The organism is Streptomyces sp. NPDC058646 (genome assembly GCF_042716875.1).
Taxonomy (GTDB): domain Bacteria; phylum Actinomycetota; class Actinomycetes; order Streptomycetales; family Streptomycetaceae; genus Streptomyces.
This window is the reverse complement of record NZ_JBHXRK010000005.1, coordinates 1-56,703: the sequence shown is the minus strand read 5'-3', so window position 1 is coordinate 56,703 and position 56,703 is coordinate 1. Positions and strand designations below refer to the sequence as shown.

Here is a 56,703-nt window from a genome sequence, read left to right as displayed (position 1 = left end):
GGCCACGTCCGCTCCCCGCTGTTCTTCGCCCACGTCCGCGCCTCCACCGGCTCGGCGATCCAGCAGACCAACTGCCACCCCTTCCGGCACGGACGCTGGCTGTGGATGCACAACGGGGCCATCACGGACTTCGAGCGCCTGCAGCGCGACCTGTGCATGGCCGTCGACCCGGCGCTGTTCTCCGCCATCGAGGGCTCCACGGACTCCGAGGTGATGTTCTACCTGGCGGTCACCTTCGGCCTCGACCAGGACGTCCCCGGTGCCGTCGCCCGGATGGCGGGCCTGGTGGAGCACCTCGGCAAGGAGCACGGCGTCGCCGACCCGCTCCAGATGACCGTCGCCGTCAGCGACGGCGAGCGCGTGTGGGCCTTCCGCTACTCCAGCCTGGGCAGGTCCCGTTCGCTCTACTACAGCAGCAAGGCCGAGACCGTCCGCCACCTCCACCCCGAACTGGAATTCCTGAACGAGGTCTCCGACGCGACCCGCCTCGTGGTCTCCGAACCGCTGGGAGACCTCCCCGGGGTGTGGAACGAACTCCCCGAGGCGAGCTACACGGTGATCCCCTCACCCCCCGGGGAGGACTACCTGCCGTTCATCCCGGAGCCGCCCTGACCCGGCTCGTCCGGCTCGTCCCTCAGAGCCGTGGTGAGCGTGAACAGGGCACCGTCCGGATCACGGAGCGCCACCCACCGCTCCGAGGCGTTCGAGGTGACGTCCGAAACGGTGCGCCCGCCGAGGGCCAGGGCCGCCTCGACCGCCGGCCGCAGGCGCGGGACCCGGAAGTGGACGTGCCAGCGGGGCCTGGTGTGCGCCGTGTAGCCGGCCAGCTCGACGGGCCCGCTGTTCAGACGGGCCACGGGCTCCCCGGCCTGCCGGAGCACGACCTGGTCCTCCTCGTACGAGACCTCGCAGCAGCCGGTCCGGCCGGAGGCCCACTCCAGCACCGCCCCGTAGAAGATCGCGGAGTCGAAGGCGTTCCTGGTCCGCAGCTCCAGCCAGGCCGGGGAGGGGCCCCGCCCCACCCGCCAGTCCGCCGACACCGCGCCCTCCCAGATCCCGAAGACCGCCCCGTCCGGATCGGCGACCAGCGCCGCGCGGCCACCGGAGGGGAAGGAGACCGGGCCGACCGCGATCGTGCCGGTGCGCTCGCGGATGCGGTCCACCGCCACGTCCGCGTCGTCGACGGCGAAGTACGGGGTCCACGCCACCGGCACCGCCAGATCCCCCGCCAGCGCCCCGATGCCCGCCACCGGCACCCCCTCGTGCTCGGCGACGGAGAAGGCCTCGCCGAGACGGCCCCGGCGGAACCTCCAGCCCACGACCGCACCGTAGAACTGCTGCGCCGCGCCCTGGTCGCGGGCCATCAGGCTCACCCAGCACGGAGCCCCGAAGACCTCCTTGGTCGACATCTTCACCGCTCGCTCCGTCCCTCCGGGGGCCCCGGGTCTCATTCTGGTCCTTTTCGGGACGGACCACGACCTTCCCCGCGCCCCCGGGGCACACCCTGCAGCCCTCCCCGCCAGGCCGCACGGCGCCGACCACGCTTCCGGACGCCCGGCACCCGCTCGGAAGGCAGGTTCCCGCATGGCGGGCGCCCGGGTTCCCGTGAGCGACCTCGGTCCGTGGCGGTCCGGTGACGCAGCGGCGCATGCCAGGACGGCGTCCCGCGTCCACGCGGCCCTGCGGGCGCCGGGGTTCCTGCTGGTCACCGGAGACGGCGTGGACCCGGCTCTGCCCGCACGGATCCGGGAGGCGCACCCCCGCCCGGTCAGCTCCGCACCGGCGCCCACACCGACTCCGGTACGGTCACGGTCCTCGACGGGCAACCGGGCGCCGGAGGCCTCCGGAACCACACCGACGCCGAGGGCTGGCAGGACGCCTCCCCGCCGCCGGGAAGGCAGGGGGCGCAACGGCCACGAACCTGCACCCTGCACGCACTGGCGGGACCCGATTACCGCTGCGCACCGGCGTTCGGCAGGATGGGCCGCATGACCGAGATCCTGACCCCCCGACTCCTCCTCCGCCGCTGGCAGGAGGACGACCTCGTCCCCCTGTCCGAGATCAACGGCGACCCCGACGTGATGCGGTGGATCGGCGACGGCTCGGTCCGCGGTCTCGACGAGACCGCCGAGGACATCGACCGCTGGGAGGAGGAGTGGGACGACGAGGGCTTCGGCCTCTTCGCCGTCGAGCTCCTCGGCTCCGGCGAGCTGATCGGCGCCGTCGGCCTCACGGTGCCCGAGTACCTGCCCGAGGTGTACCCGAACATCGAGATCACCTGGCGGCTGGGCCGCCAGTACTGGGGCCAGGGCTACGCATCCGAGGCCGCCCAGGCCACCTTGGAGTTCGCCCTCCAGGACCGGGGCCTCGACCGCGTCGTCGCCGTCAACCGCGCGGGCAACGACGAGTCCGAGAACGTGATCCGCAAGCTGGGCATGGTGCTGGAGCGCGACACCACGCACCCCGAGCACGGGTACCTCTTGCAGATCCACAGCATCGATCTCACCGAGTACGAGGCCTGACCCGTACCGGCTCCTCCCGCCTCCCGCACCCCTTCGGCCCCTCCCGCCTCTACCGGCTCCTCCTGCCCCTCCCGCCCGCCCCGCGCGTCGGCCGATCGGATGACCCGCCCCTCCTCCGGACCGCGCGCGGGATCGGCCCGGCGGGCGGACCGGCGGCGGCCGCCCCCGCGGCGACCATGGAACAGGGAGCGGGAGGGCGTACGTGGCCCCTCCCCGCCCCGGAGCCGAGAGGGACACCATGACCCCGCACGACCGACAGCTCCTCGACGCCGCCGGGAGCGGCGACGCGGCCTCGGTGGCCGCGGCGCTCGCCGCCGGCGCCGCCGTGGAGGCCCGCGACGCGCGGGCGCGCACCCCCCTGCTGCTCGCAGTCCTGGGCGACCACCTCGAGGCCGCCGGACTGCTGCTCGCCGCGGGCGCCGACCCGAACGCCCAGGACGCCCGCGAGGACAGCCCCTGGCTGGTCACCGGCCTCACCGGCAGCGTCCGGATGATGCGGCTGCTGCTGCCCGCCGGACCCGACCTGAAGCTGCGCAACCGCTTCGGCGGGATCTCCCTCATCCCGGCCGCCGAACGCGGACACACCGCCTACGTGCACGCCGTGCTGGACGAGACGGACATCGACGTCGACCACGTCAACAGGCTCGGCTGGACCGCCCTCCTGGAGGCCGTGATCCTCGGCGACGGCGGCCCCCGCCACGAGGAGGTCGTGGCGACCCTGCTCGCCGCCGGAGCCGACCCCGCACTCGGCGACTTCGAGGGGGTGACCCCGTACGAGCACGCCGCCCACCGCGGCTTCGACGGCATGGCCCGCCTCCTGCGGGACGCGGCGGCGGAGCGGGAGCCGGGCCGGTGAGCCGCCGCGCAACGGGCACCCGTACGGTCCTCCCCGCGCTGGCCCTGGTCCTGGCGGCCGGTGCCTGTACCGCGGGGCAGGGGGACGCCGCGCCGCGCCCGGCCCCTTCGGCCGCCTCCCCGCTGCCCGCCGCCCCGGGCACCCCGCACGGCACCCTGCTGACCGCCGACTTCGGCGCCGGCACGGTCACCTTCACGGACCCCGAGCGCGGTGCGGTCGCCTCCGTCCCGGTGGGCCGGGCCCCCTACGGTCTGGCCGTCGGCGCGGACGGCCGCGCGTGGGTGGCCACGGCCGAGGGGGTCGCCGTCGTCGACACCCGCACCCGCAGGCTCACCGCCCTCGTCCCCCACCGCACCCCCACCGGGCCGGTCACGGACGGCGAGTACCGCGGGGGCGGCATGGGCATCGCGCTCTCGCCCGACGGCGCGCGGGCGTACGTCGGGGTCAACGTCCCCGGGACCCGCGGCGTACTGGAGGTCCTCGACACGGCGAAGTCCGAGGTGACGGCCGTGGTCCCGGTGGGCAGGCGCCCCTTCGACGTGGACGTCTCCCGGGACGGCGCCGAGGTCTACCTCACCGGCCACGACTCCTTCGACGTGACCGTGGTGGCGGCGGACTCGCTCCGGCCCCGCCGGATCGAGGTGGCCCCGTACGGGACGGAGGGCGGACTCGCCTCCTGGCTGAAACCGCACCACACGGTCGTGCGGCCCTCCGACGGGATGCTGCTGCTGCCCTTCGAGGGCGAGCGGCTCGCCGTCGTCGACCCCCGGACCGGCGCCACCACGGTCGAGCGGATGACCGCCGACACCCACCAGCACGGCGCGACGGCCACCCCGGACGGCCGGCTCCTGGTGGTCGGCACGGGAGCCGTGCAGCCCGGGGACGGCAAGGGGCCCTCGCTCACGGTGCGTTCCCCCGACGGCACGGAACGCGTGTACCCGCTCGAAGGCCCCCACGAGGACGTGGCCGTGTCCCGCGACGGCCGCACCGCCTACGTCAGCGGCGGCTACACCCGCGAGGGCTACTGGAACGGCATCACCGTCGTCGACCTCGACACCGGCGCCACCCGCCGCCTCCCCGCCGGGGCCAGGCCGCTGGGCATCGCCGTCCTGTGAGCCCCGGGGCTCTCTCCCGCGCGTCAGGCCCCGGGAGCGGACCCGGGGGCCTGGGCCCCGCCGCCCGCACGGATCGCCGCGAGCGCGGCGGCGTGCAGGGCGGCGGGGTCGCCGCCGTGGGGCAGCGGACTGCCGGTCAGGGTGTACCACTCGTCGGCGTCCTTGTACTGGACGTCGAGGCGGAGCAGGTCCCCGTCCGCGGAGGAGCGCAGCGTGAGCGGGCCGGTGACCACCCCGACCTCGTCCGTCATCGCACCGCCGGGCCCGGCGAGCACCTCGTCCTGCCACTGCCGTGCCCCGGTCATGACGTGCACGTGTCCAGCATCGTGGTGAGCATCTTCTTCTCCGGCTCGGTGACGGTCAGGTCGTACACGGATTTGACGGTGGTCCAGGCCCGGCCGTACTGGCACCAGCTCGTACGCTCCGGGGGCTGCCACAGGTCGGGGCTCTGATCGCCCTTGGACCGGTTGGAGGAGGCGGTGACGGCGAGCAGCTGAGGGTGGGTCAGGTCGTTGGCGAAGGCCTTGCGCCTGGCCGCGTCCCAACCCGCCGCGCCCGAGCGCCAGCCCTCGGCGAGCGGCACCATGTGGTCGATGTCCATCTTGGAGGCGTCGGTGACCACCACCCCGTCGTAGAGGCTCTTCCAGGTACCGGACACGGCCCGGCACTCCGCGTCCTGGGTGACCCCGGTCCCGTCGCGCCGGAGCACCGTCTCCCTCGTGTCGCACTTGCTGCCCTGCTCGGCCCAGTGCGTGAACCGGGCCCGGCTGTAGCCCGCCATCGTGCCCACGGGGGCGACCCGCAGCGCCGCCAACTGCGTACGGGCCGCGGCCACGTCGACCATGCCCGGCAGGACGTCCGCGCCGGCCGGTTTGCCACCGGGCGCCGGTGACGCATCCGTCGGCGGGTCCGCCGCAGCCGTCCGGGACACGGAGGGCTTCGGGTCGGGGCCGCCCGGCCCCGCCGTACCGGAACACCCGGCCGCGGCCGGCAGCAGCAAGGCCGCCAGCACCACACCCCGTACACGTATCTGACGTCCCATGACCCCGCCCCGAGCCGGCCCCGCTTCGTACGCTGACTCCCGAAGCCTACCCAGATCGGGACAATCAACCGGACGGTGACCCTCCGTCGGGCATTGTCAGTGGTTCTCGCTAGTCTCCCCGCATACCGCAGCTCAGGGGGTCGGATTCCCCCTGTGAGGGCTGCGCGGATCCGGTCGGACAGGCGGGGAAGGGCACGAGCTGATGGCATGGCTGGCGGCGGGCGAGGGGTACGAGATCACCCTGGTGGAAGGGCGGGTGGCGGCGAGGTCCGCGACCGGCCGGTCGGCGGGACGGCAGTTGAAGACACTGCCCAAGGCGCTGAAGGACCATCCCGAGGTGGACCGGCTGCGCCGGCTCGCCGAATGGCTCGACCGGCACGCGGCGGCCTGCGTCGCCCAGGCCGACAGCTGGATGGTGTCCTCGCTGCCCGTGCCGACCGAACTGCTCGCCCGGGTCTGGCGGGACGAGGCCTGGCAGAACGCCCTGCGCGACCTGGCCGTCGTCGGTGACGACCCCGACGAGGTCGGCTTCCTGCGCGACGCCACCGACGCGGGTGAGCTGAAGGTGGTCAACCTAGACGGCGAGACCGTACGGCTCTCCCCGCGCACGGTGACCCTGCCGCACCCGGTGCTGCTGCCCGACCTCGACGACGTACGGGACTTCGCGGCCGAACTGGGCATCGTGCAGCAGGTCGAGCAGATCCACCGCGCCACCTGGGCCAAGCCGGAAGGACTCGCCGCCAACGCCACCGAGGTCCGCGACTACGCGGGCGGCGTCTTCCCCACCCGCTTCAGCCTGGCCGCCCGGGCCACGAGCCTCGGCTACCGCGTCTCCGGCGGCTACGCGACCTGCAAGGTGCGCGACGGCGGCCGCAGCACCGAGGCGGCCGTCTGGATCGGCGAGCCCTACTACGAGGACGAGACCACCACCGGCGCCCTGAACTGGCACGACGAGGACGGCCGGGCGGTGCGCCTGACAGAGGTCGGACCGGTGGCCTGGTCCGAGGGGATGCGCATGGCCGCGGCGCTCTACGCCGGGCGCAAGATCGAGGAGGGCGGGAACGCGTGAACACCCAGCTGACGCAGACGAACACGACCACGAACACGACGCCGGGCGCGGACACGACCACGACCACGGGTACGACCACGGGCGAGGACATGACCACGGACACGACCACGGCCGCCGGCCCGGACGAGGCCCGGCTGCTGCTCAGGGCCGGGGCCGTGCTCCCGGCCGGCACCCCCGACGCGGGCCCCCACGCCGTCGACCTGACCGCCCGTTCCTACCGCCACCCCGCCCTCGGCGACGACCGCGTCGTCGTCCGGCTCGCCGCGGCCGAACTGGGCGCGGCCGAAGACCTCGCAGCGGGCTTCCTCGGACTCGTACGGGAGGAGGGCGAGCCGCCCGTCGTCGGCCTCGGCCAGCGCCAGGCCCTCGGCTTCCCCGAGTGGGTCCTCGTGCACCACCCGGCCGACGGCCACCACGCCCTCGCCGTCGTCCCCGAGCTCGACCGGATCGCCCGCCAGGCGAAGACCAAGCCCAAGGCCGCCCTCGACGCCTGCCACGAACTCGCCGGCCGGCTCGCCGCAGCGGTCCCGCACTTCCTTCCCGTCTTCTACGAGCAGGCCGCCCGCACCTTCCTCGCCGTGGAGAACACCACCTACGCCGCGCAGCTGTTCGGCCGCGCCCGCACCAGCGAGGCCCAGCACGGCCTGAGCGTCGACGAGGACCGCCTCGACGCCGTCTTCCTCGAATTCGCCCTGGCCGGCGCCCTCCCGGTGAAGGTCCTCACCGGCTACGGCAAGGAACTCGCCCTCCGCGTCGCCCCGGCCGAGGCGTACGAGCGCTTCCGCCGCCTGTGCGTACGCCGCACCGCGGGCGGCCTGCCGCCCTCCGCGCAGGCCGCCGTGGAACTGCGCCGGCTCGCCCGCGCCGCCGGCCACACCGGCACCGAGCCCGAGCAGGAGTACCTCGCCGAACTGCTGCCCCTGCCCGCCACCCTGCGCGCCGCCGCCGGCTGGTGGAAGGCCCACCGCGGCGCGCTCGTCGCCCTGGGCCGGCGGGTGCCCGCGGCACGCGGCACGCTCCTGGAGCTGACCCCGCCCGCCGGCGACGACGACCTCACCACCCTGTGGCTGGACGTCCTCGAGGAGTCCGGGGCCACCGCCGGACTGGCCTCCGAGGAACTGCCCGCCGAGGAGCGGTGCACCGACGGGACCGCCGGCTGGCTCGAACGCCTCCACGCCGCCCGCCACACCGGCTGGGGCCGTCGCCCCACACCCCCGGCCCTGCTCGCCGTCGTCGAACGCTGCGCCGGACAGCTGCGCACCGAACTCGCCCGGCCCGGCCGTGAGACGGGCCTGCGGGTCGGCGTCGAGGACGCCGACCTCCTCGACCTGCTCCTCGCCCTGGACATCCCGGTCGCCGACCCCCCGCCCCCCACCGGGAGCCACCGCAGCCGGCACGACCAGCTCAACCTGCGCGACTGGGCGGGCGCCGGCCAGCGGCGCGACCTGCTGGCCCTGGCGGCCGACGAACGCTTCCACCCCGCCTTCCACCGGGCCCTCGACGCCCTCGACGACAGCGCCGACATCGTCCGGGCCGTCGCCGCCGCTCCCGGCGGACGCCCCCTGCTGGCCGAGTGGATGCGCCGCGTCGCCGGCGCCTCCACCGCCGCCGGCCTGCCCGGAGTCCCCGAAGCCATCCGCCGCCTGACCTGGCTGCCCGCCGAAGCCCTGGCCCTCGCCCCCGAGGAAGTGGCCGCCGCGGCGGCCACCGACCTCGGCGAGACCCTCGCCCGCACCCTGCGCGCCGGCCTGTTCGAGGAACTGGTCTGGCCCGCCTGGGAGAACGCGGTCACCGAACTGAGCCCCGGCCGGGACCGGCGGGGCCTGACCGTCGCCGAGGCCTGGCCGTACCTCATCGTCGCCAACCAGACCCAGGTCCGCGTCATCGACGCCGACTCCACCCTCCTCACCCACGACCTGCGCGTCCCCACCGGCAACGCCTACCGCTACGGATTCCACTACGTCGACGGCGACCTGCTGGTCTTCTGGTCCTCGTGGAACTCGGGCATCGAGGGCTACTGGACCTCCGCGCCCGGCACCGTCTTCACCCTGGAGAGCGACCGCAACCAGTGGTCGCTGCGCTCCGAACACCTCTCCCTGCCCCTCCCCGGCGGCGGCCGCACCACCGGCGGCGGCGTCCTCCACCGCGGGGACACCCGCCTGCCCGACGAGCGGCGGCTGGCGTCCGACGGCACCTCGTACTGGGTGTGGCAGCACCGCGACCGGACCACCGAGGGCGCCGAGGGCGGCTGGCGCGAGTACGACCCCGCGGGCGACGCGTACGGCCGGTTCTCCCTGCCCCGGTTCCTCGCCGACCCGCTGGACGGCCACCCGGCGGAGGCCGAGGAGAGGGGACACTCCGGCCGGCTGCTGCCCGCGCCCACCGTGGCGGGCTCGGTGTTCGGCGTCCCCGCCGACGGCCTCCTCGGCTGGCGCGCCGTGCGCCTGCCCGGCCGCGGCTGGACCGCGAGTGACACCGGCGGACGCACCGTCACCCTCCCGCAGGGCCGCGACATGCCCGTCGCCGCCCTCACCTTCCCCGGCGACGACCGCCCGCGCGCCCTGTCGCAGCGCTGGCGCGAACTGAGCCTCAGCGACCCGGACGGCGTGGTCACCACCCACACGCGCGGCGACCACCACAGCGTCGCCTTCGCCACCGGCAGCGTGGACCTGCCGCCGCTGTCCCACTGGTACGCGCTGCGGCCCCGCGACCCCGAGGGCTCGGCCGCGCTGCGCACCGCCGACCGGGAGACCGTCGGCGCCCTCCTCAAGGCCGCCGCCGCGGCCGAGAAGGCCGCCGACCTGCCCGACCTGGTACGCGCCGCCCTCCCGGCCGTCACCGCGGCCCAGCTCGTCGGCGGCATCGTCGAGGCCCTGCGCTTCGCGCTCACCCAGCAGAAGGCCCTGGACAAGGTGGCGGCCCGCCTCCACCCCGACGACGAAGCCGCCGGGCACGCCGTCCAGGGACCCGCCGACCGGGTCCTCGACGAGGCCCTGCGCGGACTGACCGGCTCCCGCTCCTACGGCTGGGGCCACGACACCGACCCCGTCCACCGCACCCTGCGCCGGCTCGCCGCAGTCTGCGCACAGACCGAAGCAGCCGCGGTGCCCGGCCGGCTCCACTTCGACATGCCCGCGATCGACCATTCCTCCCTCGTGTGGACACCCCTGCTCGACCAGCCCGCCGCCGTGGCCTACCGGGCCGTCGCCGTCGGCACCACCGACGAGCAGCGCGCCGCCCTGTTGAGCCTGCTCGGCGCGATCGACGACCTCGGCCTCGCCTCGGCCGAAGGCTCCGCCCGCCGCTGGCGCCGGGTCCTGCTCCACCTCGACCAGCACCACCTGCGCAGCCCGGACGGAACGGAACGCACCCCCTACCACCGCGCGCTGCTGCCGCTCGGCGGGGGAGCCGCCCTCGTCATGACCGAGCACAACCGAGCCGTCCCCGACGGGTACGAGTTGGGCGCCCTCTTCCACGACCCCACCGGCCGCTTCACCGCACCCGCCCCGTACACCCTGCGCGGCGACGCACCGCTGGGCGACCCGGAGCGCGGCGCCGGCTGGCTGGCCGCCTTCCTCGCCGAGGCCGCCGACCGCGGCCCGGCACCCTTCTTCCCGCAGGACGCCGAGGAGTTCGCCCGCCTCACCGGGGTCTGCGGGTCCATGGCCCGGCTGGTCCTCGCGGGCCTGCCCGACATCGACAGCTACGGGCACAACTTCCTGTCCGCCGACCTGAGGACGGCCCTCGGGGTCAAGGCCGGCCTCGCGGCGCAGGCCCGTGACGAACTCAAGACCATCGACGCCGCCGTACGGCGGTCCGTGGTCGCCGCGCTGCTCCCGGCCGACCCGGCGCAGCTGTGGACGCGGGGAGCCGACGTGGCAGCCGCGGCCGAGGTGTGGAACCGGCGCGTCGGCCGCCGCACCCCGGTCCCCGAATGGCTGCTGGCCGAGGCCGGCCGGGCCGTGCGCGGCGGATGGTCCGCCCACCGGGCCCTGCCCGCCCTCCTGGACCCCGCGGCCTCCCGGGAGCTCTCCGTCGACGTCACCTGGACGGTCCGGGGCGACCACGTGGAACCGGCAGAGCCGGCCACCGAGCCCTTCAACGAGTCCGTGCTGACCGCAACGGTGGCCCTCTCCGCCTGGCTCGCCCACCGGCTGCCCGCGGGCGACCCCGTACGCGCCGCCCTGCCGCCCGCGCTCACGGCCGTACGGCAGCGGCTGGCCGCACCCGGACTGATGCTCAGCACCGGCCACTTCACCAGCCTGTCCGACTTCCGCAAGGCGGCCGGCACACCGACCGAGACCCGCGAGGACCACGAGCGGTACGGCGCGGTGATCATGGCCACCCACGACGGCCGGCCCCGGCCCGCGGTACGCACCGCCCTGCTCGACTCCACCGGCTCCGACCCGTACCTGGCGGTACTGCGCGGCGACGACCAGCGGATCTCCGCGACCGAGACCGCCCTGCGGCTCGCCCACGACCCCCGGTTCGCCGCCCTGCTCGCCGACCCGGGCGCCCCGGCGGCCGGAGCCGTCGACAAGGACGGCACCTGGTGGCCGCAGGACCCGAGCCGCTCCGTGCCGGAGCTGGTGGCGGAAGCCTCCGAGGCGCACGGCCTCGGCGCCGACGCGGCCGCGCTGTACCTCGCGCTGCTCGCCATGCCCGACCCCACCGACCGCAACACGGCGCGCTGGACCGGCTGGAAGCCCGCCCGCCTCAAGGCGGCCCGCGCCGAACTGGCCGCGACCGAGCTGGTGGTGACGGCCAGCCGCAGCCGGGCGGGGCGCTCCCTGTTCCTGCCGGGCGGCTGGGCCGAGATGACCTCGCCGACAGTGCCGGTCGAGCGGTGGAAGCTCTCCCTGTACGGTCCCGTCCTGCACGGCCTGCTGGTCCCCGGGGAACCGGCCGCGGAGCTCTACCGCAGGGCGTGGCAGCGGGTTCGGGAGGGCGACGCACCGCGCTTCGAGGAACTCAAGGTGAAGCGCACCCGCACCCGCCGCCGCTGAACCCGGCGCACCCCCGGGGGCGGGGGGGGGCCCCCCCCCCCCCCCCCCGCCCCGCCCCCCCCCCCCCCCCCCCCCCCCCCCCCCCCCCGGGGGGGGCCCCCCCCCCCCCCGGGGCCCCCCCCCCCCCGCCCCGCCCCCCCCGCCGCGTACGCCCTCACCGCTCCGCTTTCCCGCACCCGCCTCCCGGCTCCGCTCTCCCGCACACCCCTCTCGACCCCGCTCTTCCGCATCCCTGCCGATCCCGAGGACTCCGCATGACCGTCACCGAACAGCCCCCCGCCACCCGGCAGGTACTCCCCGCCGAGGAGCGCTACGCCGCCGAACTGGCCTTCCTCGCCGCCCAGGACCCCGGCCCGCGACCCCCCGGCTGGGCCCTGACCCCGCGCGCCGTCGTCACCTTCGTCTGCGGCAGCGACGGCGCCGAACTCGCCCTGCCCGGACGCCGCGCGGGCCTGCCGGCCAAGCTGGCGGTCGCCCCCAAGTTCGTCGGCGAACGCGCCCTGGTGGAACGCTGCGTGGTCACCCTCGCCGGAGAGCGCGGCCTGCTGCTCACCGGGGAGCCCGGCACCGCCAAGTCCATGCTCTCCGAGCTGCTGGCCGCCGCCGTCAGCGGCACCAGCGCCCTCACCGTCCAGGGCACGGCCGGCACCACCGAGGACGCCTTCCGCTACGGCTGGAACTACGCCCTCCTGCTCGCCCAGGGGCCCACCCCGCAGGCCCTCGTGGACTCCCCGGTGCTCTCCGCGATGCGGACCGGGCGGGTGGTCCGCGTCGAGGAGATCACCCGCTGCCTGCCCGAGGTGCAGGACGCCCTGGTGTCGATCCTGTCCGACCGGCGGCTCAGCGTGCCCGAACTGACCGCCACCGAGGACGGGCTGGTCTCCGCCGCCCCCGGCTTCACCGTCATCGCCACCGCCAACCTGCGCGACCGCGGTGTCTCCGAGATGTCCGCCGCACTCAAGCGGCGCTTCAACTTCGAGACCGTCGCCCCGATCGCCGATGCGGACGCCGAAGCCACCCTGATCCGCCGCCAGGCAATCGCCGCCGTCCAGCGCGCGGGCGCCGCCTTCGGGGTCGACGACGCCGTGCTCGACGCCCTCGTCACGGTCTTCCGGGACCTGCGCTCCGGACGCTCCGCCGAGGGCTGGGACGTGGAACGCCCCGGTACGGTCATGTCCACCGCGGAAGCCGTGCAGGTGGCGGCCTCGCTGGGGGTCTCGGCCGCCTACCTGCCGGGCGGGGACGTCCTGGACCTGCTGCCGGGACACCTGCTGGGCGTCGTGCGCAAGGACGACCCGGCCGACCACGGCCGGCTGCTGGGCTACTGGGACGGCCCGGTCCGCCGCCGGGCCGAAGAGGGCTCCGCGATGTGGCGCCGCCTGTGGGACCTCCGCGGGAGCCTGCGGTGACCCCGCCGAAGGCATCCGCCGCCCCGCCGGCCGCACCCGTCGCCGCCGATCCGCGGGACGCGGTCGCCGCGCTGGCCGCCTCACGCACGCCGTACCTGCTCGGGGTCCGCCACCACAGCCCCGCGCTGGCCGCGGTGGTCCCGGACCTGCTGGACGCGTCGGGGGCCGACGTGGTCTGCGTCGAGCTCCCGGCCGACTTCCAGCCGTGGCTGGAGCATCTCGCCGACCCGGAGACCGTCGCACCTGTCGCCCTGGCGGGCACGGGCGAGGGCGGTCGCCTGGCCTTCTACCCGTTCGCCGACTTCTCCCCCGAGCTGGCCGCGATCCGCTGGGCCCGCCGCAGCGGGGCGGCCGTCGTCTGCTGCGACCTCCCCCTGGGGGCGCGCGGCTGGACAGCGCCATCCCCGGCGTCCCCCGCGCCCCAGGAGCCGGGACCGGTCCCCCCGGCCGGCCCGGCCCCGGTCCGCTCCTACGCCGCCGGCCTCACCGCGGCGGGCACCGGCCGCGACGGGGACGACCTGTGGGACCGCGCCGTCGAGGTCCTCGCACCGGGCTGCGCCCCGGACGCCGTACGCCGCGCCGCGCTCGGCGTCGGCTGGGCCCTGCGCGAGGACGCGGCCGTCCCCGCCGTGGACCTCGCCCGCGAGGCCCACATGCGCGAGGTGATCGCCGCCGAGGCCGCCGGGGGCCGCCGGGTGGCGGCCGTGATCGGAGCCTTCCACGCCCCGGCCCTGGCGTCCCGGGCCGACGGGCCCGGCCCCCTGGAACACCCCGCCGGGACAGCGGACGAGGCGACCGTCGCCGCGCCCGTGCCGGTGCCCGTGTCCGCGGTGGGGACCGGCTCGGCGAGCGTTGCCGTTCCCCGTCCCGGGTGTGCGCCCCACGGGGCGGCGGGGGGCGTGCCCGTGCCCCGGGCCGCTTCCGTGCCCGGGAGCGCGGAGGGGGCCGGGCAGCCGGGAGGTCCGGACGCGCCCGTGACCTCGCTCGTCCCGTACTCCTACGACCTGCTCGACTCCCGGTCCGGCTACCCCGCCGGGATCCGCGATCCCCTCTGGCAGCAGGCTGTCCTGCAGGCCGGCGGCGACCCCGCGCGGGTCCGGGAGGCCGCCTCCGTCGCTGTCACCGGGCTCTGCCGGGAGCTGCGCCGCGCCGGGCACACCGCCGGCACCGGCGAGGCCGCCGAGACCCTCCGCCTCGCCTGCGACCTGGCCGTCCTGCGCGGGCTCCCCGCGCCCGGCCGCGGCGAGCTCCTGGAGGCCGTCACCACCGTCCTGGGCCAGGGCGAACCACTGGGCCGGGGCCGGGCGCTGGCCCAGGCACTCGCGGCCGTGTTCATCGGCGCTGTCCGCGGCCGGATCTCCCCGCACGCGCCCCGCTCCGGCCTCGGCCCCTCCGTCGAGGCCGAACTCGCCGAGCTGCGGCTGCCGGCCCCCGAGGACCCCGCCCCCCGCGAGGTCCGCCTCGACCCGCTCCGCTCCCCGCTCGACGGCCGCCGCGAGGTGCTCCTCCAACGGCTCCTCGTCTGCGGAGCCTCGTACGGCGAACCCCTCACCGTGTCCGCCACCGGCGAGGGCGCCGCCCTCGGCACCAAGTGGCGGCTGTCCTGGACGCCCTCGGTCCCGGCACGGCTCGACCTCGCCGGCGTCCGCGGCGTCACCGCCGCCCAGGCGGCCGCCGGAACCCTGCGCGACACCGCGCGCCGTGCCGCTGCCGACGGGGGACCGACCCCGGCCGGCATCCTGGCCGGACTGGCCGCCGCCGCCCGCTGCGATCTGCCCGAGCTGGTCGACGTACGCCTCCACGAGGCGGCCGCCGCCCTGCCGCAGACCGCGACCCTGCCCGAACTGCTGGAGGCCCTCGACCTCCTGGAGGCCCTGCGCCGAGGTCACCTCCCGGGCACCTCCGACACCTCCCGCGCCACGGCCACCACCCTCACCGCCGACCTCCTCGAAGCGGCCGTACGCTCCCTGCCGGGCCTCGCCGGCAGCGAGGACCCCGCCGACGCCGCGGCTCTGGTGGCCCTCACCGACCGGGCGGCCGCCCACCACCTCGGCGTGCGCCTCGACGAGGCCCTGGCCGAGCTGGCCGCCACCGCCTCCCCGCTCATGCAGGGCGCCGCACAGGCCGTACGGGTCCTCCTCGACCTCGACCCGGCCGCCGCACTCGGAGACCGGGCCGCCGGCTGGGTCGACGGCGCGGGCAGCCCCGGCGGCAGGCGCGCCCTGACCCGTCGCCTCGGCGGACTCCTGACCGCCGCCGGACCGCTCCTCCAGTCCTCCCCGGCCGCCCTCGAACCGCTCCTCGACCGCATCGAGCACCTCACCGACCAGGACTTCCTGGACCGGCTGCCGGCCCTGCGCGGAGGCTTCGACACCCTCGCCCCGGCCGCCCGCGACCGGCTGCTGGACACCGTCGCCGAACGCCTCGGCGACCGGCCCGACCTCACCCTGGACGCGCCGCCCGCCCTGCTCGCCCTGTGGGCCGCCGCCGACGCCGCCGGACTCGCCGCACTGAAGTCCCTCCCGCTGCCCGGGACGCAGGACGCCCCCGCGCCGCTTCCGGCAGGCTCAGCGACCCCCGCCGCGGGGCCCGACACCCCCGGCCCCGGCCCCCGCCCCGCCGCCGGTGCCGAAGCCGGAGACGGCCCGCGGATCGCGCCCGCCGACCGCTGGCGGCTGCTCCTCGGCCGTGAGCGCGACCGGCTGCCCGCCGGAGCCCGCCGCTACGCCCATGCCCTGGACGAGCTGTACGGAGCCGGACGCGGCGAGGGCGCCGCCGACATCGACGGTGGCCGCGGAGCCGGCGGAGGCGGCCAGGAGGCCTCCTTCCCCACCGCCCGCGAGTGGTCCGAGGAACTGGAGTCGCTCTTCGGCACGGACGTCAGGGAAGAAGTGCTCGCCGGGGCCGCCGAAGCCGGCCGCACCGACGTGCTGGCCCAGCTCGACCCCGCGTCCGTACGGCCCTCCGTGGAACTGCTGAGTTCCGTGCTGTCCCTCGCCGGCGGCATGCCGGAAGCGCAGCTGGCCCGGCTGCGCCCCCTCGTCAGGCGACTGGTCGACGAACTCGCCAAGGAGCTGGCCACCCGGCTGCGCCCCGCCCTGTCCGGCCTCGCCACCCCGCGGCCCACCCGCCGCCCCGGCGGCAAGCTGGACCTGGCCCGGACCCTGCGCGCCAACCTCGCCCACACCCGGCGCAACGACGACGGCAGCGTGGTCGTCGTCCCGGAGCGGCCCGTGTTCAGCACCCGGGTGAGCCGGCAGGCCGACTGGCGGCTGGTCCTGGTCGTCGACGTCTCCGGCTCGATGGAGGCCTCCGTCATCTGGTCGGCCCTCACCGCGGCCGTGCTCGGCGGCGTACCGACCCTGTCCACGCACTTCCTCGCCTTCTCCACCCAGGTGGTGGACCTCACCGACCGGGTCGAGGACCCGCTCTCGCTGCTGCTGGAGGTCCGGGTCGGCGGCGGTACCCACATCGCCGCCGGGCTCGCGCACGCCCGCTCCCTGATCACCGTGCCGAGCCGCACCCTCGTCGTCGTGGTCAGCGACTTCGAGGAGGGCGCCCCGCTCGGAGGACTCCTCGGCGAAGTCCGCGCGCTCGCCGCCTCCGGTGCCCACCTGCTGGGCTGCGCCGCGCTCGACGACGCGGGCACGCCCCGCTACTCGGTCCCCGTCGCACGCCAACTCGTCGCCGCGGGCATGCCGGTGGCCGCCCTCAGCCCCCTCGCCCTCGCCCGCTGGGTGGGCGACCGCCTCCGTGGAGAACCAAGTTGAGCCGTCCCGCCGGCGACCACGCCGCACTGCCGCCCGTCGCCCCCGACGTGCTCGCCGAAGCCGTCGAGAACCTCACCGCCCGCCTGCGCAAGAAGCTGGACGCAGCCATCGCGGGCTGCGGCGCGGGCGCCACCGCCGAGGCGGACGGCAGCACCACCGTCCGCTTCGGCGAGGACGCGCTCGTCACGCTCCGGCCCGGCCCCGCCGGCGCGGTCACCGCGGCCGAACAGGCGCAGTGCAGCTGCCTGCTGGCGCCGCGCTGCCTGCACCGGGCCGCCGTCCTGGGCGCGGCCCCGCTGGCCGACCCGCCGCAGCCGCCCGCAGCCGATGACCCGGCGCCGGGCCGGCCCGTGCAGGCCGTGCAGGGCGCGGAACCGGCCGCGCAGGCTCCGGAAACCGAGGGTCAGGTCCAGGCCCGAGCCCGGGCCGAGGCCCTCGCGGAGGCCCAGGTGCTCACCGGAGCCCAGCTCCGTGCCGCGGCCGCGCTCTGGCGGGCCGCCGCCGAGGCACTCGCCGCGGGCGTCACCGCCGGGGGTGCCGTCGTCCAGGCCGAGCTGCTGCGGGCGGCGCACACCGCCCGCCTCGCCGGGCTGCCGCGCGCCGAGGCGGTGGCCCTGCGGGTCGTACGGGGCCTGCGCGGCGCCCGCGAACGCCAGGCCGGCCACCGGCTCGCCGACCTCACCGGGGCCTTCCGCGACCTCCTGCAGACCGCCGGACTGCTCGCCTCGGGTGCCGGCGACCCGGCGCTCACCGGCAGCACCCGCCGAGCCTACGCGCCGGGCGGCAGCCTGCGGGTGTACGGCCTGTGCCGGGAGCCCGTCCTGTCGGCCACCGGGTACGGGGGAGTGGTCACCCACCTGCTCGGCCCGGACGGCAGCCGCTACTCGGTTTCCGACGTGCGCCCCGGAGGCCTGGCCCGCGCCCGGGGTGCCGGAACCGCCTCGGTCGCCCTCGGCGGCGCCGCCCTCGACCACGCCGGACTCGCCCGCGGGGGCCTGCGCATCGCCGGCGCCACGGTCTCCGCGGAAGGCCGGCTCGGCGCCGGACGCGGGGTCAAGGCCGGCCCGCTGCCCGGAACCCCCTGGACCGAGGGTCCCGCCGCGGCGCTCTTCGCCCGCCCGGCGGCCGAGGCCGTCGCCGAGCGGCTGGCCGCCGAGGAAGGGGCCGAACCCGCGCTGCTCGGTTGCGAGGTCACGGTCGTCGGAGCTTCGGGGGACCACCTCCTGGTCCGCGAGACGCGCCCGGACGGCCCCCTGCTGCGGCTGCTCCCGGCGCACCCCCACCCGGAGCTCCCGCACACGCAGAACCTGCGCCGCCTCGCCGAGTATCCCGGCCTGCGGATGCGCGTCCTGGGCCGCCCGGACCTCGACCGCGCCGCCACGCTGCGCCCGCTCGCCGTCGGCCCGGCGCCCGGCGCGGAGTACACCCTGCGCCTCCCCGAGGAGTGGCTCGGCCGCGCAGACCTGGGCTACGACCGACTCCAGGGCAGCCACTTCCCGCGCCCCGCGGAGGCTCCCGCCATGGAAGCCGCCCCGACCGCCGCTCCGGACGCGCTGGCCGACTCCCCGCTGTGGCGCGTACGCCGCCTGCTGGAAACGGGGGTCGCGGGGGGCCGCCGGGCGGTCGCCGAGGCAGCCCGCGACGCCGCGTCGCCGTCCTCGTACGGCCCGCTGCGCCGAGCCGGGCTCACCGCGGCGGCGGAACGGGCCGAAGCCCTCGCCGCCGAGGCCGACCGCCGCCCGCGCGATGCCTTCGGCCGCCTGGCCGACCCCTCCGCCGACGGCTACGCCTGGGCCTGGCTGGCCGCGGCCGCCTACCTCCGGGCCGCGGAACGCTCCTTGGTCGCCGCTTCCTGGCAGGCGCCCCCGGCAGTGGATTGAGCCGTCTCTTTCGGAGGTTGACGGCCGGGCCCGCGTCATGCACCGCCCGGTGGAGGGGTCACCCTGTACCGGACGTACCGGGGTGCCCCGACGACGCCGCGAGGTGCGGGGCCGGGTAGCGCGGGCCCGGCACGATCCGAGAGAGACGGCCTACGCCGGGTCAGGCCGCAGCCACGCCTCCAGGGCGCCGAAGTCCGCCCGGGCGAGCCCCACTCCGGGATCGACCCGGTGGAGCAGCGCCCGCCCGGTGTGGTGTGCGGACACCCAGGCCCGGTCGGGTTCGGTGATCTCGTCGTCGATCCAGATGAACGGCCGTCCGCGCGCGTACGCGACGAGGGCGGGGGTCTTCCAGTGGACCCCGCCCCGTCCGTCCTGCTCGGAGACCTCGGGCCAGGGCACGAGGGGCAGCTCCGGCAGGCCCAGCCGCGGCGCGACGCATGCGTTCGCGTCCTCTCCCCAGGTCGTGGCCCACACCAGCTCGCAGCCCAGCGCCCCGAGACGCGGCCCCAGCGCAGGATCGACCCTGGCGAGCAGCGGGTTCGGTCCGGACCCCGGCGGATAGGGACCCGCCCCGAAGGGGATCAGCGGTCCGTCGACGTCGAGGAAGAGCAGCGGACGCTGCGCGGCACCGGTCATACCGGCACGCTACCGCCCGGAGGCTGCCGCACGCCGGGCGCCGCTTCCGCACCGGGCTCGCACCGACCCCGCCCCGGCCGAGTACGAGTGCGGGGTGACCTTTCCGGCCGGAGGGCGAACGGGTGAGGGAAAGGCCGACATGGGTCGGGGCGAGGAGACAAATCCCCCCGTGTGTGTACTTTTGGCGATCGTCTACATGCACTGAGTAATGGGTGCGGGAAAAGCAGAGGCTCGGAGGGCAAGGGATCCATGCGCAGAATCCAGCAAGTCATGATCGCCGCCGCGACGGTCGGAAGTCTGGTCACCCTCGGCGCGGGCAGCGCCCAGGCCTACGAATCGGGTAGCCCCGTCGGTCGGTCGCTCAGCGGTATCGGCACGGTGGCCAGGCTGGCGCCTCTGACGCCGCTCACGCCGCTCACCCCCCTCACGCCGCTCACTCCTCTGGCACCCCTTTCGTCGCAGGCGCCCCATGTGCCGGCGGTGCCGAACATCCCGGCGGTCCCGGCGGTCCCGAACAGCGCGGCGGTGTCGGACTTCCGGCAGGCACGTGCGGCCGGCCCCTTCCGTACGCCGAGCACCCCCACCACGCCCACGACGCCGACGGCCCCGAGCACGCCGACGGCGTCGGCGACCTCGAGCACGGTGAGCACCCCGGCCAGGCCGAGCACCCCGGCTGCACCGAGCACTCCGAGCGGGTCGGGTACGCCGAACACCCCCAACACCCCCAACACCCCGAACACCCCGAACACTCCGGGCGGCGGGGGCAACACTCCGAATACGCCCAACACCCCGAATACCCCGAACACTCCGGGCGGCGGGAACAATACGCCGAATACGCCCAACACCCCCAACACGCCGAACACTCCGAGCGGCGGGGACAGCACTCCGAATACGCCCAACACCCCGAATACCCCGAATACCCCGAACACCGCGGGCGGCGGGGGTAACACTCCGAATACGCCCAACACCCCGAATACCCCGAACACTCCGGGCGGCGGGGGCAACACGCCGAACACGCCGAACACGCCGAACACCCCGCTCCTTGCGGACGAGGTGGTGATGCTGTCGGAGTTCGAGGAGCTGCTCGACTTCTGATGGCACGTGACGGCGCCGCGCAGTGAACCACTGCGCGGCGCCGTCACGTGTGCGGTGCGCTTATCCCGGGGTGTTGGGGGTGTTGGGCGTGTTCGGGGTGTTGTTTCCGCCGCCACCCGGGGAGTTCGGGGTGTTGGGCGTGTTAGGGGTGTTGGGGGTGTTGTTTCCGCCGCCACCGGGGGAGTTGGGGGTGTTGGGCGTGTTAGGGGTGTTGGGGGTGTTGACTCCGGCACCCGGGCCGTTCGGGGTGTTCGGGCTGTTGGGCGTGTTCGGGGTGTTGGGGGTGTTCTGCCGAGCACCGGGGGAGTTGGGGCTGTTGGGCGTGTTCGGGGTGTTGGGAGTGTTCTGCCGAGCACCAGGGGAGTTGGGGGAGTTAGGCGTGTTGGGGGTGTTGGGGGTGTTGTTTCCGCCGCCACCGGGGGAGTTGGGGGTGTTGGGCGTGTTAGGGGTGTTGGGGGTGTTCACGCCGCCACCCGGGGTGTTCGGGGTATTGGGCGTGTTCGGTGTATTCGTCGCCACGGCGATCTGCGGGGCCGGCGCGGCCATCGCGGATGCGGGGAGGGCGATTCCGCCCGCCAGAGCGGCGGAGGCAGCGGCCAGCATGATGCGGGTGTAGGAACGCTTCATCATCGGATTCTCCATTCAGGACGCGGAGGGTCTGAACCGTTCCGCGGTGAGTTCTGCGAAATGAGTCCGGCCGGTATGTCCGGGGCGTGTTCCCCGGTGAGGCCGTGTGTCCAGTAGAGCCCTGAAGGATTTCCGCGTCATGTAGCCAGAATTCGTGTCTTGACCGGAACGGGGAAGCTTGATAGGCGTGCGCGGGAAGCCGACCTGTGGGGGAATGCACCCAGGGCAGGCCGGATCCGCTGGGCGAATCGGCTTCGGAACGACAACCGAATGGGTCGGCTGCCTTCAATTCCTCGGTCGGTGCCTCCGAGCCGCGTTCAGCCGGTGTCCTCCTGCCGCTCACCGGCGAGGATGCGCAGTGCCCTCTCGAGGCGGGTCTGCCGGGTCTCCGGAGTGAGGGCCTGGAGCAGGGGCAGGATCACCTGGTAGCGGCCGGTCCTGTCCAGGGCCTCGAAGGCCCGCTTCGCCCCCGGGTCCGCCTCCAGCGCCGCCGCCAGCTCCGCGGGCACCGTCGCCGTCTTCTGCGAGGCGTACGCGGCCGCCCAGCGCCCGTCCGCCTCGGCCTTGCGCACCTCTTCCAGCCCCGGTTCGCGCATCCGTCCCGCAGCGGTCAGCGCCGCCACCTTGTCCACGTTCACCCGGGACCACAGGCTCCGGGGCCGGCGCGGCACGTACTTCTGGAGGTAGTACCGCTCGTCGAGGGAACGGCGCTGCCCCGAGATCCAGCCGTAGCACAGCCCGATGTCGACGAGCTCGTCGTCGGTGACCGTCGGGATGCCGGACCTCTTCTTGGCCACCTTGATCCACACGCCCTCCTGCCGCGTGTGGTGCCCGGCCAGCCAGTCCTCGAACGCCGCCCCGTCCGCGAAGGCGACGACCTCCACTCCGTCGATCTCGTCCATGCCCGCAGGCTATCGCCGGGCGGTCCACGGCTGCCCTCTCCCCGGCCGCTCCCCTCGGTGACGGACAGTTATCCTGTAGCCGCGCCGGCCCGTGGCCGGACACCCCCAGACATCCGAACGGACGCCTGTCCGGCAAGAGAGGGAGCCCCGATGGACGTGCAGCACTTCGAGCGGATCACCGCGTTCGTCGAAGCACGGCTCACCCCGCTGTTCGACGCGGAGACGGGCAGCGAGAAAGGCTTCGGGATGGACGACACCTCCCGCGCCCTGCGCGCGCTGCGCAATGCCGTCCTGGAGGCCTCGGCGGTCAAGGGGCTCATCGAGCAGCGGGCGAGCGCCGAGCCGGCGACGCGCCGCGTCATCGACCAGTCGGTGGAGCACCACTGGGACGTGCTGCGCGGCATCGCCCGCCAGTGGGAGGACCACGCCGACTTCCGGCGCGAGTTCAAGCGGCACGCGTGGGAGCTCGACGAGGCTCCGGTCGCCGCACAGGACTGACCCGCCCGCGGGCCACCGGGCTTCACCGGGGCGCGACGGTCCCGGCGGGCCCCGGCCACCGGGCGTCCCAGAACGCGCAGTGGTGTGCGGCCCGCGCGTCCACCGTACGGATCCCGCCCGCCCCCGGCGCCAGGGACAGCACCCGCGCCGCCGCACCGTGCGGCGGCCAGGCGACTGCCCCGGGCGCCTGCGGGACGCCGGTGCGGGCGAACGAGGTCCAGTAGCCGGTCATCCGGTCCGCCAGCTCCCGCTGCGGGCCCTCCAGCGGCACCAGCGTGAACAGGTAGGGCAGTTCGAAGCCGTGCGCGGCTCCGAACGGGAGGTCGGGGGCCTCCGGCAGCCCGAGGAAGTTCGGCGCGTCCGTATCGTCGAACCTGTATTCGTACGTCGGTACGTGCCGGGCCAGCGCACGGCCGTCCCGCAGCGCCGGGCAGACGAACGAGACGTCGGACAGCACGGCGGCCCAGGCCGCCGCCGGTGCCGGATGGGCCGACACGGGATAGCGGGCCTCCACGTCCCGGGCGGTCGCGGTACCGAAGGACCCCTCCAGCCGGGCCCGGTAGGCGGCTTCGTCGCCGACCGGGTACGCCGCCAGGGTCTGCCCGACGAAGAGGCGCATCTCGTCCTTGGTGCTGCCCTGCATCACGGGCACCCGGTGGAACCGGCCCTCCCGCAGGGCCCGCCGGGGCTCCACCGGCAGCTGGCCGTTGCCGTAGGAGACCAGCGAGAACGTCTGCATCAGCTCCGGCGTGGCGAGGGCACGGGCGTCCAGCGCGCGCAGGCAGTCCAGTACCCCGGCCGGACGCGCGCAGCCGAGGCGGGCCGCCGCCGCGGCGCCGTCCGCGACCGTGCGCCGCTCCGGCACGAAGGGCTCGTACGCGCCCAGCTCCGGCAGCAGGGCCCGGGGCGGCATGGTGGTCGAGCAGGAGCCGCTCTGCACGGCCGCCCGGTGGAAGAGGCCCGCCGAGGCGGGCGAGGTGAGGTGCGCGCAGACGCTGAGCGCGCCGGCCGACTCCCCGAACACGGTGACGTTGCGCGGATCGGCCCCGAAGGGTGCCGCGTTGGCCTGCACCCAGCGCAGCGCCGCCTGCTGGTCCGCGAGGGCGAAACCGGGCGCCCCGCCCAGCTCCGGATGGCCGAACAAACCGAAGATCCCCAGCCGGTAGTTGACCGTCACGACCACGGTGTCGCCGCGGACGGCCAGCCCGCCCGGCCGGTAGAGGTCGCCCGCGCCGTTGACGAAGCCACCGCCGTGGAACCAGACCATGACGGGCCGCGGCCGGCCCGGGACGGCGCGCTCCGCAGGAACGGTGACGTTGAGGTGGAGGCAGTCCTCCGAGCCGGCCGGACCGCCCGGCCCCAGCGCGGGCAGCTGCACGCACCGGGCACCCGGCGCCCCGGCATCGCGCACCCCCTCCCACCGCGCGGCCCGCTCGGGGAGCCGCCAGCGCAGGGCGCCCGTCGGGGGAGCGGCGTAGGGGATCCCCTCGAAGGTGCGGTACGCACCGTGCGTCCGGCCCCGCACCTGCCCCCCGTCGGTGAGGACGACGGGCCGCCCCGGGCCGCCGTCCGCTGCGTGCGCCGTGGCGGGGCGCGGCCACAGCAGGGCAGGCAGGAGCAGAACCGGCAGGAGCAGCAGGACCAGGGGGAGCCGGACGGTACGCGGGTCACGCACGACTGATGCCCTTTCGTGTGCGGCACCCCTGGCGCCGGAGCACGCGGAGCGCCCCGTTTGCCCGCCCCGAATGGCGCAGTGAGCAGAAGTGGCACTCAATGTAACAAAGCGTGCGCTTCCCATGACGCACGATGACCGGCGTGCGATGTGTAGACCCGCGTGTCGGCGAACGGAGCTTTCCATGAATGACCCCATCGCCCTCGCGGCCACGGAAAACGAAGACCGCCAGGGAACCCCCGACACCACCGCACCGGAAGCGGCGGGCACCGAGCCCGTCCATACAGTCCTGCGGACGGCCGCAACCTGCCGTCCGCTCGAGGAAGTCACCGAACTGGTGAGCCTCCTCAAGGAGACCGGCCAGCTCCCCAACCCCGGGCACGAGGCCCTGCGCACCGCCGCCGTGACCCGCCCCGTGCACGAGGTCCGCCGCATGGTCGCCCTGCTGGGCGAGCCCCCGCACGAGGTCGTCGAGGCCGACATCACGCTGCGCGCAGCCGCGGTCGGACGGCCCATCGAGGAAGTGGCCCTGCTGGTGAGCATCCTCGGCGCCCCCGAGACCGCCGAGCCGGACGGACTGCACCCCGCCGGGGCCGCCCCGCCGTCGGCCCGGACGGGCGGCGAACTGCCCGGGAACCCGCACGGGAAGCCGTACGCCCCGAACGGGGATCCCCACCAGGAGGCCCCCGAGGAGATGCCGTACGAGGAACCGTACGATCCGCCTCACAGGGAGGTGCACGACGCCCCGTCCGCGGAGCGGCCCCGGCGCACCGCCCCCGGCGGCCGGGCCCCCGCGCCGCCGGCGCCCGCCCCCGCCCCTGCCTCCGCGGCCCTGCGGCACGTCCTGCGCTGGCCCGTGGCGCTCACCCTGCTCGTCACCAGCGCCCTGCACCTGCCCCGGGACCTGACGGTGCCGCCGTCCGCCGCCCCCGCCGAACTCCTGCCCCTGATCGCGACCGTGCTGTGCCTGGGCTTCGGCGTGCTGCTGGCCCTGTGGGACACCACGACGGTGTGGCGCGGCGCCGCCGCCGCGGTCGGCGTCGTCGCACTGCACGCGCTCGGCGGCACGGCGGACTTCGACCCGCTGGGCGGCGCCGTGAGCGCGTCCCTGGCCTGGGCCGGGGTCGTCGCCGTGCTGTGTGCGGCGGCCGGCGCGGTCCTCGCGGGCATGGCCCTGCGCGCCCGCCCCGCCGCCCGCACCCGGCCGGGGGAGGCGGCCTGAGCGGCGCCCGGCCCCTGCTGAGCCGACACGGATCGCAACGGCACCCCGCGCCCCGCGCGGGGTGCCGTTCCCGTGGCGCGCACCCGGCACCGGGCACCTGGCACCGGAGTTCACGCGAGCAGGTTCACCGCCCCCGTGAACACCCGCGGCAGCCGGGCCGCCAGCGGGACGATCCGCCGGGCCAGCGCCGGCCGGTGGCGGGCCCACAGCAAGGACGCGGTCAGCATGCGGTAGCTGCGGGACAGCTCCCGCCAGGCCCGTTCGTACGCCTGCGGCCTCCCCTCCCGTACGCAGCGCACCAGTTCACCCGCTGCCGTGACCGCAAGGGTGAGGCCCTCACCGGTCAGCGCGTCGACGTAGCCGGCGGCGTCCCCCACGAACAGCACGCGCCCCGCGACCCGTACGCGGGCCTGCTGGCGCAGCGGCCCGGCGCCGCGCACCGCCGTCCCCGCCCCCCGGGGCAGCCGGGCGGCCAGCAGCGGGAAGTCCGCCAGCTGCACGTCGAAGGGGGCCTGCCGCGTCGTCAGGACGGCCACCCCGACCAGGCCGGGCGCGAGCGGGGTCACGTACGCCTCGCAACCGGCCGACCAGTGCACCTCGACGAGATCGCTCCAGGCTTCCACCGCGTAGTGGCGGCGCAGTCCGTAGCGCGCGGGCCGACCCGGTACGGGCGGCACCGCCAGGCCCAGCCCGCGCCGGACGGGGGAGTGCAGGCCGTCCGCCGCCACCAGGTAGCGGGCGGTGAGCCCGGCCGCCCGGACCCGGTGCTCGTCCTGGCTGACCTCCTCGACCCGCCGCGCCAGCACCCGTACGCCGAGCCGCGCGGCGCGTACGGCCAGCGCCGCCTGGAGGGCGGTGCGCCGGGCGCCGAGGCCCGGGCCGTCGCGGAACAGCCCGTCCGCGTGCCGCCCGCCGACGGCGTCCACGTACCGGATGCCGGCGAAGGGATGCCCGGACACGGGCACGCCCAGCTCCCGCAGACGGCGGACCGCGCCGGGCATCAAACCTTCCCCGCAGGCCTTGTCGATGGGGGTGGGGCGGGGCTCCACGACCACGGCTTCCAGGCCGGCGCGGGCCGCGTGGATGGCGGTCGCCAGGCCGGCCGGGCCTCCGCCCGCGATCAACAGGTCGATCACCGTGCGGCGCCCGCACCGGGCACGGAAGCCGGTGCGCGCAGCCGGCCCCCCTCCGTCAGGGCGGTCTCCTCGCAGCCGATCCGCACGCGCAGCAGCACCAGGTTGAGGACGGTGAAGCCGAGCGCCGTCAGCCAGGCCGAGTGCACCAGCGGCAGCGCGGCTCCTTCCGCGACGACCGCCACGTAGTTGGGATGGCGCAGCAGCCGGTACGGGCCCCGCTCCACCAGCGGCAGCCCGGGTACGACGAGCACCCGGGTGTTCCAGCGCGGCCCGAGGGTGGCGATGCACCACCAGCGCAGGCCCTGCGCGGCGAGCACCACGGCCAGCGCGGACCAGCCCAGCGCGGGCACGAACGGCCGGTCCAGGGCCCACGGTTCGACGAGGCAGCCCGCCAGCAGGGCGGTGTGCAGGGCGACCATGGCCGGATAGTGGCCCCGGCCGTACTCGCGGCCGCCGCGGGCCAGGCTCCACGCGGTGTGGCGGCGGGCCGTGACGAGTTCGGCGAGGCGCTCGGCCACGACGAGGCCGACGAGGAGCAGGTACCAGGTCATCGAGGGGGAGAGGGCAGGGGGCAGAGAGGGCATCGGCATGTGATCACCAGTCACCGGTCACCAGCGGAGCAGGACGAGTTCGGAGGCGAAGCCCGGGCCGAAGCCGAGCATGAGCCCGACCGATCCGGGCGGCGGCCCCGCCGCCTGCACACCGCTCAGGATGTGCAGCACCGAGGCCGAGGACAGGTTGCCGGCGGTCGCCAGCGAACGCCGGGAGGCGGCGAGGGCCGCTTCGGGCAGCGACAGCGCGTCCTCGAGCACGTCGAGGATCTTCGGACCGCCGGGATGGCAGATCCAGGCGTCGACGTCCGAGGGCTTGAGGTCGTGCGCGGCGAGGAAGGACTCGACCTCCTCGGCCACGTGCAGCCGCACCAGGTCCGGGAGTTCGCGGCCGAGGACCATGCGGAAGCCCCAGTGCCCGATGTCCCAGCCGAGGAGGTGCTCGGTCCCCGGGTACAGGCGGCTGCGCGCGGCGACGACCGAAGGCCCGCGGGCCGTCGCGTACAGGGGGTGGTCGCGGCCGACCGCCAGCAGGGCGCCCGCGCCGTCGCCGAAGAGGGCCCCGGCCACCAGGTTCGCCGGTGAGGTGTCGGTGGGCTGCAGGGTGAGCGAGCAGAGCTCGGTGGACAGCAGCGCGGCGGCGTGGTCCGGCCGGCCCGTCAGCTGGTCGTGCAGGATGCCCAGCCCGGCGGCGCCGGCCGCGCAGCCGAGGCCGAAGAGCGGCATCCGCCGCACGTCGGGCCGCAGACCGGTGCGGGTGGCGAGGCGCGCCTCCAGGGAGGGGGTCGCCAGGCCGGTCACCGTGGTCGAGAGGACGAGGTCGACGTCCCGGCCCGTCAGACCGGCCTCGGCCAGGGCTTCGCCCATGGCCCGCGCGCCCAGTTCCAGGGCGGTCGCGACGAACAGGGCGTTCGTCGTGCCGAAGTCGTTCGACGGACCGTACCGCTCCAGGGGAAGCACCAGATGGCGGGCCTCCACCCGCACCGAGGCGTGGATGCGGTGCAGGAGGGCGGTATCGGAGCCGGGCGGCAGGAAGCGGGCGAGTGCTGCCGTGATCTCGGACTGCTGATGGCGGTGGGGCGGGAACACGCTGCTCACTGCCAGGACACGTGTCATTGCTTCAACATAGGGAAAAAGTGACACATCGTAAGGAATCGCGTGTACCGGGCGCGGCGCCGCATAGCGTGGCCGCGTGCCCGTGAGAAGCGCAGTGCCCCAGCCGCAGTCCCGTGCCGCCTCCCCCGGCCGCCCCGGCGCCGCCGGTGTCCTCGCGGGGCTGGCCGGGGCGTGCCACCCGCTGCCGGCCGCCGCCGTCACCGGCTTCGCGGCCGCGCTCGCCGTCGCGGCGGGCCGCGGCCTGCCGGGGGCCGCCCTCACGGCCGGGGCGGTGGCCGCCGGACAGCTCTCCGTCGGCTGGTGCAACGACCGCGCCGACCTCCGGCGCGACCTGACCACGGGCCGCCGGGACAAACCCCTGGTGGCCGGTACGGCGTCCCCCGCGGCCGTGACCCGCGCGGCGGCCCTGGCCCTGCTGCTCTGCGTTCCGCTGTCGCTGGCCTCGGGGCTCCTCGCGGGCGCCGTGCACCTGGTCGCGGTGACGGCGGCCTGGGCCTACAACCTCCGGCTCAAGAGCACGGCCGTCTCCTGGCTCCCGTACGCCGTGGCCTTCGGGCTGCTGCCCGCCTTCGTCACGCTGGGCCTGCCCGGAGCGCCCTGGCCGCCGCCGTGGCTCACGGCCGCCGCGGCCCTCATCGGCACCGGCGCGCACTTCGCCAACGTCCTGCCCGACATCGAGGACGACCTGGCCACCGGGGTCACGGGGCTGCCGCAGCGGCTCGGCGCACGCCGGTCGGCCGCCCTCGCCGGGCTGCTCGTCCTCGGCTCCACCGCGGTCCTGGTCGCCGGCCCGCCGGGGGCGGTGACGGCGTACGGCTGGGGGCTGCTGGCCGCGACGGCGCTCACGCTGCTGCTCACGGCCGGCCGGCCGGGCCGGGTCCCGTTCCTCGCCACCCTCGCCGTCGCGGGGGCGGACGTGACCCTCCTGCTGTTCCGGCTGCACGGCTGAGACGCCCGTACGTCACGCCGTGGCCGGACGCCGGGTGCGGGTCCAGGCCAGGAGGTCGTCCGCCGCCCAGGTGTTGACGACGCGCTCGGCCGGTACGCCGCACTGCACGGCCCGTTCGCAGCCGAGGATCTGCCAGTCCAGCTGGCCCGGCGCGTGCGCGTCGGTGTCGATCGCGAAGAGGGTTCCGGCCTCCACCGCGAGGCGGAGCAGCCGGCGCGGCGGATCCAGCCGCTCGGGCCTGCTGTTGATCTCCACGGCGGTGCCGGCCTCCGCGCAGGCCGCGAAGACCGCCTCCGCGTCGAACTGCGACTCGGGCCGGGTCCTGCCGGTCACCAGCCGGCCGGTGCAGTGGCCCAGCACGTCCATGAGGGGGTTGCGTACGGCTGCCAGGAGCCGGCGGGTCATCGCGGGCGACTCCATCCGCAGCTTGGAGTGGACCGAGCCCACGACGAGGTCGAGACGGTCCAGCAGCTCGGGTTCCTGGTCCAGCGACCCGTCGTCGAGGATGTCGCACTCGATGCCGGTGAGCAGCCGGAAGGGTGCCCACGTCCCGTTCAGCTCCGCGACCACCTCCAGCTGCTCGCGCAGCCGTTCGGGGGAGAGCCCCCGGGCGACCGTCAGCCGCGGCGAATGGTCGGTCAGCACGCACCAGTCGTGCCCCAGCGAGGCGGCGGCCCGCCCCATGGCCTCGATCGGGCTGCCGCCGTCGGACCAGTCCGAGTGCACGTGGCAGTCGCCGCGCAGCGCCGCCCTGAGCCCGGCGGCGGCGGGCGAGGCGGGCGGGCCCTCCGGCATCGCGGCGGCCTCGTCCTCCAGCTTCTGCAGGTATTCCGGCACGGAGCCGGTCAGAGCCTCCCGTACGACCTGGGCGGTGGTGGGGCCGATGCCCTTCAGGGACTCCAGCGAACCGGCCGTCCCGGCCCGCTCGGCCACCTCGCGCCCGCCGAGGTGCTTGAGCGTGGCCGCCGCGGTACGGAACGCCCGGACCCGGTAGGTGGGCGCCTGCGCGCGCTCCAGCAGGAAGGCGATCCGGTCCAGGGCCGCAAGCGGGTCCATCGTGTACCTCCTCGACGCCCCCCGCCCAGTGTGGCAAGGGGCGGGACCCCTTGCACGGGCAGGTGCGGCGGCGTCCGGAGCGACGGCGGCCGCGCGGTCCGAGCGGGCGACGGGACCGGGCCGCACGGGCCCTCCGGCTCAGCGGAGCGCGGCGGACCCGCGGACGGGAGCGGGGCCCGCGTCCTCAGGCCTCCTGCGGTGCGGCGGCCTCCTGCGGAGCGGCGGCGTCCAGGGCGGCGGTGAGGCGGTTCAGACGGGCCTGGAGGTCCTGGATCTCGGCGAGGTCGAAGCCGGTCGCGGTCGCGATGCGCCGGGGTACCTCGACCGCCCGGCCGCGCAGCGCGACGCCCTCCGCGGTGAGCTGTGCGTACACGGACCGCTCGTCCTCGGTGCTGCGCTCGCGGCGCACCAGACCGGCCGCCTCCAGCCGCTTGAGCAGGGGCGACAGGGTCCCGGAATCCAGCCGGAGGTGCTGCCCGAGCTGCTTGACCGGCATCGCGCCGTGCTCCCACAGCACGAGCATCACCAGGTACTGCGGATAGGTCAGGCCGAGGTCCTTCAGTACGACCCGGTAGAGACCGCCGAAGGCGCGGCTCGCCGCGTTCAGCGCGAAGCAGATCTGGCCGTCCAGGCGCAGAAAGTCCTGGTCGGGGTGGGCTGCGGTCGGCTTCTCGGTCATGACGGCCAGTGTACCCGGGGTGGATGGGCGAGGCATTTAATTGTGCACAACTTAATTGTGTGCTCTACTGGTGGGGCGCGGTCGGGAACCGGCCGCCACCCACCACTGCCAGGTCACACCCCTGCGAAAGGACCCTCCGATGGACGCGCTCTACACCGCAGTCGCCACCGCCAACGGCCGCGAAGGCCGTGCCGTCAGCTCCGACGGCCAGATCGACCTCGCACTGGCCATGCCGCCGGCGCTCGGTGGCAACGGGCAGGGCACCAACCCCGAGCAGCTCTTCGCCGCCGGCTACGCCGCCTGCTTCGCCAGCGCGCTCGGCCTGGTCGGCCGGCAGGCCCGCGTCGACACCAGCGAGGTGTCCGTCACCGCCGAGGTCTCCATCGGCAAGGACGGCGCGGGCTTCGGCCTGGCCGCGGTCCTGCGCATCGAACTCCCCGAGTCCCTGGCGGGCGAGACGGGCGCGCTGCTCGTCAAGCAGGCCCACGAGGTCTGCCCGTACTCCCGGGCCACCCGCGGCAACATCGACGTGGAGCTCGTCATCGAGTAAAGATGCCGCGGGCCCGGCGGACGCCGACGATGGAGGGGCACGGGATCCGTTCGGGGATGCACGCCCGGGAGGCGTCAGTGCCACACACCTACGCGACGGAGGTACTGGTCACGGGCGCCGGACCCGTCGGACTGACGGCGGCGGGGGAGCTCCGCAGACGGGGCGTCTCCTGCCGGATCGTCGACCGCCTGCCCGCCCGGCTCCCGTTCGCCAAAGCGGTGGGGATCCAGCCGCGCACCCTGGAGCTCTGGGACCGCACGGGACTGGTCCGCACCGCCCTGGACGCGGCCGTCCCCCTGCGCGGCCAGCTGCTCTACGTCAACGGCACCGAACAGGCCCGCATCGAACTCGCACTGCCGCCGGAGGTCCCGTACGGGTTCGCCGCACTGCCGCAGTACGAGACCGAGCGGATCCTCGACGGGTTCCTGGCCCGGTACGGCACCCGTGTCGAGCGCGGCGTCGAGCTGGTGTCGTTCACCCAGGACGCCGAGGGCGTCACCTGCCGTCTGCGCACCGCCTCCGGCGCGGAGGAAGAGCTGCGGACCCGGTACCTGGTCGGCTGCGACGGTGCGCACAGCACCGTCCGCAAGGGGCTCGGGCTCACCTACGGGGGCGGGACCTTCGCCGAGGAGTACATGCTCGCCGACGTCGCCGTCGACTGGGACCTTCCCCAGGGCTACGGCGTCCGCTCCATGCACCGCGACGCCGCCGGCGCCGTCGACGACGCCCTGGTGTGCATCCCGCTGCCGGGCCGCGGCCGCTACCGGATGTCGATGCTGGTCCCGCCCGCGCTGTCGGCCCAGGCCGCACCGGACACCGCAGCCCCGCAGGGCGCGGCGGCCGACGGGGTCGCCCACGGACTGCAGCAGAGCGCCCGGCTGCCCGGACTCCCCGACATCCAGGCCGTCCTGGACCGGCTGTCACCCCGCCCCACCAAGGCCTCCGACATGCGCTGGGCCTCGGTGTTCCGGATCAGCCACCGGATCGTGGACCGCTACGCCGTCGACCGGGTCTTCGTCGCCGGCGACGCGGCGCACATCCATCCCCCGACGGGCGCCCAGGGCATGAACACCGGCATCCAGGACGCCTGGAACCTGGCCTGGAAGCTCGCCCTCGCCCTCGACGGGCGAGCCCGCCCCGGACTCCTCGCCAGCTACGACGCCGAACGCCGGCCCGTCGGCGAAGAAGTCGTGGGCCGCACGGTGCGGCACGCCGTCCAGGGCATCGAGGCCGACCCGGACGACCCCGCCACCCTGATCCTGCGCGAGGCCCAACTGCTCGTCGGCTACCGGGGCAGCCCGATCGTGGACCCGCCCGGCGAAGGCCCCGGACCCCGACCGGGCGACAGGGCCCCGGACAGCACCGGCCTCACCCGCTCCATCGCGACCTACCCGCTGCGCCTGTACGACCTCCTGCGCGACCGCGATCACCTCCTGCTCCTGTACGTCGACGCCAAGGCCGAAGACAACCGGACCGGGACCGGGACCGCGGGCGGGACCACGGGCGGATGGATCGACGAACTCGCCCGGACGGCCGCTGAGTTCTCCGGCGGCCGGGTCGACACCTGCGTGATCCTCGCCCCCGACGCGCCGGCCGCTACCGGCGTCCAGGCCGCCTACCGCGACACCGGCGGCGAGTTCGCCCGCCTCTGGGTGGTGGACCGGACGACCGCCTTCGTCCTCCGCCCGGACGGCTACCTCGCCGCCCGCCTGACCCCGCCCGACCCCGAAGCGCTGGCCGCCCACCTCGCGGCCGCCTTCGCCCCGGGCACCCAGAACCCGGAATCCCCGGTCCGGTAGGCCCGAAAGGCGTGACGAAAGCCCTGTTTTGGATTGCCGGAAGATCCTCAATACGATCCGGCGATGATCACAAGAACACGGCTTGCGGCCGGGGCGTGCGGCCTGCTCGCCGCCCTGGCCGTCGGGCTCTTCCCGGCGAGCGCCACCGCCGCCGACGGGCCGAAGGCCAAGGAACCCCCCAAGGTCGACCTCGTCCTGGACGTCAGCGGCTCCATGCGCGCGACCGACATCGACGGCCAGTCCCGGATGGCCGCCGCGAAGCAGGCCTTCAACGAGGTCATCGACGCGGTCCCCGACGAAGTACGGCTCGGCATACGCACGCTGGGGGCCACCTACCCCGGTGACGACCGGGAACAGGGCTGCAAGGACACCAAGCAGCTCTACCCCGTCGGGCCGTTGAACCGGACCGAGGCCAAGACCGCCGTCGCGACCCTCGCCCCCACCGGCTGGACGCCCATCGGACCGGCTCTGCTCGGCGCGGCCCAGGACCTCGAAGGCGGTGAAGCGACCAAACGGATCGTCCTCATCACCGACGGCGAGGACACCTGCGCCCCCCTCGACCCCTGCGAAGTGGCCCGCGACATCGCCGCCAAGGGCATCCACCTCGTCATCGACACCCTCGGCCTGGTCCCCGACGCCAAGACCCGCGCCCAGCTCACCTGCATCGCCGAAGCCACCGGCGGCACGTACACCGCGGTGCAGCACAAGGACGAACTCTCCAGCAGGGTGAAACAGTTGGTGGACCGGGCGGCCGACCCGGCCGTCAACCCGGTGGCCACCGAAGGCGCGCAGCAGTGCGCGAACGCCCCGCAGCTGAAGCCCGGCCTCTACAGCGACCGCGAGACCTTCGGCGAGCACCGCTGGTACCGGGTCGACGTCCGCCCCGGCCAGGAACTGCGCGCCTCCGTCAGCCTCGCCGCCGACCGGGCCGTCAACAACGACTACGGCCTCCTGCTGCGGGCCACCACCCTCCACGGGCGGGAGATCGTCCGCGGCTCCGAGGCGGGCGACGGGCGCACCGACGTCATCTCGACCGGCCTGCGCTACCCGAAGGCCGGGACCGACGCCTCCGGGGAGGACGGGAACGGCGCCGGAGGCCGGGACGGCGAAGGGGCCGCGGAGACCGTCTGCATCCAGGTCAGCAACTCCTTCTCCGCACCCGCCTCCGTCAAGACCACCCCGGGCATGCCGCTGGAGCTGACCGTCGAGCTGGTCGACGGACCCGACGAGCCGTCCGACGCGGCCGCGTTCGGACTCGGGCGCGGCTGGTGGCTGCTCGCCGCCCTCGTGCTCACCGGACTGGTGGCCGGGCTGGTGTGGGGCTGGATCTCGCGCTGGCGCATCTCCGTCTGGAGGACCAACTGATGCGTACCGTACGCGTGCTGACCGCCGCCCTGCTGGCCGCGGCCGCCGCCCTCACCACCGCCGGAACGGCAGCCGCCGGCACCCCGCCGGCGAGCCCCCGCCCCACCGACGGCAAGGGTGACGCCGCCCCGACCGAGGCGGGCACCGGCTTCCGTACCGCCACACCGCTGCGACCGGGCCAGCAGGCCACCGCCGGGGCGTCCACCGGCGACTACCTCTACTGGGTGCTGCCCGTCGACGCGCAGCAGCGCGTCACGGTGAAGGCCGCGGTCACGCTGCCCGAACCGGCGCTCCGGCACGGCGCCTCGACCTGGCAGCTCGACGTGTACGACGGGCTGCGCCGCCGCCAGGCGTGCACCTACGGCGCACAGGCCCGGGCCGCCGCCAAGGATGCCCCCACGGTCGAACTGTCCTGCACCCTGCGCACCGTCCGGGCCGGCGCGGAGCCCTGGTCCAACGACCCCCTGCCGGGCAGCTACTACGTACGGCTGACGGTCCTCGACCTGCCCGAGGAGGACCTGGGCCTGCCGGTGCGCGCAGCCGTCGAGGCCACGGTGGCGGAGACCGGCGGCGCCCACGCCGTGGACGGCGCCCTCGCGGCGCCCCTGGTCCCCGCCACCGTCACCGGGGCCCTGCGCGAGCCGGAGGGCGGCTGGTCCGGCGGCTGGTGGTCCGACCGCTGGCTGTGGACCGCGGCCGGCGGAGTACTCGCCGCCCTCGCGGGCCTCTTCGGGTACTCCCTCACGCGCGGCGCGGGCCGCCCGTCCCGGGTGCCGCCGAACGTGTGACGGCTGCGCGCGGCACGAACGCGGAGACGGTCGCCGCCCCGGGGAACTCCCGGGGCGGCGACCGCCTCCGTACGGCGGGGTGGACACCCCCGAGGAGCCGCGCGGCGTTCTAGCCCAGACGCGTGATCCGCGTGCCGAAGGAGGGCTCCGCCAGGGCGCCCTGCACCGCCACGGGTATGCTCTTCGCGCCCTCCCCGTCCCCGACCGTCAGGACGCCGAGCTCGGAGCCGGCCTTCGCGGTGTGCGGGGTCGGCGAGGATCCCCCGCGCAGGGTGAGCGTCAGCTGCTGCCCCGGTACGCCGATCACGTTCAGGTCCTTCGTGGCGACGAGCGGGGTGCGGCCCCCGAGGCCGTCGTCCACGTGGCCCACGACCTGGCCCTTGCGGACCACCGGGGTCGACGCGAGGGCTCCCCGTACCGCCTCGATGATCTTCCGGCTGTTCGCCTTCACCAGCTTCAGGCTGTTCTCCGCGTTGAGGTCCGGGCCGTCCACGCGCTGCTCCATCAACGTGCCCAGGATCAGCGGGGTCTCGTCGCCCACGGACTTGTACGCCGCCCACATCAGGGCCCCGCCCGCCGGCGTGCTCGACCCCGTCTTGATGCCCCGGACGCTCAGGCCGTTGACCGTGAGCAGGTCGTTGTTGTTCTGGATGGCCTTCGGGAGTCCCTTGATCTCGGCGCTCGGCAGGGCGACGATCGCGCGGAACACCTCGTCCTTCATGACCGCCTCGGCGAGCTTCAGCTGGTCCGTGGCGGTGCTGACGGTTCCCGCGTCCAGACCGCTGGGGTCCGTGTACGTGGTGTCCTTCATGCCGAGTTCCTTCGCGGCGGCGTTCATCTTCTCGACGAAGGCGGCCTCGGAGCCGGTGCCGGTGTCCCAGCGCGCCAGCAGCCGGGCGGCGTTGTTGCCCGAAGGGATCATCAGCATCTTCAGCATGTCCTGCTGACTGAACTTGGCACCGACGGTGAGCCCTTCGATCCGGGACTCGTTCTCGGAGGTGCCCTCCTCCACGGCCTTCGCGTCGACCACGATCTGCGGGCCGGCCTCGCCCTTGCGCAGCGGGTGGCCCTTGAGGACGACGTACGCCGTCATCACCTTGGCGACGCTGGCGGTCGGTACGGGTTTCTGCTCACCGAAGGTGCCGATGTCGCCGGAGCCGGGGACCCGGACGGCGCCCTGGCCCTTGGCGGGCCACGGTACGGAGAACTGCCCGTCGACGGTGTGCGTCTGCGCGGCGGCGACGATCTGCGGGGAGGGCAGCGGACGCAGCAGCTGGGCACCGGCGGCGGCACCCGCCAGGAGGAGCAGGATCGGGGTCCACACCTTGACGCGCCGCAGGGCCGTCCGGCGCGGGGTCTCCGGCGGGGGAGCGGTGTTGGTCAGCTCGGCCAGCAGGTCCAGCGGCGGCAGCGGGGCCTCGCGGGTCGGCTCCACGACCGCCGGCCGGGCTGAGGCCGGGGCCGGGGTTCGGGTCTGAGGCGGAACCGGGGCCTTGGCGGGGGCGGGGGAGTCCAGGTCCTTGAGTGCGACGAACCGGCTGGTCCGCTCGGGGTCGTGCCCGGCGTCCCGGGCCCAGGACGGCACCCGCTGCCCCGCCGGCCCGGCCCCGGCTTCGCCGGTGCCCTCGGCGTCGGGGTCGGCCTGGGTCTTGGCCTCGGCGTCGGCCCGGCGGGGCTCGGCGTCGGTCTGGGCCTTTGCCTCGGTCTGGGTCTGGGTCTCGGGCTCGGCGTCGGCTGGGGTCTTTGCCCCGGCCTCGTCCTTGGTGTCGGCTCGGGCGGTCTCGGCGTCGGCGTCGGCCTTGGCCTGGGGCCGGGCCTCGGGCTTGGCGTCGGCCGGGCCGGTCTCGGCGTCGGCCTTCGCCTGGGGCCCGGGCTCGTCCTTGGCGTCGGCTCGCGCGGTCTCGGCGTCGGTCTTCGCCTGGGGCTCGTCTTTGGCGTCGGCTCGGCCGGTCTTGGTGTCACCGTCGGCCTTCGCCCGGGCCTCGGGCTCGGTGTCGGCCTGGTTTGTCCCGGCCTCGTCCTTGGCGTCGGCTCCGGCGGCCTTGGTGTCGCCCTCGGCCTTCGCCTGGGGCCGGGCTGCGGGTGGGGCGTCGGCCCCGGGCCTGGCCGCGGGCTCGTCCTCGGCGTCGGCCGGGCCGGTCTCGGCTTCGGCGTCCGCCTTCGTGTGGGGCTCGTCCTCGGCGTCGGCGTCGGCCTTCGCCTCGGTCGGGGTCCCGGGCTCGGCCTTCGGCTCGGCTTCGTCCGTGGCGTCGGGCGCGGCTGCGGGGGCAGCCTTGCCGGCGGTCCGGGCGTCGGGCTCCGCCTCGTCCGTGGCGTCGGCCGTGCCCTCCCGGCGGGGCGCGGCAGGGGCATCCTGGCCGGCCGCGGGGGCGGCGTCGTTCTCGTCGACCCCGGCGTCGGCCTCGGGTTCCTCGGGCGTCGCGTCGCCGGTCCCGCCCCGGGGCAGGGCGCCACCGGTGTCCGGGTCCGCGTCCGCCTCGGCTGCGGTTCCGGCTGCAGCTTCGGCGGACGGCTCCTCGGGCCCGTCGTTCTCGGCGTCCGGTGTCCCGGCCCTCTCGGGGTCGCCGGTGCCGGCCGGCGCCTCGGTCGCGTCCGGGCCGCCGCCGGCGGGGGCGGTCGTGCCCGCCGTACCGGATTCCGTCGCCGCGACCTCGGTTCCTTCCTCCTCCGGACCGTCCGGGGAACCGCCCGCCACCCTTACCGCCTTCATTCCTGCCCCGCCTTGCCGCTCACCCCAGGCAGCCGCCGCCGCACCGCACGCGCGGTGACCGGCGGCCCGCCGGTTCATGCCGATACCGTAAGGCGGGGCCCCGCAGGAACCCCGCCGCATCCCTAGAGGGACACCGTGCCCGGTCCGTTCCCCGCGGCAGATCTTGTGACCGTTCGGTCATACTCGGCCCCGGCCGCCCCCGATGCCGGGGCGACAGGTCAGGGCCGGTCGTGCCAGGCGAACGCGGTGATCCGCCAGCCCGCAGGAGTGCGCACGAACTGGATGGTCTTCGTCCCGCCGCCCTCGAAGGGCTCGCCGTCCAGGATCCCGGACTTGCGGTACTCGCCGAACCGCGAGGCGATGTCGCCCGAGATCTCGGTGCGCTCGGACGTCTCCCACTCGGAGAACTCCACCAGACGGCCGCTGGCCAGCAGCCGTTCACGGGGCTCGACGAACTCGTCGGCGGTGTAGGCCGTGAACTCCGGGCCGGTATTGACGATCACACCGCCCGGAATGAGCAGGCGGCGGATCCGGGCCACGTCGGCCGCGCGGCCGCCCCGGTTGTCGAAGGCGCCGTAGAACTCGGCGGTCACCACGTCTATTTCGGTCTTGGACATGCCGTGACGGTAACAGCGACGACATCAGCGGGTGCCGTGCGGCAGCGAGACGTGGCCCGCGACCTGCCGGTCGGTGTCCGTGTCGATGAAGGACACCACCACCGGGCTGCTGCCCGTCGGCCCGCCCGCGGTCGCCCGCAGCCGGTAGCGCTCGACGCGGACGGAGTCCCGGGCCAGCGGCGTGCCGCCCGTGAACAGAGCCTCCGGCAGGGCGTCGTTGGCGATCCTGAGGGTGGCGGATCGCCAGGAGCCCGAGGCCTGGTCGAAGCGTTCCAGCTGGAAGCCCGGCCCCGTCCCCGGCCGGTCGCCGGGTCCGCCCGGCAGGAACTCCATCTGGAAGGCGACCAGCAGGTGCCCGTACGACGCCGAGTTCCCGTTGCGCAGGGTGACGGTGAACTCCTGCGCCGGCCCGCCGCGTACGAGGGCCAGCCGCCCGCTCCTGGTCTCGACCGCCACCGTCAGCCGTGTCGGGGCCGCGGGCGCGGTCGTCACCCGTGCCGAGGACGGGGGCGCCGGCGCGGAGGCCGTGGCGCGGGGCGGCACGGACGGTGCGGCGGAAGCCGGTGCCGCCCCCGCCTGCGACGCCACCCCCGCCCCCGACGCGCTCGCGCTCGCCGGAGGCGAGGGGGAACCGGAGGGGGTGGCGGGGCCCGGCGGCCCGGGCACGGCCGCGCCCGCGGGCGCCGCCGCGCCCGTCTCGTCCCCGCAGCCGACCGGCCCCGCCAGCAGGAGCGCGGCCGTGGCCGCGGCGGTCAGGGCACGGCGGCGTCCGGCAGGCGTAGGCATGAGTTCGGTCCCCCGAGGTCGGCTGACCCGGAACCTAGCAACCACCGTTTCCGGCCACGAGACCGAGCGGGCCTCGGGGCGGCTTCGGTTCGGTCACGGCCCGCGACCGAACCCGCGGCTGCGCGGGGGCCGCTGCTCAGCCGAGGGGCTTCTCGAAGCTGAAGGCCGTCACGGACATCCGCTCGCGGAAGTAGAAGCGGTGCGCTTCGGTCCGCTGGGTTCCCGAATCGAGGGCGAGGGTCGTGCAGGAAGCGGCCCTGGCGTGGTCCTCCAAGTGGGCGAGCAGTGCGTGACCCACCCCGGTGGAGCGGGCGGCGGCGCTGGTGACCAGGTCGTCGACGTAGAGCTTGCGGACCAGGTAGGTGTTGGCGACGGTCCGCCAGCCGGCCGCGCCCACGCAGTGTCCGTCCGCGTCGTACGCGGCGGTGAAGCGCAGCCCCTGGGGGTGGCCCTCGGCGAGGACGGAGCGGAACAGGTCCTCGGTGAGGTGGGGGCGGAGTTCGCGCAGCACCGGGAGCAGGTCGCCGATCAGGCGGGGGTCGCCGGGCTCAAGGTCGATGATCTTCATGGGGCCAGGGTAGAGGGCCCCTTCCGGCCGGCCGAAGGCCCCCGGGTCCTCCCGCCCCGCGCTCGTCCAATCGGCTTGGTCTTGGCCGTGCCCGGCCGTGCGCCGGGACAGCGGAACGAGTCCTCTCTAGGTTCTGGGGTGCCCGTTCCCCCCCCCTCGAAAGGTGGATCCATGCGTTCCGTCCGTTCCGTGCTGTCCGTCCTCGCCGCCGGTGCCATCGTCCTCGGCGGTGCGTCCGCGGCCAGTGCCGACGTCGTGGTCTACGCCCCGGCCGAGACCTCGTACACGCTCGTCTTCGGCGACTGGCTCCAGTTCGCCGCCGACGACGTGTTCAACGCGGGGCACGACAACACCGTCGGGTCCGACAACTGACGAGACCCCGCTCCCGGCCCCGGACCTCGCGCGCCCGCCGCGCGCCGTCCGGGGCGCCGGCGGTCCGGTGCCCGGCCGAGCGGGCCCCGGTGGCCCGGCACCCGGCCGAGGGAGTCAGCGGGCCGGGAACCTGGCCCGTACGTTCAGGCCGCCCTCGGGCCGGGTCTCCGCCGTGACCGAGCCCCGGTGCGCCGCCGCGATCGAGCGGACGATCGCCAGTCCCAGCCCGTGCCCCGCGCCCACCCGGGGCCGCACCCGGTAGAAGGGCTCGAAGAGCCGCTCCATGCAAGCCCCGTCCACGCGGGGGCCGGTGTTCTCGACCTCCAGGACGATGCCGTCGCCCTGCCGGACGGCCAGCCGTACCTCACCGCCCGGGGTGTTGTGGCCGATCGCATTGTCGAGCAGGTTCGTCACCAACTGGCGCAGCAGCGCAGCGTTCCCCGGTACTTCGGCTCCCGCCGCCGCATGCACCCGTACGACCACGTCCCGCTGTCCGGCCGAGAACTCCCGCTCCCGCGCGGTCTGCCGTACCAGCGCCGTCAGGTCCACCGGATCGGGGTCGAAGGGCGCGTGCTCGGCCCCGGCCAGGTCCAGCAGGGCCCGGACCACGGCGATGTTGCGCTCGTTGGTCTCCCGCAGCATCGGGGCCAGCTCGGCCAGCTCCTCGCCGCTGCTGTCCTCGGCGGCGATCTGCAGGATCGCCCGGGTCGTGGCCAGTGGGGTGAGCAGCTCGTGCGAGGCGTTCGCGGCGAAGCGCTGGTGCGCGGCGAAGGACTCCTCCAGCCGTTCCAGCATGCCGTCGAAGGTGTCGGCCAGCTGCCGGAGTTCGTCGTCCGGCCCGTCCGCGTCGATCCGGTAGGACAGGTTCCCGTCGCGGACCTTCGCGGCGGCTCGGCTCACCTCGTGCAGGGGCGCGAGCAGCCGCCGGGACACGACCCACCCGGCGCCCAGCCCCACCGCCATGATCACCAGCACCCCGGCCGTCGAGACGCCGAGCACCGCCGCCCACACGTCCTGCTTCGTACGCACCGACTTGGTGGCGGCGGCCCCCTCGTACGGGCTGCCCTTGGCCGGTACCTGCCCGGTCTGCGGGGACTCCCGGGTCTGCGGATCCGGCCCCGAAGGGCCCTCCGACCCCTGGAACGAAGGGGGCATGGGGCCCGTGGAAGCCAGCCGCACCGGGATGTCGTACGTGGGTACGTAGCGGATGCCGACGTAGATGATGGTCACCATCAGCGCCGCGCAGACGGCGAGCGCACCCGCGAACCCGGCGAACAGCCGGCCCCGGATGCCGAGGCGGCGGGTGCGCGTGCGCGGGCCGCGCGGCCGGGGGCGGCGGCTCACGCGTCGCCGAGGTAGTAGCCGGCCCCGACCGCGGTCCGGACGAGCTGCGGCTCGCCCAGCTTCCTGCGCAGCGTGTGCACCACCAGCCGCACCGCGTTGGTCAAGGGGTCGGCGTGCGCGTCCCACGCCTTCTCCAGCAGGTACTCGGCACTCACCACCCCGCCCTCGGCACGCATCAGCAGCTCCAGCACGGCGAGTTCCTTCGGCGTGAGCCGGACCTCCGTGCCCGCCCGCGCGACGCGCCGGCGGTGGGTGTCGAAGGTGACGTCGGCGAAGGCCAGTACGGGCGCGTACGCGGCCGGGCTGCGCGGGTACAGGGCCCGCAGCCGGGCCACCAGCTCGGGAAAGTCGAAGGGTTTGGACAGGTAGTCGTCGGCCCCCAGGGACAGCCCCGCCACCTTGTCGCCCAGCCGGCCGGCCGCCGTGAGCATCAGGATCCGGCACCCCGGGTCGAGGGTCTGGAGGCGCCGGCACACCTCGTCGCCGTGCACCTCGGGCAGGTCCCGGTCGAGGACCACCGCGTCGTAGTCGTGGACGGCCAGGCGGTCGAGGGCGGCCTGCCCGTCGTGCACGACGTCGACGGCCATGGCCTCCCGGCGCAGTCCGATCTCCAGGACCCGCGCCATGTACGCCTCGTCCTCCACCACCAGTACGCGCACGCCGCAGCCCCTGTCCTTCCTCTTCCGTGTCCGACGTGGCCGTCGGCGGAACCGCGATCCTCGCCCTCGTCGTGGCCTCGAACCTGCGCGAACGCCGCAACGAGCTGGGCATCCTGCTGTCCCTCGGCGAACGGAAGCCGAAACTGCTCGCCCAGCACCTGGTGGAGGTCGCGGCCTGCGCCCTGGTGGCCGTCGGACTCGCGGCGGCGGGCGGCCAGTTCCTGTCCCAGGCCGTCGGCGACCGGCTGCTCGCCGGCGAGGTCTCCTCGGCACGGGAACAGGCCGCCTCCGAGAACCGGCGACCGGACCCCAGCGCCATCGCGGGAGGCTCCGGCTCCCCCTCCACCTCAGGCCAGGACGAGCCCGCACCCATCGACCGCATGGACATCCGCGTCGGCCCGGCCGACATCGGCCGGATCGGCGCCACCGGCCTCGCGATCGCCGCGCTCCTGCCCGGCGTCCGCGTGCTGCGCCTCCCCCCGCGACATCCTCTCGAAGGGAAACTGACCATGGCGGCGATCCTCGAACTGGCCGGCGTGAGCCACACCTACCGCTCCGGATCCGGGAAGCGCACGGTCCTCAAGAGCATCGACTACGCCTTCGAGGCGGGCCGCACGTACGCGGTGATCGGCCCCTCGGGCAGCGGCAAGACCACCCTCCTGTCACTCGCCAGCGGCCTGGACACGCCCACCGCGGGCACCGTCCGCTTCGACGGCCGTGACGTACGGGAGATCGGCCTCGGCACCTACCGCAACCAGCACGCCGCCACGGTCTTCCAGTCCCTGAACCTGCTCACGTACATGACCGCAGTCCAGAACATCACCTCCGCCATGGAGATCACCCGGGTGAAGGGGCGACGCCACAAGCAGCGCGCAGTGGAACTCCTGGACCTCCTCGGCATCGACCGGGCCGACCAGCACCGCCGCACCCTCCAGCTCTCGGGCGGCCAGCAGCAGCGCGTCGCCATCGCCCGGGCCCTGGCCTGCGAGGTGGACGTCCTCTTCGCCGACGAACCCACCGGCGCACTGGACCACGACACCGCGGCCGACATCATCGAGGTGTTCCGCAAGCTCGCGCGCGACGAGGGCAAGTGCGTCATCGTCGTCACCCACTCCCCGCACGTGGCCTCGGCCTCGGACGAGATCCTCCGGCTCAAGCGGGGCAGACTCTCCCTCCCCTAGGGGGTGTCCTGCCGGTCAGGAGCAGGGCGAAGACCTCCGGTGCGGCGGGAGCCGTACGAGGCCCACCGCACGGAGGTCCTCGCCGAACGGGTCCGTTCCGGGCGCCCGCGGACGCGTCCGCATGACGGACACCGTCCACCGCGCCCCGAGCGGCCCCCTATCCTTGATCACGTGAGCCCGACCCCTGACCATCCCGCCCCCGAGCGTCCCCTCGCCGAGATCAACTCGGACATCCGCGGGCTGTTCGCCCGCGCCGAGGGCCGTCTGTCCGACGCCGAGCGCGTCCGGCACGCGATGCTGCTGGAGGAATGGGCCGCGGCGATAAGGGTCTCGGTGGTCCCGGCGGCCTGAGGCCCTGCCGCCCGGGCCCGCGCGGGCGCCCCTCAGGCCGCCGGGCGCCCCATCACCCCACAGCACCGGGCCGCCTCCCGGCAGCCGCAGATCCCGGATGGTGTCCGCGTCGGGAACGGCCGCGGGCCAGGGGGCGACCGATCGGCGGAGCATCGTCGGGAGTTGCCGTATGCAGCGTGTTCGTCGTGGTCGTACGGGTCATTCCGCTCCGGATGATCTTGAACGGTGGGGTGGGGGACCGGTGCGCCACGGGGGCAAGGAGGCGGCTGGGCACGGAAGTTCGGGCGGCCGCCCGCCGAGGCGGGACCGGGGCGGCTGTCGTGGAGACGCGGCCGCGGGTCCGTCCGGCGGACGCCGCGTCGCGGCCGTGTCGTACCGGTGAACGGGGGCCGCGGCGGCAGTCTTCTCCTACGACGTCCCGCGCCGGTCCCCTCCCGGCGCGTCCCGTACGCACGAGAAGGTGGACCATGAGCGAGCTGCGCAGTCTCCTTGAGGCCTGGGTCATCGACGGGACGGTGCCCGGCGCGGTGGCACTGATCGCCCGCGGCGACGAGGTCGAAGCCGCCGCGGTCGGCTCGCTCGACACGGCCGGCACCGCGCCCATGGCCCGCGACTCCCACTTCCGGGTCGCCTCGCTCACCAAGCCGGTGACCGCGGCGGCCACGATGATGCTGATCGAGGACGGGCTCCTCGCCCTCGACGCGCCCGTGGCGCGCTGGCTGCCGGAACTCGCCGCACCGGTGGTCGTCCGTACGCCGTCCTCACTCGTCGACGACGTCGTTCCCGCAGACCGCCCGATCACCGTCGCCGACCTGCTCACCTCCCGGGCCGGGTACGGCTTCCCCTCAGACTTCTCTCTGCCCGCGCTCCAGCCCCTGATCAGCGAATTGCAGCAGGGCCCGCCGCAGCCCCAGCGGATCGCGGAGCCGGACGCCTGGACGGCGACGCTGGCCCGGATCCCGCTCCTGTACCAGCCGGGCCACCAATGGCTGTACAACACCTGCTCCGACATCCTCGGGGTGCTCCTCGCGCGCGCCGCGGGCCGTTCGCTCCCGGACCTGCTGGCCGAGCGGGTCTTCGAGCCGCTCGGCATGCGCGACACCGGCTTCGCCGTGCCGCCGGCCGGACTCCACCGCTTCACCAGCTACTACCGGACAGCCCCCGACGGCAAGGCCCTGGACCTGGCCGACGCGCCCGGCGGCCAGTGGAGCTCCGTGCCCCCGTTCCCCTCCGGAGCGGGCGGGCTCGTCTCCACCGCCGACGACCTGCACGCCTTCGGCCGGCTGCTCCTCGCGGAGGGCGCGTACCCGGGCGGGCGGCTGCTCTCGGCGGACTCCGTGCGGCAGATGACCACCGACCACCTCAGCGCACCGCAGCGCGAGGCGGGCGCGCTCTTCCTGGACGGGCAGGGCTGGGGGTACGGGGGCTCCGTCGACGTGGCCCGCCTCGACCCCTGGAACGTGCCCGGACGCTACGGCTGGATCGGGGGCACCGGCACCGCCGCCCACGTGGTCCCCGCCACCGGCACGGTCACCGTCCTGCTCACCCAGCGCGAGATGGACAGCCCGCAGGCCCCCGCGCTGATGCGGGAGTTCTGGACCCACGCAGCCCGGACCTGAGCCCCCGAGGGACTTCGCCGACCCGCCTGCCGGGGGTCCGGAGCCCGGGGTCATGGGGCCATGACGCCGGTTGCCCGGATCCGGCGACAGCCCTGTGTGACCGACCTGCGGATTGCCGTCCGCGCGGACGGTGCGGGGGGCTGAACGGGTGAAGCTGCGCAACCCGCCCCGGAGTCCGCCGTTGATCAAGGCGCTCACCACCGTGCACTCGTGCAACAGAAGGACCAATGATGATCAAGAAGATGATGGCCACCGCAGCCGCCACCGCCTCCCTCGTAGGCGTGGGTGCCGCCATGGCCGCCCCGGCCATGGCCATCGGCAACGACAACGGGATCAACACGGTCAACGGCAACGGTGCCCAGCAGATCTACGGCAACCAGAAGACCCACGGCGACCTGAGCCCGCAGCTCGGCCTGGTCCAGGGCACGCTCAACAAGCCCTGCATCGGCCTTCCGGCCAAGGTCAACGCCCAGTCCCTGGTGGCGGTCCTCGCCAACATCGGCGTCCAGGACGTCAACATCCTGTCGAACCCGCAGAACCAGCAGTGCACCGAGAACTCCACCCAGGCCAAGGGTGACGAGCCGCTCTCGCACATCCTCAGCAACATCCCCGTCCTGTCCGGCAACCTCTCGGCCGGCAGCTGACGAAGTCCCCTCTGCGAGCCGGGGCCTCCGACGCCTGCGCGAGTGCCCACGGGGCCCCGGCTTGTTCCGCCCGGATCCACGGATCCGTCACGTCCGCAGGCACGCACCGGTCGCGAGGCCGGGCCCTTGGGCACCGACCCGCACGTGGCAGAGCCTTCCCCCAGCAGTCGGGCGGAAGGCTCTGTGGCGTTTCAGAAGGGTTTCGTCGGAAAGTACTTGCCGGCCAGCGTGATGACGGTGCGCTCCCCGCCCTCGGGGCCGGGGCCGGCGCCGGCCGGGCCGTACGGCTCACCGGCGCCGGCGCCACCTACGTCCACCACGACCGCGCCGCCCTGCGCTGACTCACCACCGCCGAGCGGGCCCTCGTGGACCTGACCGACCTCTCCCGGGGTTTCCTGCGCCTGGCCCTGACCCCCACCTTCACGGCGTACCTCATCGGCCCGGTCGTCGCCCGCGCGGGACTCGTACGCCCCCGGCCACAGAGCCGACCTCGTGACATTTGCCCGCCGTGCTCCCCGCCGGGCCCGACGGTTCTTGCACGGCCGCAGCGGCGGTGTCTAGCGTCGGGCCATGAGCACCGAGCCGCAGCGTTTCGAGATCCTGTTGGTACCCGAGCACGTCAAGAACCGGACCGGCGCCCCCCAGGCGGACCACCCCCTGCGGTCGGCCGTCGTCGAGGCGACCGGCGCCACGGGCGCCTCCGGCTACCCCCGCTACACCGGCGAGGGTATGGAAGCCGACATCGACCCGGAGACCCGCACGGTCGAGGCCCTGCTCGTCGACGGCTCCGAGCTGGACCCCGGCATGACCGCCCTGATCGCCCCGGAGGCCGGGAAGGGCCCCGGCAGGCGGCAGTAGGACCGCCCGCGCCGGTGTGCGCTCGCCTCCGGTGTCCTTGTGTCCGCCCGTCGGACCGAACCGAAGGAAGAGCCTCCTGATGACCGGCCTGAACCTCGACGCGCAGACCGCCCTCGTCCTGATCGACCTTCAGAAGGGGATCCTCGCCCTGCCCGTCAGCCGCCCCGCCGACGAGGTCCTCCGCCAGGGCGTCCGGCTGGCGGAAGCCTTCCGGGCCAGGAAGCTGCCCGTCGTACTCGTCAGGGTGGCCTGGTCGGCCGACGGCGGGGACCTGCCCGTCGCGGCCGCGGACCGGCCCGGTCCGGCAGCCGCGCCGCCCCCGGCCTTCTCCGAGTTCCCCGCGAAACTCCCCGCCGACGGCGACATCGTGGTGACCAAGCGCCACTGGGGCGCCTTCACCGGCACCGAGCTGGACCTCCAGTTGCGCCGGCGGGGCGTCCACCGCATCGTCCTGGCGGGCATCTCCACCAGTGCGGGCGTCGAATCCACCGCCCGGACCGCCTGGGAGCACAGCTACGAGCTGGTCTTCGCCGAGGACGCCACCGCCGACACGGACGCCGACTCGCACGCCCACACCTTCGGCAAGATCTCCCCGCGCCTCGGCAAGGTCACCACCACGGGCGAGATCCTTGCCGCCCTCGGCTCGGTCGGAGCCTGACGGAGACCGACGGGCCACGGAGTGCCCCGGGGCTCGGCGGCGGACTGCCGGTCCCGTCCGCGAGGTTGGGGTACGGGACCGGCAGCCGATGACCGTGCCACGGGTCAGCGGGACACCCCGGCGGGTCAGCGGAAGAGCACGGAGGCGTCCCCGGCCGCGGTGGTGACCGAGCCCGGACAGAGGAAGCTGCCCGAGGTCTTGGTGGCCGTGAAGGGCCGGTTGACGTATTTCCGGGTGGTCCCGTCCCTGTCCCAGACAAGGCTCGTCGCCTTGTACCGGCAGGAGATGAAGCTCTGTTTGCCGGTGATGTCGATGAGGTCGGTGGTCACCACGCCGGCGGTGTCGTCGAAGGCGAAGGCGGGGTTGTTGTTGAGGGATGCGGTGATGTTCCCGTCACAGCTGAGGTTGCCGCCGGGCTTGTTGACCGTGGTGCGGTCGACAGTGAGGGCGCTGGGCGGGGCGGCGCTGGTGCTCGCTCCGGTCCACGTGCAGGTGCTGCCCGCCACGACGATCACGCCGTCGGCCTTCTGGTCGGCCGCGGGTCCTGCCGCGGTCGCCGGCACGGTGATGGTGACGGTTGCCGCGACCACCAGTGCGGCCAGTGCGGTGAGCGTGGGGATGTGCCTCATGTCGCTCCTCCTTGTCACGTCCTTGTGGGGGTGAGGCGAGGCCCGCGGGCCTCGCGGGGAGTGCGCCACGGAGCGTGGCACAGGGACCTTGAATTGTCAGGGGCAGGTCAAAAACTGGCCTGATGACGTCCTCCCGGCGGGACGGCGCGCACCCCGTACCGCACGCCGGCGGTCGACACCGGCCGGGCATAATCGGCAACCTTGCCCGCCCGTGAGGGAAACGGAGACCTCTGTGACACGCCCGACCCTGCTCACCGCCGCCACGCTGGCCGTCGGCCTGCTCGCCCTGACCGCCTGCGGGAGCACGCGGGCTGCGGACGGGGGCGGTGCTCCGTCGGCCGTCTCCGCCACCGGGATCCCGTCCGGGTCCGCGTCCGCGTCCCGGTCCCCGGACGTCGCCGCGGACGCGGCGGTCGCCAAGGCCGCGCACGACAAAGCGTTTCCGGACATCGCGGCACGCTGCGCCGCCGAGGGGACGGCGACGGCCGCCGCTTCCGGCCCGCCGGACGCCCTGCCCACGGACCCCGAGGCGGCCAAGCACGCCGAGAACAACGCCTTCAAGAAGCAGGCCGGGTTGAAGCCCGAAGCCCGGTGCCGGGGCGAGGCGCACGCGCGCCGCATCAAGAACGCCCTGGCCGGGCCCGGTGCCGTCATGCCGGTCACCGAGGAGGGGCTGACGTCCGCGCTGACGGCGCTGGGCTACGAGATCGCCGGTGGCGACGTCTACCGCAGCGGCGGTGCGCTGGGCTTCGCCTACGCGATCAAGGGGGTCGGCCCCTGCGTCACCGGATGGCTCGGCAGCCCCGTCAAGGTCGAGGCCCACGGGGCGTACATGGAGGGCGGCTGCCGGGAACCGCGCGGCGGCCACTGAGCGCGGACGGCGGGGGTGGGCAAGCCCGGACCCAGGGGCCGGCACCCCGGCGGACTGCCGTAAGTTGTCCCCCGGCCCGGCTGGACCGGCCGACGTACGCAGCGGAACGAGCACGAGCAGAGCACGGGCGGGAGTGGGCAGGACATGGCGCGACGGGGACGTGCGGAAGCGGACCGGGACGTCACCGCTCCGCCCGCGGTCCTGGGCTCCGCGATAGCCACCGCCGCCGACGGCGGCGGGGCGACCCCGGGCTGGCTGCGCCTGGGCCGCGACGGCCGCCTCACCGCCTACGCGAGCTGCCCCGAGGGCGTGGTGCGCTGGACGGAATCGGCCCCGGGCTCCGACCGCTGGCAGGGACCGGACCTGTTCCCCGTAGAGGGCTGGACCGGCCGGTTCACGCTGGCCCAGGACGCCCAGGGCTTCGTCTGGTTCGCCGGCGTACGGCAGCGGGACGGCGCTCCGGACGGCCGCGAGTTCGTCATCGCGGCCCAGTACCAGACGGGCCGGCCGCTCAGCGACTGGCGCACGGTGGGCAATCCGTTCGCGGCGGAGGCACAGGCCCCGCCGCCGGGGGACCCGGTGGTCCTGTCCGACGGAGCGGGCTCGCTGCATGTCGTCGTCGCCCGGTTCGGAGCCGGTGTGCGCGGCCGCACCCAGTACGCCGACGGCAGGTGGGGCGACTGGGCGGACTACCAGGGCAAATGGGTGCGGGGCTCAGTCGTTCCGCTCGTGACCTCCCAGGGACGCGCGGAGTTCCTCGCCCCGTTCCGCGGCGGGGCGGCGTACTGGGGCCAGGACGTGCCGGGAGGCGACTTCCGATGGCTGGGGCGCACGGAGGCCGATGCCGTCGAGGGCACGTACAGCTGTCACGAGACGGGCCCCGGTTCCGGCACCTACTTCTGGCGCCACCCGGCGGACGGCAGTGTCATCGCCTACCGCCCGCAGGCCGCTGCCGGGCCGGGGCGCCGGCCCGCCTCTCTGGGCGGTTCAGGCGGGATCGGCCCGGTCGGCGTCGTCCGTACGCACCTCAACGGGTATGACTGCACGGTCCTGTTGCAGCGGGGCGCCGAGGGGTATCCCGAAATCGCGGCCTACCCGACGGAGGGTGAGCAGTACGGAGCCTGGTGGGCCCCCGTGGGGGAGCGGTGCGCCGGGCTCCCGGCGGTTGCGCTCGACGCCCACGGCTCGGTCGCGATCGCGATGGTCGACATGGACGGCGGACTGCGGATCGCCCGGCAGGATCTCGCCGCCCCGGGCCTCGCCTTCGGCCCCTGGCGCACGGTGGGGTGACATTCCTCACCGGGGTGCGGGTCCGAGGCGACCGGAATGCGCCCGTCGGCGCACGCGTGCCCGAACCGGTGGGAGTTGGCGGGTCGCTCACGTCCGGAACGTGGCCGCACATTCGCAGGTGTGAATATTCAAGGGGACGGCGGCTCCCCTCACACTTGCCCGCCCTTCATCAAGTGGCTTACGCTGCGCTGGCCCTGTGAGGATCGCATAAGTGTGCGGATCGCAGGCTCAGGGGTGGGGTGAGTGCGCGGGGGCGGTGTGTGGCCGGAGTCAGGGGCGGGCCGGTGGCGCGTTGCGGCAACTCGGCGCGCTCCGGCGACGAGTGTGACGATCGAGGAGTTTTCTGAGTGGCAGGTACGCCCCGCCTGAGTGTCGTCGTTCCGTTCCAGGATGTCGAGATCTACCTCGAGGAATGTCTGGAGTCGATAGCCAGGCAGACGTTCCGCGACCTCGAGGTCATCATGGTCGACGACGGCTCGACCGACTCCTCGACCGCGATCGCCGCCGACTTCTCCCGCCGCGACCCCCGTTTCAGGCTGCTGCGCCAGGAGCCGATGGGTCCGGGTCATGCTCGTAATGTCGGCATCCGCGCAGCCCATCCCCAGGCCGAGTTCCTGGCGTTCGTGGACGGCGACGACGTCATCCCCGAGTACGCCTACGAGTTGCTCGTACAGACCCTCGAAGCCTCCGGATCCGATTTCGTCTCGGGCAACGTCCAGATGATGAACTCCACCAAGCGGTGGCAGTCGCCGCTGCACAAAGCGCCCATGCAGCGCGCCAAGCGCGGGACGCACATCACCAAGCTGCCGGAGCTCATCTACGACCGGACCGTGTGGAACAAGGTGTTCCGGCGGTCCTTCTGGGACTACCACTACATGGCCTTCCCCGAGGGCGTCATGTACGAGGACTCCTGGGTCAACATGTTCGCCCACTTCCGCGCGGCCAAGGTGGACATCCTCACGGACGTCGTCTATTTCTGGCGCCGGCGCGAGGGCGGTGCCGCCCCCTCCATCACCCAGCGGCACACCGAGTTCAGCAACCTGCGGGACCGGGTCTCCGCCGTGCAGTCGGTCAGCCGCTTCCTCGCCGGACACCGCGCCCGCTCCTACAGCGAGCACAAGCGCAAGTACGACCTCGCCTGTCTGAAGTCGGACCTGATGCTGCACCTGAAGGTGCTGCCGGACGCCGACGAGGAGTACCGCGACGCGTTCATGCGCTGGGCGAACGAGTTCCTCGACGAGGCCGACGACGACATCATCGACGAGCTTCCCGCCGACGCCCGCGTCAAGTGGCTCCTGGTGCGCGAAGGCCGGCTGAAGGAACTGCTCGACGTCGTCGAGTTCGAGCGCAAGGGCGGACCGCTGCCCGTCCAGCGGCGCCTGCACCGGTACCTCAACTACCCGTACCTCGGAGACCGTTCGGTCGGCCTCGACAAGAGCGCGTACCGGCTGGACAAGGAACTGTCGCTGCACGGTTCGCTGACCGCCGCCCGCTGGGACGACTCCGGCCAACTGACCCTCGAGGGCTGCGCCTACGTCCGTTTCATCAACGTGCACAAGCGGCACATGTCGATGAAGGCGATCGCGCTGCGGAACAAGAAGCAGGGCCGCGTCCTCGTCGCCAAGGCGAAGACCACCTACTATCCGCAGGCCACCGAGCACTCCCAGCAGAACCGGTACTGCTACGACTGGTCCGGCTTCCAGGTCCGCTTCGACGTCTCCCGGCTCAAGCGCAAGGGCGAGTGGACCGAGGGCACGTGGGACGTGGCGGCCGGCGTGCTCAGCCGCGGCCTGTTCCGCTACAAGGGCATCGTCCGCGGTGGCGCGGGCAGCGCCGCGAACCCGCCCTACCACTACGTGGACAAGAACACCCGGGTGGTACCGCTCTTCCTCCAGGGCAAGCTCAAGCTCCGTGTGGAAAGGGTTCGTTGCCGCATCACCCGGCACCGGATCGCCGGCGACCACCTCGAACTGCGCGGTGTGTACCTGGGACCCAAGATGCCCGAGTGGGGCAAGTTCCGGGTGACGAGCATGGGCGGCGCCGGTCGCAACGACTCCTGGGTCCACTTCAAGCCCGGCGGCGAAGGCTGGTACACCTTCGTCACCCGCATCCCGGTCAAGGCCCTGGTCCCCGGCCACCGCACGGCGTCCACCGACGGCATCCCGCAGACCTGGAACACCGGCAGCAACGGCTGGAAGACCACCCTCCACGTCGAGGGGCGCAAGGCGGCCATCTATCCCGTGATGGCCGAGGACGCCACCGACGGCCACTACCGTCTGCCCGCGGAACTGCAGACCGACACCGGTGACCGCGAGGTGTTCGTGCACCGCAACGGCTCCGGATACGTGGTGCTGTTCGAGCGGGACACCCTGCCGCTGGCCACGTCGGCCACCTGGCACGAGGACGGCTCCCTCGAGATCGCCGTGAGCTACGCCGCGGAGGACAGGCTGAGCGCGGCCGAGTTCGCCTCCGCCCACATCGTCGTACGGTCGCGCGCCCACGGCGCCGAACGCGTCGTCCCGGTCACCTGGTACGGCCAGGAGTTCCGCTTCGTCCTGGCGCCCGCGGCCGTCCGCACCCTGGCCGGCGACATCCCGCTGGCCTCCGGCCGCTGGGACTTCTTCCTGCGCCGCCACGACCCCTCCGCGGTCGCTCCGGAGAACCGGTCCGGCGACCTCATGGTCAAGATGACGCAGGAACTGATCCCCGCGCTCCCCAGCGAACTGACCGTCGACGAGCGGCGCTACGAACTCCAGGCGGAGGCGTACGACCGGCTCTCCCTCCTGGTCCACTCGGCGATGCCGGACGAGGCCCGCGGACCGTACCGGCAGAAGCTGATGCGCACCAAGAAGTACCCGGAAGCCCGTCGCAAGCCCGTGACCCGGACCGTGCTCTTCGACGCCTTCAAGGGCACGCAGTACTCCGACAGCCCGCGCGCACTGCACGAGGAGATGGTCCGCCGGGGCGTGCCCGTCGAGCACCTGTGGGTCGTGCGTGACGACCAGGTCGCCGTGCCCCCCACCGCCCGCCCCGTCCGCATGTGGTCCCCCGAGTGGTACGAGGCCCTCGGCCGGGCGCGGTACGTCATCGCCAACAACCACCTGCCCGACTGGTTCCAGAAGCGCGAAGGCCAGATCGTCGTGCAGACCTGGCACGGCACCCCGCTCAAGAAGATCGGCCACGACATCGAGGCCGTGCACTTCGCTGACAAGCGGTACCTGGAGCGGGTGGAGAAGGAGGTGCAGAACTGGGACATGCTCGTGTCCCCGAACAGCTTCAGCACCCCGATCCTCCAGCGCGCCTTCCGCTTCCCCGGCGAGATGGTCGAGAGCGGCTACCCGCGCAACGACGTTCTGCGCCGCGCGGACTCCGGGCAGCGCGCCGCACAGGTGCGCCACCGCATCGGCCTGCCGCCGGACAAGAAGGTCATCATGTACGCGCCGACCTGGCGCGACGACCAGTTCTACGCGCCCGGCAAGTACAAGCTCGACTTCCGCATCGACCTCGAGGACGCCCGCGCGCAGCTCGGCCGGGACCACGTCCTCCTGGTACGGCGCCATCCCAACGTGGTGGACCAGGTGCCCGGTGCCGGTGACGGCTTCGTGTTCGACGTGTCCGACTACCCGGACATGGCGGACCTCTCCCTCATCACCGACGTGATGATCACGGACTACTCCTCCCTCATGTTCGACTTCGTCAACACCGGGCGGCCGATCCTCTTCTTCACGTACGACCTCGACCACTACCGGGACACCCTGCGGGGCTTCTACTTCGACTTCGAGCAGTCCGCACCCGGCCCCCTGCTGTTCAACTCCCCGGAACTGATCGGCGCGATCCGTCACCTCGACCGGGTCCAGCAGGACTACGCCGCCCGGTACCGCTGGTTCCAGCAGGAGTTCTGCGACCTCGACGACGGCCACGCCTCGGCCAGGCTGACCGACCGCATCCTGATCGCCGGAGGAGACCTCGACCCCGCGCACGCGCAGGCGCCGGTCGGCGGCGCGCCCGGACACGACAACATCGGCCAGGCCTCGCCCTGGCGTCAGCAGACCCTCGACCAGGTGCCACGGCAAGCGGTGAGAAGAATGGATTCCGAGCATGTCTAACGCAGCCCAGAACACGCGCCGCATCTTCACCGGCGTGGAGTCCTCCGGGCCGGTGCCCGTCGAATACCGGTTCTCCCACGCCAAGAACGGAAACCGGCACCTGGTCGTCGTCTTCGCCAACTTCACCGCGCCCGGCGAGTACGGATGGTCGAACGGTGTCCTCGACAAGGTCCGGTCGAACATCCTGTGGATCAGGGACCTGTTCGACGGCGCGAACAGCTACTACCTGTGCAAGGGCATGGACTTCGCCCTGGAACAGTCCGTCGCCGGACTCATCTCCCGCGTCATGAACTCCCTTTCCCTGACGCCGGACGACTGCACCATGTTCGGCAGCTCCAAGGGTGGCAGCGCGGCGATCTACTTCGGCCTGAAGTACGGCTTCCGGAACATTCTGGCCAGCGTGCCCCAGTTCCTGATCGGAACGTACGTCAAGGAGGGGATCCCCAGCGCGGCCCGCCTGATGATGGGGGAGGTGACGGAGCAGAACGTCCGCGTCCTCGACTCCGTCCTGCCCGATCTGGTGCGCAGCGGGGCCAACCCTTCGGCCAACATCTACCTGATCTCCTCGCCCCAGGACGAGCAGTACACCCGCCAGGTGGAGCCGTTCATCGGGCTGTTCCAAAGACACGAGAACTTCAACTTCGTGTACAACGACTCCTCCCTGATCACCGGTCACGGCAAGGTGACGCTGCGCAACCTCCCCGCCATCATGGGGCTGCTGAACCTCCTCGTCGACGGCATCGCCCCCCGGATCGGCATGGTCCGCAACGGCTGCGAGGAGCCGGAGCGCGACACGTCGGCCATCGACGCGTACCTCACCGAGACCTCGCAGGTACGGGGCGACTCCTTCCCCCGGCCGGTGGTCCTGAGTCCGGCCGCGAACGACCGGACGGCCCGCGACGCCATCCGCTTCGTGGGGACGGCGCCGGGAGCGGTACGGGTCAGCCTGTGGGAGGACGGCAAGTACCAGGGCGCCGCGCCCGTCGCCGCCGACGGCAGCTGGACCTGGGAGCGGGACAAGCCCTGGGCCAAGGGACGGCACGTCATCCGGCTCTTCGCGGCCGACGCGAACAACTACCAGTCCGAGCGGACCGAAGTGATCTTCACCGCCGTGGACCCGGAGACCGCGCAGGAGGCCGCGCCCGCCCCGGTCGCGGCAGCCGCCCCGGTCCAGGCGCCGATGCCCGCCCAGCCCCTCGTACTGACGGTGACGGCCCCGGCCGCCCGCCAGCAGCTGCACGGCCCCGCCGTGACCTTCTCGGGATACGCCCCGGGAGCCGTCCGCGTGGAGTTCCAGGAGGGCGGGGTCGCCCTGGGCACGTGCGGGGTCATGGCCGACGGCAGCTGGACCTGGCAGCCCGGCTGGGCCTGGAACGAGGGAGGGCACTTCGTCGAGGCGATCGCGGTGGGCGCCGCGGGCAACGCGTCCCCGTGGGTCACGGTTCCCTTCAGCCTGGGGAACGCCTACGCCGTGCCCCAGCCCGGCGCCTACTTCACCCCCGGCTACTAGGGCCTGTGTGATGTCGTGATCATTCGGTGGTCTTGATCAGGTGGTCGATCCAGATCATTGCGGCGCGGAGGTGGAGGCCGGCGAGGTAGCTGTCCGGGCTCTTGTCGCAGCGGGTGGCGATGCCTCGCCAGGCCTTCAGCTTGTTGATCAGGCGCTCGACCGTGTTTCGTTCCTTGTAGAGGTCGGCGTCGTGGCTGAAGGGTCGGCCGCCTCGTGTGCCCTTCTTCTTGCGGTTGGCGGCCTGGTCCCGCTTTTCCGGGATGACTGCCTTGATACCGCGTCTGCGCAGGTAGGAGCGGTTGCCGCGGGACGAGTAGGCCTTGTCCGCGGCGACCGCGCCGGGAGTCGTGCGGGGACGGCCGACGGGCAGGCGGACCTTCACCCGCGCGAGCACGGGAACGAACTGCGGGCTGTCCCCGGCCTGTCCGGCGGTCAGGACCAACGCGAGCGGACGGCATCTTCGGTCCGCTGCGAGATGAATCTTGCTGGTCAGGCCGCCACGGGACCTGCCGAGCAGGGCTTCCTTCAGGCGGAGTTTGTGTCTGCGCCGGATGGAGCGACGCTCGGCCTGTCCGTTCTGTGCCTCCGGGTTGCCCCCTTTTGCCGCGCTGCCTCCTGCT

General features: G+C 74.3%; 49 protein-coding genes and 1 pseudogene (1 of these 50 only partly in view). 29 read left to right on the top strand and 21 right to left on the bottom strand.

Translation table 11 applies throughout. The features are described from left to right. Positions 1-612, top strand: the 3' portion of a protein-coding gene (locus ACFWUZ_RS08230; RefSeq protein ID WP_384369039.1) for a class II glutamine amidotransferase. The gene continues 234 nt to the left of window position 1, outside the view; 612 of the gene's 846 nt are visible here — the last part of the coding sequence; the start codon falls outside the window, past its left edge; the stop codon is at positions 610-612. Here ACFWUZ_RS08230 and ACFWUZ_RS08225 read toward each other — a convergent pair. Continuing rightward, the gene (locus ACFWUZ_RS08225; protein ID WP_384369675.1) at positions 582-1,409 is read right to left on the bottom strand and encodes a VOC family protein; all 828 of its coding nucleotides are present in this window, start codon (positions 1,407-1,409) and stop codon (positions 582-584) included. The genes ACFWUZ_RS08230 and ACFWUZ_RS08225 overlap by 31 nt on opposite strands. 579 nt (positions 1,410-1,988) lie before the next feature. Between ACFWUZ_RS08225 and ACFWUZ_RS08220 the strand changes: the two genes are divergently transcribed. From ACFWUZ_RS08220 to ACFWUZ_RS08210, 3 genes are all read left to right on the top strand, one after another. Beyond that, complete coding sequence (locus tag ACFWUZ_RS08220; RefSeq protein WP_384369036.1) at positions 1,989-2,522, top strand: GNAT family N-acetyltransferase; 534 nt, start codon at positions 1,989-1,991, stop codon at positions 2,520-2,522. Between the two features lie 238 nt (positions 2,523-2,760). Further along, on the top strand, positions 2,761-3,378 hold the full coding sequence (locus ACFWUZ_RS08215) for an ankyrin repeat domain-containing protein (protein WP_384369033.1): 618 nt from the start codon (positions 2,761-2,763) through the stop codon (positions 3,376-3,378). Then, on the top strand, positions 3,375-4,493 hold the full coding sequence (locus tag ACFWUZ_RS08210) for a hypothetical protein (RefSeq protein ID WP_384369030.1): 1,119 nt from the start codon (positions 3,375-3,377) through the stop codon (positions 4,491-4,493). Before ACFWUZ_RS08215 ends, ACFWUZ_RS08210 begins: the two co-directional genes overlap by 4 nt. A gap of 23 nt (positions 4,494-4,516) precedes the next feature. Here the strand turns inward: ACFWUZ_RS08210 and ACFWUZ_RS08205 are convergent, their stop codons facing one another. Then, positions 4,517-4,798, bottom strand: a complete 282-nt coding sequence (locus tag ACFWUZ_RS08205; RefSeq protein ID WP_384369672.1) for a hypothetical protein — start codon at positions 4,796-4,798, stop codon at positions 4,517-4,519. Then, positions 4,795-5,535 carry a DUF1524 domain-containing protein gene (locus ACFWUZ_RS08200; protein ID WP_384369027.1) on the bottom strand — a complete coding sequence of 247 codons (741 nt, stop codon included), beginning with the start codon at positions 5,533-5,535 and terminating at the stop codon, positions 4,795-4,797. Before ACFWUZ_RS08200 ends, ACFWUZ_RS08205 begins: the two co-directional genes overlap by 4 nt. Positions 5,536-5,737: 202 nt before the next feature. Between ACFWUZ_RS08200 and ACFWUZ_RS08195 the strand changes: the two genes are divergently transcribed. From ACFWUZ_RS08195 to ACFWUZ_RS08175, 5 genes are all read left to right on the top strand, one after another. Continuing rightward, positions 5,738-6,604, top strand: coding sequence for a DUF4132 domain-containing protein (locus ACFWUZ_RS08195; protein ID WP_384369024.1), 867 nt, complete (start codon positions 5,738-5,740; stop codon positions 6,602-6,604). Further along, complete coding sequence (locus tag ACFWUZ_RS08190) at positions 6,601-11,610, top strand: DNA-binding protein (protein WP_384369021.1); 5,010 nt, start codon at positions 6,601-6,603, stop codon at positions 11,608-11,610. The genes ACFWUZ_RS08195 and ACFWUZ_RS08190 overlap by 4 nt, the downstream gene beginning before the upstream one ends. Before the next feature lie 254 nt (positions 11,611-11,864). Beyond that, on the top strand, positions 11,865-13,019 hold the full coding sequence (locus tag ACFWUZ_RS08185) for an AAA family ATPase (RefSeq protein WP_384369018.1): 1,155 nt from the start codon (positions 11,865-11,867) through the stop codon (positions 13,017-13,019). Then, positions 13,016-16,789 carry a DUF5682 family protein gene (locus ACFWUZ_RS08180; protein ID WP_384369015.1) on the top strand — a complete coding sequence of 1,258 codons (3,774 nt, stop codon included), beginning with the start codon at positions 13,016-13,018 and terminating at the stop codon, positions 16,787-16,789. Before ACFWUZ_RS08185 ends, ACFWUZ_RS08180 begins: the two co-directional genes overlap by 4 nt. Continuing rightward, positions 16,786-18,669, top strand: coding sequence for a hypothetical protein (locus ACFWUZ_RS08175; RefSeq protein ID WP_384369012.1), 1,884 nt, complete (start codon positions 16,786-16,788; stop codon positions 18,667-18,669). The genes ACFWUZ_RS08180 and ACFWUZ_RS08175 overlap by 4 nt, the downstream gene beginning before the upstream one ends. A 150-nt stretch (positions 18,670-18,819) precedes the next feature. Here ACFWUZ_RS08175 and ACFWUZ_RS08170 read toward each other — a convergent pair whose 3' ends face one another. Together ACFWUZ_RS08170 and ACFWUZ_RS08165 are read right to left on the bottom strand one after the other, a co-directional pair. Next, positions 18,820-19,305, bottom strand: coding sequence for a hypothetical protein (locus tag ACFWUZ_RS08170; RefSeq protein ID WP_384369009.1), 486 nt, complete (start codon positions 19,303-19,305; stop codon positions 18,820-18,822). 329 nt (positions 19,306-19,634) lie between these two features. Further along, the gene (locus tag ACFWUZ_RS08165) at positions 19,635-20,339 is read right to left on the bottom strand and encodes a hypothetical protein (protein ID WP_384369006.1); all 705 of its coding nucleotides are present in this window, start codon (positions 20,337-20,339) and stop codon (positions 19,635-19,637) included. 149 nt (positions 20,340-20,488) lie between these two features. Here ACFWUZ_RS08165 and ACFWUZ_RS08160 point away from each other — a divergent pair, with 149 nt between their 5' ends. Continuing rightward, complete coding sequence (locus ACFWUZ_RS08160) at positions 20,489-21,016, top strand: hypothetical protein (protein WP_384369003.1); 528 nt, start codon at positions 20,489-20,491, stop codon at positions 21,014-21,016. Between the two features lie 328 nt (positions 21,017-21,344). Here the strand turns inward: ACFWUZ_RS08160 and ACFWUZ_RS08155 are convergent, their stop codons facing one another. After that, positions 21,345-21,929, bottom strand: a complete 585-nt coding sequence (locus ACFWUZ_RS08155; RefSeq protein ID WP_384369000.1) for a YdeI family protein — start codon at positions 21,927-21,929, stop codon at positions 21,345-21,347. Between the two features lie 150 nt (positions 21,930-22,079). Here ACFWUZ_RS08155 and ACFWUZ_RS08150 point away from each other — a divergent pair, with 150 nt between their 5' ends. Next, positions 22,080-22,427: a hypothetical protein gene (locus ACFWUZ_RS08150; RefSeq protein ID WP_384368997.1), complete on the top strand. Its 348-nt coding sequence runs from the start codon at positions 22,080-22,082 to the stop codon at positions 22,425-22,427. Between the two features lie 22 nt (positions 22,428-22,449). Here the strand turns inward: ACFWUZ_RS08150 and ACFWUZ_RS08145 are convergent, their stop codons facing one another. Further along, a complete protein-coding gene (locus ACFWUZ_RS08145; RefSeq protein WP_384368994.1) occupies positions 22,450-24,102 on the bottom strand; it encodes a carboxylesterase/lipase family protein in 1,653 nt (550 codons plus the stop codon). Between the two features lie 181 nt (positions 24,103-24,283). Here ACFWUZ_RS08145 and ACFWUZ_RS08140 point away from each other — a divergent pair, with 181 nt between their 5' ends. Then, complete coding sequence (locus tag ACFWUZ_RS08140; protein WP_384368991.1) at positions 24,284-25,321, top strand: hypothetical protein; 1,038 nt, start codon at positions 24,284-24,286, stop codon at positions 25,319-25,321. A 110-nt stretch (positions 25,322-25,431) separates the two neighbouring features. Here the strand turns inward: ACFWUZ_RS08140 and ACFWUZ_RS08135 are convergent, their stop codons facing one another. Genes ACFWUZ_RS08135 through ACFWUZ_RS08125 form a run of 3 tightly spaced genes read right to left on the bottom strand, consistent with a single transcriptional unit; the run spans position 25,432 to position 28,124 of the window. Next, a complete protein-coding gene (locus tag ACFWUZ_RS08135; RefSeq protein WP_384368988.1) occupies positions 25,432-26,457 on the bottom strand; it encodes an NAD(P)/FAD-dependent oxidoreductase in 1,026 nt (341 codons plus the stop codon). Beyond that, a complete protein-coding gene (locus ACFWUZ_RS08130) occupies positions 26,454-27,008 on the bottom strand; it encodes an isoprenylcysteine carboxyl methyltransferase family protein (RefSeq protein ID WP_384369669.1) in 555 nt (184 codons plus the stop codon). The genes ACFWUZ_RS08135 and ACFWUZ_RS08130 overlap by 4 nt, the downstream gene beginning before the upstream one ends. 57 nt (positions 27,009-27,065) lie before the next feature. Further along, positions 27,066-28,124 (bottom strand): type III polyketide synthase, encoded by a 1,059-nt coding sequence (locus ACFWUZ_RS08125; protein ID WP_384368985.1) that lies wholly within the window; start codon positions 28,122-28,124, stop codon positions 27,066-27,068. Positions 28,125-28,200: 76 nt separating this feature from the next. Here ACFWUZ_RS08125 and ACFWUZ_RS08120 point away from each other — a divergent pair, with 76 nt between their 5' ends. After that, entirely contained in the window at positions 28,201-29,073 is an 873-nt protein-coding gene (locus ACFWUZ_RS08120) for a UbiA family prenyltransferase (protein WP_384368982.1), read from the top strand. 12 nt (positions 29,074-29,085) lie between these two features. Here the strand turns inward: ACFWUZ_RS08120 and ACFWUZ_RS08115 are convergent, their stop codons facing one another. Both ACFWUZ_RS08115 and ACFWUZ_RS08110 read right to left on the bottom strand, forming a co-directional pair. Then, positions 29,086-30,129, bottom strand: a complete 1,044-nt coding sequence (locus ACFWUZ_RS08115; protein ID WP_384368979.1) for a PHP domain-containing protein — start codon at positions 30,127-30,129, stop codon at positions 29,086-29,088. A 184-nt stretch (positions 30,130-30,313) separates the two neighbouring features. Then, positions 30,314-30,808, bottom strand: coding sequence for a MarR family winged helix-turn-helix transcriptional regulator (locus ACFWUZ_RS08110; RefSeq protein ID WP_384368976.1), 495 nt, complete (start codon positions 30,806-30,808; stop codon positions 30,314-30,316). Between the two features lie 139 nt (positions 30,809-30,947). On the opposite strand from ACFWUZ_RS08110, the gene ACFWUZ_RS08105 reads away from it, so the two are divergent. From ACFWUZ_RS08105 to ACFWUZ_RS08090, 4 genes are all read left to right on the top strand, one after another. Further along, the gene (locus ACFWUZ_RS08105) at positions 30,948-31,358 is read left to right on the top strand and encodes an organic hydroperoxide resistance protein (RefSeq protein ID WP_384368973.1); all 411 of its coding nucleotides are present in this window, start codon (positions 30,948-30,950) and stop codon (positions 31,356-31,358) included. A 77-nt stretch (positions 31,359-31,435) separates the two neighbouring features. Further along, positions 31,436-33,157, top strand: coding sequence for an FAD-dependent monooxygenase (locus tag ACFWUZ_RS08100; protein ID WP_384368970.1), 1,722 nt, complete (start codon positions 31,436-31,438; stop codon positions 33,155-33,157). A 63-nt stretch (positions 33,158-33,220) separates the two neighbouring features. Then, complete coding sequence (locus ACFWUZ_RS08095) at positions 33,221-34,522, top strand: VWA domain-containing protein (RefSeq protein ID WP_384368967.1); 1,302 nt, start codon at positions 33,221-33,223, stop codon at positions 34,520-34,522. After that, the gene (locus ACFWUZ_RS08090) at positions 34,522-35,310 is read left to right on the top strand and encodes a hypothetical protein (RefSeq protein ID WP_384368964.1); all 789 of its coding nucleotides are present in this window, start codon (positions 34,522-34,524) and stop codon (positions 35,308-35,310) included. The genes ACFWUZ_RS08095 and ACFWUZ_RS08090 overlap by 1 nt, the downstream gene beginning before the upstream one ends. 109 nt (positions 35,311-35,419) lie before the next feature. On the opposite strand, the gene ACFWUZ_RS08085 is transcribed toward ACFWUZ_RS08090, so the two are convergent. The 4 genes from ACFWUZ_RS08085 to ACFWUZ_RS08070 form a co-directional block, all read right to left on the bottom strand. Further along, on the bottom strand, positions 35,420-38,020 hold the full coding sequence (locus tag ACFWUZ_RS08085) for a serine hydrolase (protein ID WP_384368961.1): 2,601 nt from the start codon (positions 38,018-38,020) through the stop codon (positions 35,420-35,422). A gap of 218 nt (positions 38,021-38,238) precedes the next feature. Further along, positions 38,239-38,637, bottom strand: a complete 399-nt coding sequence (locus ACFWUZ_RS08080) for a DUF4440 domain-containing protein (RefSeq protein WP_384368958.1) — start codon at positions 38,635-38,637, stop codon at positions 38,239-38,241. A 24-nt stretch (positions 38,638-38,661) separates the two neighbouring features. After that, on the bottom strand, positions 38,662-39,423 hold the full coding sequence (locus ACFWUZ_RS08075; RefSeq protein ID WP_384368955.1) for a hypothetical protein: 762 nt from the start codon (positions 39,421-39,423) through the stop codon (positions 38,662-38,664). Positions 39,424-39,559: 136 nt separating this feature from the next. Further along, the gene (locus ACFWUZ_RS08070; RefSeq protein ID WP_384368952.1) at positions 39,560-39,991 is read right to left on the bottom strand and encodes a GNAT family N-acetyltransferase; all 432 of its coding nucleotides are present in this window, start codon (positions 39,989-39,991) and stop codon (positions 39,560-39,562) included. 171 nt (positions 39,992-40,162) lie between these two features. Here ACFWUZ_RS08070 and ACFWUZ_RS08065 point away from each other — a divergent pair, with 171 nt between their 5' ends. Next, positions 40,163-40,363, top strand: a complete 201-nt coding sequence (locus ACFWUZ_RS08065; RefSeq protein WP_384368949.1) for a hypothetical protein — start codon at positions 40,163-40,165, stop codon at positions 40,361-40,363. 114 nt (positions 40,364-40,477) lie between these two features. Here the strand turns inward: ACFWUZ_RS08065 and ACFWUZ_RS08060 are convergent, their stop codons facing one another. Beyond that, positions 40,478-41,707 carry a sensor histidine kinase gene (locus ACFWUZ_RS08060; protein WP_384368946.1) on the bottom strand — a complete coding sequence of 410 codons (1,230 nt, stop codon included), beginning with the start codon at positions 41,705-41,707 and terminating at the stop codon, positions 40,478-40,480. Next, positions 41,704-42,366 carry a response regulator transcription factor gene (locus ACFWUZ_RS08055; protein WP_384368943.1) on the bottom strand — a complete coding sequence of 221 codons (663 nt, stop codon included), beginning with the start codon at positions 42,364-42,366 and terminating at the stop codon, positions 41,704-41,706. The genes ACFWUZ_RS08060 and ACFWUZ_RS08055 overlap by 4 nt, the downstream gene beginning before the upstream one ends. A 35-nt stretch (positions 42,367-42,401) precedes the next feature. Here ACFWUZ_RS08055 and ACFWUZ_RS08050 point away from each other — a divergent pair, with 35 nt between their 5' ends. The 4 genes from ACFWUZ_RS08050 (at position 42,402) to ACFWUZ_RS08035 (ending at position 46,161) form a co-directional block, all read left to right on the top strand. Beyond that, positions 42,402-43,547 carry an ABC transporter ATP-binding protein gene (locus tag ACFWUZ_RS08050; protein ID WP_384368938.1) on the top strand — a complete coding sequence of 382 codons (1,146 nt, stop codon included), beginning with the start codon at positions 42,402-42,404 and terminating at the stop codon, positions 43,545-43,547. A 171-nt stretch (positions 43,548-43,718) separates the two neighbouring features. Then, the gene (locus ACFWUZ_RS08045; RefSeq protein ID WP_384368936.1) at positions 43,719-43,898 is read left to right on the top strand and encodes a hypothetical protein; all 180 of its coding nucleotides are present in this window, start codon (positions 43,719-43,721) and stop codon (positions 43,896-43,898) included. Between the two features lie 467 nt (positions 43,899-44,365). After that, complete coding sequence (locus ACFWUZ_RS08040) at positions 44,366-45,517, top strand: serine hydrolase domain-containing protein (protein ID WP_384368931.1); 1,152 nt, start codon at positions 44,366-44,368, stop codon at positions 45,515-45,517. A gap of 230 nt (positions 45,518-45,747) precedes the next feature. Further along, complete coding sequence (locus ACFWUZ_RS08035) at positions 45,748-46,161, top strand: rodlin (RefSeq protein ID WP_384369666.1); 414 nt, start codon at positions 45,748-45,750, stop codon at positions 46,159-46,161. A 191-nt stretch (positions 46,162-46,352) separates the two neighbouring features. Here the strand turns inward: ACFWUZ_RS08035 and ACFWUZ_RS08030 are convergent, their stop codons facing one another. Further along, positions 46,353-46,481 (bottom strand): hypothetical protein, encoded by a 129-nt coding sequence (locus ACFWUZ_RS08030; protein WP_384368928.1) that lies wholly within the window; start codon positions 46,479-46,481, stop codon positions 46,353-46,355. Between ACFWUZ_RS08030 and ACFWUZ_RS08025 the strand changes: the two are divergent. The 3 genes and pseudogenes from ACFWUZ_RS08025 to ACFWUZ_RS08015 all read left to right on the top strand — a co-directional run. Continuing rightward, a pseudogene (locus tag ACFWUZ_RS08025) lies at positions 46,434-46,613 on the top strand (transcriptional regulator CynR); the annotation flags it as partial. The gene ACFWUZ_RS08030 and the pseudogene ACFWUZ_RS08025 overlap by 48 nt on opposite strands. A gap of 118 nt (positions 46,614-46,731) precedes the next feature. Further along, positions 46,732-47,019 (top strand): hypothetical protein, encoded by a 288-nt coding sequence (locus ACFWUZ_RS08020; RefSeq protein ID WP_384368924.1) that lies wholly within the window; start codon positions 46,732-46,734, stop codon positions 47,017-47,019. Between the two features lie 79 nt (positions 47,020-47,098). After that, positions 47,099-47,677 carry a hydrolase gene (locus tag ACFWUZ_RS08015; RefSeq protein WP_384368921.1) on the top strand — a complete coding sequence of 193 codons (579 nt, stop codon included), beginning with the start codon at positions 47,099-47,101 and terminating at the stop codon, positions 47,675-47,677. Between the two features lie 125 nt (positions 47,678-47,802). Here the strand turns inward: ACFWUZ_RS08015 and ACFWUZ_RS08010 are convergent, their stop codons facing one another. Then, entirely contained in the window at positions 47,803-48,306 is a 504-nt protein-coding gene (locus tag ACFWUZ_RS08010; RefSeq protein ID WP_384368918.1) for a hypothetical protein, read from the bottom strand. A gap of 232 nt (positions 48,307-48,538) precedes the next feature. Here ACFWUZ_RS08010 and ACFWUZ_RS08005 point away from each other — a divergent pair, with 232 nt between their 5' ends. The 4 genes from ACFWUZ_RS08005 to ACFWUZ_RS07990 all read left to right on the top strand — a co-directional run bounded on the left by ACFWUZ_RS08005 (position 48,539) and on the right by ACFWUZ_RS07990 (position 56,083). Further along, complete coding sequence (locus ACFWUZ_RS08005; protein WP_384368915.1) at positions 48,539-49,177, top strand: hypothetical protein; 639 nt, start codon at positions 48,539-48,541, stop codon at positions 49,175-49,177. A 144-nt stretch (positions 49,178-49,321) separates the two neighbouring features. Next, entirely contained in the window at positions 49,322-50,467 is a 1,146-nt protein-coding gene (locus ACFWUZ_RS08000) for a hypothetical protein (protein WP_384368912.1), read from the top strand. Positions 50,468-50,814: 347 nt separating this feature from the next. Next, entirely contained in the window at positions 50,815-54,573 is a 3,759-nt protein-coding gene (locus tag ACFWUZ_RS07995) for a CDP-glycerol glycerophosphotransferase family protein (RefSeq protein ID WP_384368909.1), read from the top strand. Further along, a complete protein-coding gene (locus tag ACFWUZ_RS07990; protein WP_384368906.1) occupies positions 54,566-56,083 on the top strand; it encodes a hypothetical protein in 1,518 nt (505 codons plus the stop codon). Before ACFWUZ_RS07995 ends, ACFWUZ_RS07990 begins: the two co-directional genes overlap by 8 nt. 19 nt (positions 56,084-56,102) lie before the next feature. On the opposite strand, the gene ACFWUZ_RS07985 is transcribed toward ACFWUZ_RS07990, so the two are convergent. Then, on the bottom strand, positions 56,103-56,703 hold a 601-nt coding region (locus tag ACFWUZ_RS07985; RefSeq protein WP_384368903.1), incomplete at its 5' end, for an IS5 family transposase.

Coding starts and splice junctions, on each gene's coding strand:
- ACFWUZ_RS08225 (WP_384369675.1), bottom strand. CDS start 1,409: ATGTCGACCAAGGAGGTCTTCGGGGCTCCGTGCTGGGTGAGCCTGATG.
- ACFWUZ_RS08155 (WP_384369000.1), bottom strand. CDS start 21,929: ATGGACGAGATCGACGGAGTGGAGGTCGTCGCCTTCGCGGACGGGGCG.
- ACFWUZ_RS08130 (WP_384369669.1), bottom strand. CDS start 27,008: ATGACCTGGTACCTGCTCCTCGTCGGCCTCGTCGTGGCCGAGCGCCTC.
- ACFWUZ_RS08150 (WP_384368997.1), top strand. CDS start 22,080: ATGGACGTGCAGCACTTCGAGCGGATCACCGCGTTCGTCGAAGCACGG.
- ACFWUZ_RS08170 (WP_384369009.1), bottom strand. CDS start 19,305: ATGACCGGTGCCGCGCAGCGTCCGCTGCTCTTCCTCGACGTCGACGGA.
- ACFWUZ_RS08020 (WP_384368924.1), top strand. CDS start 46,732: ATGAGCACCGAGCCGCAGCGTTTCGAGATCCTGTTGGTACCCGAGCAC.
- ACFWUZ_RS08080 (WP_384368958.1), bottom strand. CDS start 38,637: ATGTCCAAGACCGAAATAGACGTGGTGACCGCCGAGTTCTACGGCGCC.
- ACFWUZ_RS08010 (WP_384368918.1), bottom strand. CDS start 48,306: ATGAGGCACATCCCCACGCTCACCGCACTGGCCGCACTGGTGGTCGCG.
- ACFWUZ_RS08095 (WP_384368967.1), top strand. CDS start 33,221: ATGATCACAAGAACACGGCTTGCGGCCGGGGCGTGCGGCCTGCTCGCC.
- ACFWUZ_RS08015 (WP_384368921.1), top strand. CDS start 47,099: ATGACCGGCCTGAACCTCGACGCGCAGACCGCCCTCGTCCTGATCGAC.
- ACFWUZ_RS08090 (WP_384368964.1), top strand. CDS start 34,522: ATGCGTACCGTACGCGTGCTGACCGCCGCCCTGCTGGCCGCGGCCGCC.
- ACFWUZ_RS08000 (WP_384368912.1), top strand. CDS start 49,322: ATGGCGCGACGGGGACGTGCGGAAGCGGACCGGGACGTCACCGCTCCG.
- ACFWUZ_RS08075 (WP_384368955.1), bottom strand. CDS start 39,423: ATGCCTACGCCTGCCGGACGCCGCCGTGCCCTGACCGCCGCGGCCACG.
- ACFWUZ_RS08205 (WP_384369672.1), bottom strand. CDS start 4,798: ATGACCGGGGCACGGCAGTGGCAGGACGAGGTGCTCGCCGGGCCCGGC.
- ACFWUZ_RS08220 (WP_384369036.1), top strand. CDS start 1,989: ATGACCGAGATCCTGACCCCCCGACTCCTCCTCCGCCGCTGGCAGGAG.
- ACFWUZ_RS08215 (WP_384369033.1), top strand. CDS start 2,761: ATGACCCCGCACGACCGACAGCTCCTCGACGCCGCCGGGAGCGGCGAC.
- ACFWUZ_RS07990 (WP_384368906.1), top strand. CDS start 54,566: ATGTCTAACGCAGCCCAGAACACGCGCCGCATCTTCACCGGCGTGGAG.
- ACFWUZ_RS08200 (WP_384369027.1), bottom strand. CDS start 5,535: ATGGGACGTCAGATACGTGTACGGGGTGTGGTGCTGGCGGCCTTGCTG.
- ACFWUZ_RS08065 (WP_384368949.1), top strand. CDS start 40,163: ATGCGTTCCGTCCGTTCCGTGCTGTCCGTCCTCGCCGCCGGTGCCATC.
- ACFWUZ_RS08040 (WP_384368931.1), top strand. CDS start 44,366: ATGAGCGAGCTGCGCAGTCTCCTTGAGGCCTGGGTCATCGACGGGACG.
- ACFWUZ_RS08105 (WP_384368973.1), top strand. CDS start 30,948: ATGGACGCGCTCTACACCGCAGTCGCCACCGCCAACGGCCGCGAAGGC.
- ACFWUZ_RS08035 (WP_384369666.1), top strand. CDS start 45,748: ATGATCAAGAAGATGATGGCCACCGCAGCCGCCACCGCCTCCCTCGTA.
- ACFWUZ_RS08140 (WP_384368991.1), top strand. CDS start 24,284: ATGAATGACCCCATCGCCCTCGCGGCCACGGAAAACGAAGACCGCCAG.
- ACFWUZ_RS08110 (WP_384368976.1), bottom strand. CDS start 30,808: ATGACCGAGAAGCCGACCGCAGCCCACCCCGACCAGGACTTTCTGCGC.
- ACFWUZ_RS08185 (WP_384369018.1), top strand. CDS start 11,865: ATGACCGTCACCGAACAGCCCCCCGCCACCCGGCAGGTACTCCCCGCC.
- ACFWUZ_RS08125 (WP_384368985.1), bottom strand. CDS start 28,124: ATGACACGTGTCCTGGCAGTGAGCAGCGTGTTCCCGCCCCACCGCCAT.
- ACFWUZ_RS08195 (WP_384369024.1), top strand. CDS start 5,738: ATGGCATGGCTGGCGGCGGGCGAGGGGTACGAGATCACCCTGGTGGAA.
- ACFWUZ_RS08085 (WP_384368961.1), bottom strand. CDS start 38,020: ATGAAGGCGGTAAGGGTGGCGGGCGGTTCCCCGGACGGTCCGGAGGAG.
- ACFWUZ_RS08115 (WP_384368979.1), bottom strand. CDS start 30,129: ATGGACCCGCTTGCGGCCCTGGACCGGATCGCCTTCCTGCTGGAGCGC.
- ACFWUZ_RS08070 (WP_384368952.1), bottom strand. CDS start 39,991: ATGAAGATCATCGACCTTGAGCCCGGCGACCCCCGCCTGATCGGCGAC.